This is a genomic window from Ensifer sp. PDNC004, assembly GCF_016919405.1.
GTDB lineage: Bacteria > Pseudomonadota > Alphaproteobacteria > Rhizobiales > Rhizobiaceae > Ensifer.
Map to the genome: position 1 here is coordinate 511,459 of NZ_CP070352.1, position 57,671 is coordinate 569,129.

48 protein-coding genes (2 of these 48 only partly in view) are annotated in these 57,671 nt (G+C 63.5%); 23 read left to right on the forward strand and 25 right to left on the reverse strand.

The features are described 5' to 3' along the window. Nucleotides 1–717, reverse strand: the 5' end (the start) of a protein-coding gene (locus tag JVX98_RS02305) for an ABC transporter ATP-binding protein (RefSeq protein WP_192449590.1). 1,974 nt of this gene lie to the left of the window's left edge; the window shows 717 of its 2,691 coding nt (coding positions 1–717); its start codon is at nt 715–717; its stop codon lies off the left edge, out of view. Between the two features lie 303 nt (nt 718–1,020). On the opposite strand from JVX98_RS02305, the gene JVX98_RS02310 reads away from it, so the two are divergent. After that, nucleotides 1,021–1,695 carry a class I SAM-dependent methyltransferase gene (locus JVX98_RS02310; RefSeq protein ID WP_205236730.1) on the forward strand — a complete coding sequence of 225 codons (675 nt, stop codon included), beginning with the start codon at nt 1,021–1,023 and terminating at the stop codon, nt 1,693–1,695. A 97-nt stretch (nt 1,696–1,792) separates the two neighbouring features. On the opposite strand, the gene JVX98_RS02315 is transcribed toward JVX98_RS02310, so the two are convergent. The 10 genes from JVX98_RS02315 to JVX98_RS02360 form a co-directional block, all read right to left on the reverse strand. Next, nucleotides 1,793–2,959, reverse strand: coding sequence for a hypothetical protein (locus JVX98_RS02315; protein ID WP_205236731.1), 1,167 nt, complete (start codon nt 2,957–2,959; stop codon nt 1,793–1,795). A gap of 493 nt (nt 2,960–3,452) precedes the next feature. Further along, nucleotides 3,453–4,589, reverse strand: coding sequence for a glycosyltransferase family protein (locus JVX98_RS02320; protein WP_246764850.1), 1,137 nt, complete (start codon nt 4,587–4,589; stop codon nt 3,453–3,455). Next, nucleotides 4,589–5,833, reverse strand: a complete 1,245-nt coding sequence (locus tag JVX98_RS02325) for a glycosyltransferase family 4 protein (protein ID WP_192449586.1) — start codon at nt 5,831–5,833, stop codon at nt 4,589–4,591. The genes JVX98_RS02320 and JVX98_RS02325 overlap by 1 nt, the downstream gene beginning before the upstream one ends. 4 nt (nt 5,834–5,837) lie before the next feature. After that, nucleotides 5,838–7,055, reverse strand: a complete 1,218-nt coding sequence (locus tag JVX98_RS02330) for a glycosyltransferase family protein (RefSeq protein WP_192449585.1) — start codon at nt 7,053–7,055, stop codon at nt 5,838–5,840. Nucleotides 7,056–7,125: 70 nt separating this feature from the next. Next, nucleotides 7,126–8,268: an ABC transporter permease gene (locus tag JVX98_RS02335; protein ID WP_043613701.1), complete on the reverse strand. Its 1,143-nt coding sequence runs from the start codon at nt 8,266–8,268 to the stop codon at nt 7,126–7,128. Between the two features lie 29 nt (nt 8,269–8,297). Continuing rightward, entirely contained in the window at nt 8,298–9,296 is a 999-nt protein-coding gene (locus JVX98_RS02340) for an ABC transporter permease (protein ID WP_043613700.1), read from the reverse strand. Nucleotide 9,297: 1 nt separating this feature from the next. Further along, a complete protein-coding gene (locus tag JVX98_RS02345; RefSeq protein WP_205236733.1) occupies nt 9,298–11,199 on the reverse strand; it encodes an ABC transporter substrate-binding protein in 1,902 nt (633 codons plus the stop codon). Further along, complete coding sequence (locus JVX98_RS02350; protein ID WP_192449582.1) at nt 11,196–13,088, reverse strand: ABC transporter ATP-binding protein; 1,893 nt, start codon at nt 13,086–13,088, stop codon at nt 11,196–11,198. The genes JVX98_RS02345 and JVX98_RS02350 overlap by 4 nt, the downstream gene beginning before the upstream one ends. Nucleotides 13,089–13,211: 123 nt before the next feature. Then, nucleotides 13,212–14,162, reverse strand: a complete 951-nt coding sequence (locus JVX98_RS02355; protein ID WP_192449581.1) for a polysaccharide lyase — start codon at nt 14,160–14,162, stop codon at nt 13,212–13,214. An 8-nt stretch (nt 14,163–14,170) separates the two neighbouring features. Next, on the reverse strand, nt 14,171–15,520 hold the full coding sequence (locus JVX98_RS02360) for an adenylate/guanylate cyclase domain-containing protein (protein ID WP_043613693.1): 1,350 nt from the start codon (nt 15,518–15,520) through the stop codon (nt 14,171–14,173). Between the two features lie 385 nt (nt 15,521–15,905). Between JVX98_RS02360 and JVX98_RS02365 the strand changes: the two genes are divergently transcribed. Next, nucleotides 15,906–17,243: a nucleotide sugar dehydrogenase gene (locus JVX98_RS02365; RefSeq protein WP_192449580.1), complete on the forward strand. Its 1,338-nt coding sequence runs from the start codon at nt 15,906–15,908 to the stop codon at nt 17,241–17,243. Nucleotides 17,244–17,280: 37 nt separating this feature from the next. Here the strand turns inward: JVX98_RS02365 and JVX98_RS02370 are convergent, their stop codons facing one another. After that, on the reverse strand, nt 17,281–18,474 hold the full coding sequence (locus JVX98_RS02370) for a DUF3095 domain-containing protein (protein WP_192449579.1): 1,194 nt from the start codon (nt 18,472–18,474) through the stop codon (nt 17,281–17,283). 279 nt (nt 18,475–18,753) lie between these two features. Between JVX98_RS02370 and JVX98_RS02375 the strand changes: the two genes are divergently transcribed. Together JVX98_RS02375 and JVX98_RS02380 are read left to right on the forward strand one after the other, a co-directional pair. Then, nucleotides 18,754–19,587: an MBL fold metallo-hydrolase gene (locus tag JVX98_RS02375; protein ID WP_192449578.1), complete on the forward strand. Its 834-nt coding sequence runs from the start codon at nt 18,754–18,756 to the stop codon at nt 19,585–19,587. Nucleotides 19,588–19,695: 108 nt separating this feature from the next. Further along, nucleotides 19,696–19,878, forward strand: coding sequence for a hypothetical protein (locus tag JVX98_RS02380; RefSeq protein WP_192449577.1), 183 nt, complete (start codon nt 19,696–19,698; stop codon nt 19,876–19,878). A 131-nt stretch (nt 19,879–20,009) separates the two neighbouring features. Here the strand turns inward: JVX98_RS02380 and JVX98_RS02385 are convergent, their stop codons facing one another. The 6 genes from JVX98_RS02385 to JVX98_RS02410 all read right to left on the reverse strand — a co-directional run bounded on the left by JVX98_RS02385 (nt 20,010) and on the right by JVX98_RS02410 (nt 28,700). Continuing rightward, a complete protein-coding gene (locus JVX98_RS02385) occupies nt 20,010–20,774 on the reverse strand; it encodes a polysaccharide deacetylase family protein (protein ID WP_192449576.1) in 765 nt (254 codons plus the stop codon). Further along, entirely contained in the window at nt 20,771–21,868 is a 1,098-nt protein-coding gene (locus JVX98_RS02390) for a glycosyltransferase family 4 protein (protein ID WP_192449575.1), read from the reverse strand. The genes JVX98_RS02385 and JVX98_RS02390 overlap by 4 nt, the downstream gene beginning before the upstream one ends. A 147-nt stretch (nt 21,869–22,015) precedes the next feature. Beyond that, nucleotides 22,016–22,285, reverse strand: coding sequence for a hypothetical protein (locus JVX98_RS02395; RefSeq protein ID WP_371826519.1), 270 nt, complete (start codon nt 22,283–22,285; stop codon nt 22,016–22,018). 118 nt (nt 22,286–22,403) lie between these two features. Next, nucleotides 22,404–23,858 (reverse strand): lytic transglycosylase F, encoded by a 1,455-nt coding sequence (locus JVX98_RS02400; protein ID WP_192449574.1) that lies wholly within the window; start codon nt 23,856–23,858, stop codon nt 22,404–22,406. Between the two features lie 39 nt (nt 23,859–23,897). Next, the gene (locus JVX98_RS02405) at nt 23,898–26,036 is read right to left on the reverse strand and encodes a mechanosensitive ion channel family protein (protein ID WP_205236734.1); all 2,139 of its coding nucleotides are present in this window, start codon (nt 26,034–26,036) and stop codon (nt 23,898–23,900) included. 108 nt (nt 26,037–26,144) lie between these two features. Then, nucleotides 26,145–28,700 (reverse strand): SH3 domain-containing protein, encoded by a 2,556-nt coding sequence (locus tag JVX98_RS02410; RefSeq protein ID WP_205236735.1) that lies wholly within the window; start codon nt 28,698–28,700, stop codon nt 26,145–26,147. A gap of 427 nt (nt 28,701–29,127) precedes the next feature. On the opposite strand from JVX98_RS02410, the gene JVX98_RS02415 reads away from it, so the two are divergent. The 9 genes from JVX98_RS02415 to JVX98_RS02455 all read left to right on the forward strand — a co-directional run bounded on the left by JVX98_RS02415 (nt 29,128) and on the right by JVX98_RS02455 (nt 38,207). After that, entirely contained in the window at nt 29,128–29,583 is a 456-nt protein-coding gene (locus tag JVX98_RS02415) for a helix-turn-helix domain-containing protein (protein WP_192449571.1), read from the forward strand. A 42-nt stretch (nt 29,584–29,625) separates the two neighbouring features. Further along, a complete protein-coding gene (locus JVX98_RS02420; protein WP_205236736.1) occupies nt 29,626–31,497 on the forward strand; it encodes an SARP family transcriptional regulator in 1,872 nt (623 codons plus the stop codon). Between the two features lie 32 nt (nt 31,498–31,529). Beyond that, on the forward strand, nt 31,530–31,751 hold the full coding sequence (locus tag JVX98_RS02425; RefSeq protein WP_192449569.1) for a hypothetical protein: 222 nt from the start codon (nt 31,530–31,532) through the stop codon (nt 31,749–31,751). 7 nt (nt 31,752–31,758) lie between these two features. Continuing rightward, nucleotides 31,759–33,006, forward strand: a complete 1,248-nt coding sequence (locus tag JVX98_RS02430) for a YcaO-like family protein (RefSeq protein ID WP_205236737.1) — start codon at nt 31,759–31,761, stop codon at nt 33,004–33,006. After that, a complete protein-coding gene (locus JVX98_RS02435; RefSeq protein ID WP_205236738.1) occupies nt 33,003–33,728 on the forward strand; it encodes a TfuA-like protein in 726 nt (241 codons plus the stop codon). Before JVX98_RS02430 ends, JVX98_RS02435 begins: the two co-directional genes overlap by 4 nt. 119 nt (nt 33,729–33,847) lie before the next feature. Further along, the gene (locus JVX98_RS02440) at nt 33,848–34,084 is read left to right on the forward strand and encodes a hypothetical protein (protein WP_034799160.1); all 237 of its coding nucleotides are present in this window, start codon (nt 33,848–33,850) and stop codon (nt 34,082–34,084) included. A gap of 461 nt (nt 34,085–34,545) precedes the next feature. Continuing rightward, nucleotides 34,546–35,583 carry an isopenicillin N synthase family oxygenase gene (locus JVX98_RS02445; RefSeq protein ID WP_205236739.1) on the forward strand — a complete coding sequence of 346 codons (1,038 nt, stop codon included), beginning with the start codon at nt 34,546–34,548 and terminating at the stop codon, nt 35,581–35,583. 45 nt (nt 35,584–35,628) lie between these two features. Next, entirely contained in the window at nt 35,629–36,990 is a 1,362-nt protein-coding gene (locus JVX98_RS02450) for an O-acetylhomoserine aminocarboxypropyltransferase/cysteine synthase family protein (RefSeq protein ID WP_205236740.1), read from the forward strand. A 191-nt stretch (nt 36,991–37,181) separates the two neighbouring features. Next, on the forward strand, nt 37,182–38,207 hold the full coding sequence (locus tag JVX98_RS02455) for an NADP-dependent oxidoreductase (protein WP_205236741.1): 1,026 nt from the start codon (nt 37,182–37,184) through the stop codon (nt 38,205–38,207). Nucleotides 38,208–38,225: 18 nt separating this feature from the next. Here JVX98_RS02455 and JVX98_RS02460 read toward each other — a convergent pair whose 3' ends face one another. From JVX98_RS02460 to JVX98_RS02480, 5 genes are all read right to left on the reverse strand, one after another. Next, the gene (locus JVX98_RS02460; RefSeq protein ID WP_205236742.1) at nt 38,226–40,001 is read right to left on the reverse strand and encodes a tetratricopeptide repeat protein; all 1,776 of its coding nucleotides are present in this window, start codon (nt 39,999–40,001) and stop codon (nt 38,226–38,228) included. A 232-nt stretch (nt 40,002–40,233) separates the two neighbouring features. After that, entirely contained in the window at nt 40,234–40,494 is a 261-nt protein-coding gene (locus tag JVX98_RS02465) for a hypothetical protein (RefSeq protein ID WP_192449561.1), read from the reverse strand. A 58-nt stretch (nt 40,495–40,552) separates the two neighbouring features. Continuing rightward, nucleotides 40,553–40,894 carry a hypothetical protein gene (locus JVX98_RS02470; RefSeq protein ID WP_205236743.1) on the reverse strand — a complete coding sequence of 114 codons (342 nt, stop codon included), beginning with the start codon at nt 40,892–40,894 and terminating at the stop codon, nt 40,553–40,555. Between the two features lie 27 nt (nt 40,895–40,921). Further along, nucleotides 40,922–41,989, reverse strand: a complete 1,068-nt coding sequence (locus JVX98_RS02475) for an HAD family phosphatase (protein WP_246764851.1) — start codon at nt 41,987–41,989, stop codon at nt 40,922–40,924. 41 nt (nt 41,990–42,030) lie between these two features. Further along, nucleotides 42,031–42,996: a formylglycine-generating enzyme family protein gene (locus JVX98_RS02480; RefSeq protein WP_205236966.1), complete on the reverse strand. Its 966-nt coding sequence runs from the start codon at nt 42,994–42,996 to the stop codon at nt 42,031–42,033. Nucleotides 42,997–43,275: 279 nt separating this feature from the next. Between JVX98_RS02480 and JVX98_RS02485 the strand changes: the two genes are divergently transcribed. The 10 genes from JVX98_RS02485 to JVX98_RS02530 all read left to right on the forward strand — a co-directional run bounded on the left by JVX98_RS02485 (nt 43,276) and on the right by JVX98_RS02530 (nt 56,115). Then, complete coding sequence (locus tag JVX98_RS02485) at nt 43,276–44,247, forward strand: MoxR family ATPase (RefSeq protein WP_192450015.1); 972 nt, start codon at nt 43,276–43,278, stop codon at nt 44,245–44,247. Between the two features lie 16 nt (nt 44,248–44,263). Further along, nucleotides 44,264–45,259 (forward strand): DUF58 domain-containing protein, encoded by a 996-nt coding sequence (locus JVX98_RS02490; RefSeq protein ID WP_205236744.1) that lies wholly within the window; start codon nt 44,264–44,266, stop codon nt 45,257–45,259. After that, nucleotides 45,259–45,786, forward strand: coding sequence for a DUF4381 domain-containing protein (locus JVX98_RS02495; RefSeq protein WP_205236745.1), 528 nt, complete (start codon nt 45,259–45,261; stop codon nt 45,784–45,786). Before JVX98_RS02490 ends, JVX98_RS02495 begins: the two co-directional genes overlap by 1 nt. Beyond that, nucleotides 45,773–46,777: a VWA domain-containing protein gene (locus JVX98_RS02500; RefSeq protein ID WP_192449558.1), complete on the forward strand. Its 1,005-nt coding sequence runs from the start codon at nt 45,773–45,775 to the stop codon at nt 46,775–46,777. The genes JVX98_RS02495 and JVX98_RS02500 overlap by 14 nt, the downstream gene beginning before the upstream one ends. Continuing rightward, entirely contained in the window at nt 46,774–48,345 is a 1,572-nt protein-coding gene (locus JVX98_RS02505) for a VWA domain-containing protein (protein WP_205236746.1), read from the forward strand. Before JVX98_RS02500 ends, JVX98_RS02505 begins: the two co-directional genes overlap by 4 nt. Next, nucleotides 48,342–49,727 (forward strand): BatD family protein, encoded by a 1,386-nt coding sequence (locus JVX98_RS02510; protein ID WP_205236747.1) that lies wholly within the window; start codon nt 48,342–48,344, stop codon nt 49,725–49,727. The genes JVX98_RS02505 and JVX98_RS02510 overlap by 4 nt, the downstream gene beginning before the upstream one ends. A gap of 234 nt (nt 49,728–49,961) precedes the next feature. Further along, nucleotides 49,962–51,506, forward strand: coding sequence for an arylsulfatase (locus tag JVX98_RS02515; protein WP_205236967.1), 1,545 nt, complete (start codon nt 49,962–49,964; stop codon nt 51,504–51,506). A gap of 66 nt (nt 51,507–51,572) precedes the next feature. Next, nucleotides 51,573–54,128, forward strand: a complete 2,556-nt coding sequence (locus JVX98_RS02520; RefSeq protein WP_205236748.1) for a fused MFS/spermidine synthase — start codon at nt 51,573–51,575, stop codon at nt 54,126–54,128. Nucleotides 54,129–54,334: 206 nt separating this feature from the next. Further along, on the forward strand, nt 54,335–54,865 hold the full coding sequence (locus tag JVX98_RS02525; protein ID WP_205236749.1) for an L-2-amino-thiazoline-4-carboxylic acid hydrolase: 531 nt from the start codon (nt 54,335–54,337) through the stop codon (nt 54,863–54,865). Next, the gene (locus tag JVX98_RS02530; protein WP_205236750.1) at nt 54,862–56,115 is read left to right on the forward strand and encodes a Zn-dependent hydrolase; all 1,254 of its coding nucleotides are present in this window, start codon (nt 54,862–54,864) and stop codon (nt 56,113–56,115) included. Before JVX98_RS02525 ends, JVX98_RS02530 begins: the two co-directional genes overlap by 4 nt. A 66-nt stretch (nt 56,116–56,181) precedes the next feature. On the opposite strand, the gene JVX98_RS02535 is transcribed toward JVX98_RS02530, so the two are convergent. Beyond that, nucleotides 56,182–56,859 (reverse strand): isochorismatase family protein, encoded by a 678-nt coding sequence (locus tag JVX98_RS02535; protein ID WP_034799134.1) that lies wholly within the window; start codon nt 56,857–56,859, stop codon nt 56,182–56,184. Between the two features lie 165 nt (nt 56,860–57,024). Beyond that, nucleotides 57,025–57,671, reverse strand: the 3' portion of a protein-coding gene (locus JVX98_RS02540) for a pirin family protein (RefSeq protein ID WP_205236751.1). Its footprint extends 223 nt past the window's final position; the window shows 647 of its 870 coding nt (coding positions 224–870); the start codon falls outside the window, past its right edge — the gene reads right to left on this strand; its stop codon occupies nt 57,025–57,027.

The window sequence follows — 57,671 nt, forward strand, 5'->3', positions numbered from 1 at the left end:
CGCGCCGATGCCGTCGACGATCTCGCTGACGCGGCCGGAGAGCTCGCGCGCCGTCAACTGCCGCTCGCGTCCAAGCACGAGGAGCCGCTTGCGCATGCGCGGAATGATGATCGCCTGAACCGCGACGATCAGCGTTGCGATCAGCCCGAGCCAGAAGCTCTGCAGCAGGATGAACACCAGCGCCGTCAAGGCCTGGCCGCCGAGCAACGCGGGCGAGACGAAGGCATCGCCGGTGAAACCGCCGAGCGGCTCGACCTCGTCCTTGATCATCGTCGCGATTTCAGCCGGCTTCACCCGCTTGAAATGGCTGGGCGGAAAGCGCAGCACCCGGTCGACAAGTTCAAAACGAATGCGCCGCAAGAGCCGCTCGCCGAGCCGCCCCTTGAACGTGTTGATGTAGAACTTGAAGAGGCCGTTGACCACCACCAGCGCCAGGAACACCAGGCTGAGAGCGAGCAACATGCCTTCGCGGCCGAGCTGGAAGCCATCAAAAACGTTGATCGTGCCGAAATACGGCAGGTCGAAGGAAATCGGCAGAAAGGCCTGCGTGGCCTCCGGACTGTCGAAGCCATCGCCCTGGATCGGCCCGTTGACGATCTGCTTCGGCAGATCGAACGACAGGAAGTAAGGGATCATCGACAGCGCGACGACAACCAGGATCCAAAGCTGGTCCTTGCGCGTGTGGGTCCAGATATAGCGGGAAAGGCGTGGTTCCATGTTACTGGCGATAGGACCTTATTGAACACGACTGCTGCTGGCGGGCCGGGTTGCCACATGTCCCCAGCACGCATCACTCTTCGGCGACACCTTCGGACGGGTGCCCCACGGCACGCTCCTGAAGGGACGCCTGCATATTCCGCCCGGCGCCGAATCCGGCTGATCGATTATGCAGGTGCGAGGGAAATCTGCAATGGACGCGGTTTCCAACAGGCGGCTTATATACTATCGACGCAGAGGTCGACGTTCCCAAAGGAACACGCCGTTATTGCACTCGCTCAATGTGCAGCTTACAACGGCCGCATGAAACACACCAGCCATCCCCCTGCCCAAACCAGCGACTGGTACGAGCATGCCTTCGATCTCGCGCGTGGCATCGCCGCCTATACACGCAGTCCGCTGATCGAAGGGATCGGACGGGTGATCGCCAAGCATCCCGACGCACACATCGCCAATGCCTTCAACCACAAGCAGGTCGCCTGTAAGGTCTGGGCGCGCGATACGCTGTTTGAGGTGGCCGGCCCCTCTTACGGCAAGATCGCCATCCTCGGTGGATGGTACGGTATTCTCGGCGCCATGCTGCTGGAAGACCAGCGCTTTGACGTGGCAGCGGTCGACAGCTTCGACATCGACCCCGATGTCGAAGCTGTGGCGCGGACGCTGAATGCCGCCTTTCCGGACAAGTTTCATGCCGTGACGGCGGACATGTACGCGATCGACTACGCGACGCTCGCGGCAGACGTGGTGATCAACACCAGCTGCGAGCATATCGCAGACCTCAAGGCGTGGCTCGATCGCATACCGGCCGGCACACGGGTGCTTCTCCAGTCCAATAACTATTTCAGCGAGCCGACGCATATCAACTGCGTCGCCTCGGTCGAGGAGTTCGCCAAGCAGGCGGCGCTGACGACCGTCGAGTTCGCTGGCGCGCTGCCGACGAAAAAATACACCCGCTTCATGCTGATCGGCACGGTCTGAACCAATCGGGAGTGCACGTGTTTGGCCGGCCGGCACCCGTGCGCTCCGGCACCGTTGCCTGTCTCCGGCAGCGGCGGCTACCGCCGCTCCTCGACGTTCAGTCATGCGTCTCGACAGCTCTTGCTTTCATCTCGTTCCAGAGCGACGACGCGGTTCCGGCGAAGGCCCTGTAGCCTGCTTCAAACGGGTGTCCGTCGTTATCAGGATAAGAGCGCTGCCCGGCCAGGATCGCATCCCGCAAGGCGTCGGTCGTTGCATCGACCGCGCTGCGATACGGCAGATCAAGCCGGCCGGCGACTTCCCGAATTTTATCCTCAAGTGCGATCTGACGTTCGACACTGCGGATGAAGCCGGGATCGGCAACGGCCAACTGGCCACCGCGCCGAAGATGCTCGAAAACCACACGCTCCTTGGACGGAATGAGCAACAGTCCCACCCGTCCCCGTCCCTGCGCGGCCCAGTCGGCCGCGAAACGTTCAAAGTCCCCAAACATCGCTGCCGTCTCGGACGAGGCCAAATCGCTCATGCGACTGGCATCATCCACATAGCGCCGCGACACGGGCGGGATCTCGTCCGGGAACCGGTAATATTCGGAGGTCTCATCGCCTTCCGCGCCAAGGAGGCGCGCATACAAGTTCGCCACACGGTCCTTAATCGCATACTGATAAGCGCTCAGAAGCGCGACGTTCTCGAACAGCTTCGTCTTGATGCTCGCCGATCGTGCCTTGGTGCATTGCGTGTGGCTTCCGGTCGGGCTGAAGAGAGCCTGCAGGTGAAGCCGCGCCTGCTCTGCGAGCCAGAAGTCGGAACGCGCGTTCATGATATCGCAGGCCGAAAAAACGATCGCGAAATCGTTGCCTGGGAAAATGGCGACGATCGCACCTTGGGCTCCGTTTGCCAGCGCGTCGTGGATGAGCGCGTGGTAGGTGTAGATACCGTAGCTTCCGACACCGAAATTGTAGGTGTGCTCGCCGGTGATGGCCTGGAAGACGGCCGGCCAGGCTTGGCCGCTCTCGACGTTGTTGCCATAGGTCATCGAGTCGCCGATTGCGGCGACGTGAAAGTCCCGCCGTGCGCCTACCGGGTCGCGGAAGCCGTCCTCGTCAACTCCGGAAAGGGTAGGATCGAGACGATAGCCGTACTTCTCGTCGGTGGTTCGGTGCGATTGCGTTCCGATCGGAAACGGCGTGAACACGCGCAGCATTACCTCCCCGGCCCCCAACGCCAGGGTCACTGAGATCAACAGCGCAATCAGATTTCTCAACTGCCCCTCCTGCCTTACGCGCTCGACGCGCCGAAATCCCCCGGCATTGCTCTGCGACCGACGTTCGCCGCGACTGCGCCACTGCCTCTACGCCCGTCAGCCGGCACCGGTTCAGCGCACAGGCGATGCCGTGCGCCAGAGGCCAGCGGATGTTGGAGGTCGAAAAGGCAGGAGAGCCGTGCGGGAAACACTTCGCCAAGAGAATGACCCAGTCCTCGCGAGGCCTTGAGTTTCGTGCACAGGGGAACCCAGATTATCGTTCGGTGGAAATGCACCGCGATATATTCAGAATCGGTATTATTTATTTACCTAACATACGATTCCGGAGGCAGCCAGCAGGAACACGCAGAGCGCGAGTAATATATCCAGGCTCCATACTGGCAGGCAAACGAGCGGTCGCCCGAGCGTTGGTTTGCCGAGCGACTTTTCTACGGCGGTGGTTCCGCTCCATCGCGCCCTCCCCGAAGACCGAAGGGGCACCACCGAGCACGGGCTAGCGAACCGTCTGAAGCCCCAGTATCTCGGCCGTTCGAGCGGCGCCGTTAAGGTCGAGCGGGGGGATCTCCGGCCTTGGCCGCGCCAGCATCATCTCGACGTCACGGGCCAGCCGCTCCGGTGTTACGTCCGCTTCCGGCAGAACGCCGGCAAGGCCCAGTTTTTCGAGCCTTTCCGCGCGCGTCGATTGCTCGGTCTCGCCACCGGCGACGAAGGGAATGAGCAGCGACGCACAGCCGGCACGGAAGATATCGCAGACGGTGTTGTAGCCGGCCTGGGAGACCGAGAGCCGCGCACCCGACAAGAGGCTCGCAAAATCCTTGCGGAAGCGGAAGAGATGCACGTTGGCGGGCGCTGCGGCGGCAAAGCCGTCATAGTCGTCCTGCGGCAGGTTCGGCCCGGTGATCAGGCACCATTTCAGGTCCCCCGCAAGCAGCCCGGCCGCCTGCAGTGCCGCGCCGATCAGCTCCTTGCCGACCGCGCCGCCGCCGGCCGAAACAAGCACGTCGAACCTTTCAGCCGGGGGTTCAGGGGGATGGCCGGCGACAAGGCCTGTGTAGACGATCTTGTCTTCGATCTCCGCCGTATAGGGATAGGTCTCTTCGAGCCGCGCGAAGGCCGGATCTCCGTGCACGAGCACGAGATCGAAATGGGCCCTGACCACGTTGAGGGTTTCTTCGGCGCGACCGGGCTTCGTGCGCTCCTGCAGGATATCGCGCAGCGATGCGGCAACGAGGGGTCGCGGCTCCTGCTTCTCGATCACCTCCAGTAGCGGCATCAACTCAAAACGCATCTGGCGACGGCCAAAAGGGAAGGCTTCGAAGATGACGATGTCGGGCTTGCAGGCAAGAAAGGCCTCGATCAGAAGGTCCCGGCGCTTTTGCTTGAAAGCTTCGCTGACCGGATTTCCCTCGCCATCGGCAAGTCCGCTAAACCCCTTGTCGCCCGCCAGCACCGGCGGCAGTGCCACGTGTTTCACATCGTTTGCCGGGAATCCCGGCACCGGGCTGCCGCCCGTCACGACGGTCACGTCATAGCCTTTGGCCGCCAAGGCGCTCGCGATCCGGCTTGCCCGCGCCAGGTGACCGATGCCGAGCAGGTGCTGTACGTAGAAGAAGACGCGACGGGCGGACATCAGGCGGCTCTCCATTCGCGGACAAACAGGCCGGCGAGTTGTTCGATGCTGGTGTGGTGGTCGAACTGGCCGCGAACCTTCCGCTCGGCCGCATCGCCGAACCGGTGGCGAAGGGCCGGATTGCGGATCAGTTCCTCTAGCGCGACCGCAAGCGCCTGCGGGTCTTCCGACGGAACGACACGACCGTTTTCGCCATCCTCGAGCAGTTCCGGCACGCCGGATATGTCCGTCGAGACGCAGGCAAGGCGCTGGCTCGATGCTTCGACAAGCACGTTCGGCAAGCCGTCCCGATCACCATCCGCGGTGATCCGGCAGGCGAGCGCGAAGATGTCGCTTGCCCGATAGTGCGCAAGCACATCGGTCTGGTCGAGCGCGCCCTTCCAGACGATACGGTCGGAGATGCCGAGTTCCGTGGCGAGCGTCTTCAACTGGCCGGTCAGTTCCCCGGCACCGATATGCTCGAACCGCCAATGAAGCTCCGAGGGAAGCTTGGCCAACGCCTTCAGCAACACATCGTAGCCCTTCTTGCCAACGGCACGCCCGACACTGACGATGCGGACGGGATCCGAAGGATCGGAGCCTGTGCGGTTGGAATGCGTGCCGTCGAAACGCTGGAAGCGATCGAGGTCGAGGCCATGATAGCTCAGATGAACCCTCGACTTGTCGCGCGCAAGGCTGCGGAGATGCTCGTACCCCATGCGCGTGCAGGTCACGGTCCAGCGCGCAAGGTCAAGCTTTTCGGACAGTTCCCAGTCGGGCGAGGTCCAGATATCCTTTGCATGCGCCGAGCAGGTCCAGGGCGTGCCCGCAATCACGCTGGCATAGGCCGTCACCGAGGCAGGGGTATGGATGAAGTGCGCGTGCAGCCAGCGCGGCTGCCCCGGCCATTCGGCGGCGAGCACCAGCGCTTGGCCGAGGCGGCGAAAGCGGTTGCGGCTGAAATCGCGCGGCAGGTCCTTGAGGAACAGGCCCAAGGCGCGCCAGAACCCGGGCTTCGGCAGACAGCGCACGAGCCCGCGCAGGACCCTTAGCGGCTCCTCGTGCAGATATTCCGGCAGGTAATGGACGTCGGCGCGGATTTCGTCGTGAACCGGGTGGCGCTTGCCGTCCGTCGGACGCCGAAGCGAGATCAGGACGAGTTCCATCCCGGCGCGTTCGAGGCCAAGCAGTTCCTGGGCGATGAATGTTTCCGAAAGACGCGGATAGCCCTTCAGCACGACTGCAATCTTGCGGTCTGTCGGCAATGCTTCAGCTCGATTTCTTCACGATGTTCAGGTGGTTGCTCGATGGCCGATCGAGCCATCTGCCGACGATTTCGGAGATGTGCACGAGGCCTTCCAACCGCAGGCCGTTGGCGCTGCTCTTCGACGGTGGCGCGCGATAGGGCAGCGCCTTCAGCGCCGCCGCCAGCCGCAACGGATCCTCGGCCTCGTCCGGCAGGAGCATCTCGACCAACCCCAACTCGGCAGCCCGGCGCGCGCGGATCAATTGCTCCTCACGCGGCTGGATGCGCGGCACGATCAGCGCCGGCTTGTCGAAGGAGAGGATTTCGCAATAGGTGTTGTAGCCGCCCATGGCGACGACGCCTTTGGCGCCAGCGATGAGTTCCTCCATGCGATTGTCGAATTCGATGATCTTGATGAAGGGGATCTTGCTGCCCTTGCGGATCAGCTTCTCCCGCTTCTTCACCGGCATGTAGGGCCCAAGCACGATTAGCGCCTTGTGGGTGAGCTCGGGATCTTGCTGATAGGCGTGGATGACGTCGTGGATCAGGTCCGCGCCGTCGCCGCCGCCGCCCGTGGTGACGAGAATGTAGTCGCCCTGAGGCTTATGGCCCGGCAGTTCCTCGCGCGGAACGCTACGCTGCAGGAAGCCGACGAAGTTCATGCGTTCGCGCACCGCCGGCGGCACGTCGAGTTCGGTCAGGGGGTCGTAGAAGTCGGGCGGGCCGTAGACCCAGATCGTGTCGTAATACTGCTCGATCTTGCGCATGGTGTCGCGGCGCTTCCACTCGGCCTCGAGCAGGTGCGGCGCGTCCATGACCTCACGCAGGCCGAGGACGAGCGTCGTGCCGTGCGCTTTCAGATAGGTCAGCGTCTCCTCGACCTCGCCGCGCAGGCCCATCGGCTCCTTGTCGACGATGAAGATATCCGGCTTGAAGGTCTCTGCCGTATGGCGAATGATCGCCTGGCGCATCTTCAGCGTCTCGTCGAGTTCGATATGGCGGTCGAGCGAGGTGTAGTCGCCATTGTGCAGCTTGATCACGCTCGGGATCTTCACGAAATCCACGCGCGCACGATAGTCGAACGCGCCGGCAATCGTCGCCCCGGAAATGATCAGGATGTTCAAGCCGCGATAGTCTTCCACCAGCGAATGCGCGATCGTGCGGCAGCGCCTGAGGTGCCCGAGCCCGAACGTGTCATGGCTATACATGAGGATCCGGGCATCTTCAAAACGCCGCATCATGCAAGAAACCTTTCACTCAGGGTACGATGAACCGTTTCACGCGCGCCGTATGGCTGCGTCAAACCGGGCTTCATTTGTAGGGATCGGCGGCGTCACGCAACCCATCTCCCAAGAAGTTGAACGCCAAAATCACAAAAATGACCGGAATTGTGGGAAATAGGAGCCAGGGATAGAAGGCAATGACGCTGACGCTTTTCGCCTCCGTCAGCAAAATACCCCAGCTGGTGATGGGCGGCCTGAGACCGAGGCCAAGGAAGCTGAGCGCCGTTTCGCCCAGGATCATGCCGGGAATCGCAATCGTCGCCGTGGCAATCAGATGCGACATGAAACCGGGTACGAGGTGCCGGCCGATGATGCGGCTGCTCCTTGCGCCCATGAGCTGGGCCGCAAGCACATAATCCTCCTCGCGCAAGGCCAGCAACTTCGAACGGACAGCGCGCGCAAGCCCGGTCCAGTCGAGCAGGCCGAGGATGATCGTGATCGCCAGATAGATGAAGATCGGGCTCCAGGTCGCCGGCATGATCGCGGCCAGCGACAGCCAGAGCGGAATGCTCGGGATCGACTGCAGCACCTCGATCACGCGCTGGACGATGAGATCGAAGACGCCGCCATGGTAGCCGGCGAGACCACCGATGACGATGCCGAGCACGAAGCTGACGGTGATGCCGAGCAGACCGATGGTCAGCGAAATCCGCGCGCCATAGATGATGCGCGACAGCACGTCACGACCGAGGCGGTCCGTTCCGAGGAAGAAGGCCTGGCCGCCCTTTGCCGGACAGACGAGATGCACGTTGCTTTCGAACAGCCCCCAGAAGCGATAACCGTCACCGCGGCAGAAGAAGCGAAGCGGCTGCACGTCCTTGGTATCGTCGGCGTAGTTGCGCTTCAGCGTGTCCATATCCAGCGTCATCGTGCGGCCGTAGACGAAGGGTCCGACGAACTTGCCCTCATGGAAAAGATGCACCCCCTGCGGCGGGGCATAGATGTAGTCCATGTTGCGTGTGTGCAGGTTGTAGGGCGCCAGAAACTCGCAGACGACGATCATCAGGTACAGCGCTGCAAGAAAGATGCCCGACGCAAGCGCGAGCCTGTGGCGGCGGAACTTCCACCACATCAGTCGCAGCTGCGAAGCCTGGTTGACGCGCACCTGCTCGTCCGTCATCGCCTCGACGGAATAGGGATCGAACGGGGCCGTCGATACGTAGTGCGGCATGGGCTCGCCGGGCGCCGGGAGAAATGACGTCACTTGGTGCTCCTGCCTTGCAGCCGAATTCGAGGATCAAGAATGGCGAGCGCGATGTCGGAGATCAGCACGCCGATCACCGTCAGGAAGGCCAGGAACATCAGGAACGACCCGGCAAGATACATATCCTGGCTCTGCAACGCCTTGATCAGCATCGGGCCGGTGGTCTCCAGCGACAGCACGATCGCGGTGATTTCCGCGCCGGAGATGATCGCCGGCAGGATCGAGCCGATATCCGAGATGAAGAAGTTCAGCGCCATGCGCAACGGATACTTCACCAGCGTGCGCATCGGTGACAGGCCCTTGGCCCGCGCCGTCACCACATACTGCTTCTGCAGTTCGTCCAGCAGGTTGGCGCGAAGTCGCCGGATCATGCCGGCAGTACCCGCCGCGCCGACGATGATGACCGGAATCCAGATGTGTTCGAGGATCGACTTCGCCTTTTCCCAACTCATGGGTTCGGCGAGATACTTCTGGTCCATCAGGTGGCCGATGGAAATCCCGAACCAGATGTTGGCGAAGTACATCAGGATCAGCGCCAGCATGAAGTTGGGGATGGCGATGCCGATCAGGCCCATCAGCGAGAGGCCGTAATCGCCCCAGCTGTACTGATGGGTCGCCGAGTAGATGCCGATCGGGAAAGCGATCAGCCAGGTGAAGATGATGGTGACGAAGGAAACGAGGATCGTCAGCCACAGGCGATCGCCGACGACGGCGCTGACCGGAAGCTCGTACTCGAAGGAATAGCCGAAATCGCCCTGCAGCATGCCGCCGAGCCAGTAAACGTAGCGCAGCACCGGCGGCTGGTCGAAGCCATACTCCTTCCGAAGCGCCTCGATCTGCTCCATGTCGACGCCTTCGCCCTGCGCCTTGATCTCGGCAACATAGCTTTCGAAGTAGTCACCCGGCGGCAGCTCGATGATGGTGAAGACAAGAGCGGAAATGATGAGGAGGGTCGGGACCATCGCCGCGATACGCCAGAGAATATATCGCAGCATGTCAGCCTTCCTGTTCGATCCAGAAGGTGTCGGGTTTGTAGACACCGAAATAGCAAGTGGGGTCGAAGCCGTAGAGCGCAGTGTCAGGCACGTTCCTCAGCTTCTTTGCCACGAGGATCGGCTGGAGCGAGGCGTTGACGATGCCGATCGAGAACACCTGGTCGGTGTAGATCGAGAGCATCCGGCTCCAGATCTCCGTCCGCTCGGCGTCCTCGGCCGAATGCCGCCAGCGCTGCAGCAGTTCCGTCAGTTCGACGGCTGCCGGAAGGTCCGGAGCCTGGCCCATTTCGCCGTGGGAAAGATAGTTCAGCCCCCAGACCGGCCATTGCAGCTGGTCGTCGGCGGTCGGCGCAAGCTGGCCGGGGTTCATGCTGGCCGTCGGCACGCCATTGTCTATGCCGAACCACATCGACATGATGATCTCGCCACCGACGGCGCGGCTGCGGAACGTGTCGCGCTGCGATGTCCGGATGAAGAGCGATATCCCGACCTTCTGCCAATAGTCGGTGATGAGCTGCAGCACGTCCGTCTCGAGCGTGCTCTCGCCCGCCGTCTCCACGACGATCTGCGCTGCGCGCCCGTCGGAAAGAATGCGGATGCCGTCGCTGCCCTTCTTGGTGAGGCCCGCCTCGTCGAGCAGTGCATTGGCCTGCTCCGGATCATGGGCGACCCAGGCACTGGCAAACTCCGGCCGGAAGAGCGGGCTGTCCGGCAGAACGGTATCGGCGCTTTCCTTGGTCAGGCCGTAGAACACCGCCTTGTTGATTTCGGTGCGGTCGATCGCAAGCGATAGAGCGCGGCGAACGCGTACGTCCTGTAGCAGCGCCCGCCAAACCTCGTCCGAGCAATTGAGATTGGGAAGCAGCGCCAGGCGCGAGCCCTGCGTCTTCTTCCACAGAAGCACCTTCACCGGATAGCGCTTCTCGGAATCCTTGAGGAAGGTATAGTCGACGAAGTCGATGGCGGTCGCCTGCAGGTCGCTTTCGCCGGTGCCGGTCTTGGCCGGGATCAACGCCGAGGAACTGACGCTGAGCACGAACTTGTCGATATAGGGTAGCTGCAGGCCGTTCTCGTCGACGCGATGGTAGTAAGGATTGCGCTCGAAGACGAATTGTTCGGCCGGAAGCGGCGTCGTGTTGCGCCAGGGATCGAGCGTCGGCAGATCCGGGTTTTCCGGGCGGTAGGAACGGGCCATGCGCATATGCAGCTGGCTCCATTTCTTGACCCGCTCTTCCTTCATCAGCGCCTTGAGCTTGTCTTCTTCCTGATACTTCTCATGGAACTGTTTCAGGTAGGCCGACGGCATCACCACCACCATGGGCTGGGGGCCGGCGAGCTTCTGCAGGAAGTCGGGATTGGGCGTCGACCAGGAGTAGCGCACGGTGCGTTCGTCGATGATCTCGAACTTGGCAGCCTCGCCATCCATGACCAGCGCCGTCGGCAGCCCGGCCGGGCTCAGCTTTTCGTTGTTGAGAACGTCGTCCCAGCAATAGCGGAAATCTTCCGACGTCAGCGGCGTGCCGTCGGACCATTTGTGGCCTTCGCGGATGTGGAAGGTGAAGATGCGGTCCTCGACCGTTTCGAAGCTTTCGAGAACGTCCGGTTCGATCTTCAGCGCCTCGTCGAAGCCGACCAGGCGGGCATAGCCGTAGATCGTCATCAGGCGGATGTCCTTGGCGCTGCCGATCAGCATCCGCACCTCGCCACCATACTTGCCGGGCTGGCGCCCCATGGCTGCGACGTTGATGACGCGCGGCGTCTTCGGCAGACGCTCGGCAAGCGGCGGCAGCTTGCCGTCGGCAATCTGCTTTTCCCAGAACGCGGGCTCGCCCGAAGCCGCAAAGAGCCGCTTCGGCAGAGCCACGGTCGCAAGCAATGCCAGTACAGTTCGGCGGGTGATCATGGCCGCAACTCCCTTGCATCCACGGATCGGCGTGCCAGCACGATGTGGTCACCGCCGAGATCCGCGGGGATCAGCGCGTCGCCGGCATCGTCGTCCCGGAACTGTGGCCCCCAGCGCCGCATGTCCGAACCTTCGCTGTCCTTCAGCCGTTCGAAATCAAGGGGCCGGTCGAGATCCGGGTAAGGGACCGCCGCCAGCAGCGACTTGGTATAGGGATGAACCGGATTGCGCATCAGCACCTCGCGCGGCGCCAGTTCGACGATCCGCCCGGCGCACATCACGGCGATACGATCGGCCATGTAGTCGACGACCGCGAGATTGTGCGAGATGAACAGGCAGGTCAGCCCCAGCTCCTTCTGCAGATCCTTGAGCAGGTTGAGGATCTGCGCCTGGACGGAAACGTCGAGCGCCGACACCGGCTCGTCGCAGATCAGCAGTTCCGGCACGAGCGCAAGCGCACGCGCAATGCCGATGCGCTGGCGTTGGCCGCCCGAGAACGAATGCGGGTAGCGGTTGATGAAGCGCTGGTCGAGGCCGACGGCCTGCAACAGCGAACGCACCGTCTCGACGCGCGACTTCGCCGTACCGCGGCTGTGGATCTCCAGCGGCTCGCTGAGAATGTTCTTGACGGTCATGCGCGGCGAGAGCGAGGAGACCGGATCCTGGAAGACCATCTGGATCTTGGATCGCATGGCCTTGAGGTCGTCGCCCCGCACCTTCAGGACATCGACCGGTCCCTCGCCATTGTCGAAGGTCACCGAGCCCCGGTCGGGCGTGATGGCGCGCATCAGGATCTTGCTGACAGTGGTCTTGCCGCAGCCGCTTTCCCCGACGAGGCCAAGGCACTCACCACGGCGGATGTCGAAGCTGACATCGTCGACGGCGCGATGCAGCGTATTTTCGCCACCGCCGAACCAGGACGATTTCCGCGTTCCGTAGGTCTTCGAGACATTACGGACGGACAACAGCACATCGGGACCGGTGCGCCGGTCGGCCGCCGAGGTCCCGAGCAGCGTGCCGGCCTTGACCGGCACTTCGCGCAGCGCCTTCAGCCGTTCGCCAGGCTTCATGTCGAAATGCGGTACCGCGGCCATCAGCCCCTTGAGATAGGGATGCTGCGGGTTGCGGAAAATCGCCTCGACCGGACCGGCCTCGACGATCTGGCCGTGATAGATCACCACAACTTCGTCGGCCATGTTGGCGACAACGCCAAGGTCATGAGTGATCAGCAGCATGGCCATGTTGAGCTTGACCTGAAGCTCGCGCAGGAGTTTCAGGATCTGCGCCTGAACCGTCACGTCGAGCGCCGTCGTCGGCTCGTCGGCGATCAGCAGCGCCGGCCGGCAGATCAATGCCATCGCGATCATCGCGCGCTGGCGCATGCCGCCCGAAAGCTCGAACGGATACATGTCGTAGGCGCGCTTCGGGTTGGCAAAACCCACATAGCCGAGCAGCTCTTCCGTTCGCGCCCGACGTTCCGCCTTTTCCGCGTCCGTGTGGATCTTCAGAACTTCGGAAATCTGGTTTCCGATCGTGTGGAGCGGCGACAGCGATGTCATCGGCTCCTGGAAAATCTTGCTGATGCGCGTGCCGCGCAGGGCACGAATCTCCTCCCCTTCCCGCTCGAGCGAGAGCAGGTCGATCGGCTTTGCCGCCGTCGTCGGGTCGTTGAACAAAATTTTGCCACCAACCTTGGCGACGTTGGGCAAAATGCCCATCACCGCCTGGCTGATTGCGGATTTCCCCGATCCGGACTCGCCGACGAGCGCCGTCACCTTGCCGGGCAAAATCCTGAAATTCGCGTTATTGACGGCTTGAACTTCGCCGCCGAGCACCGAAAATGTGATCCGCAGACCTTCAACTCGTAGCAGGTCCGCCCCAGATGTCATAGCAGCACGCTTCCCTCATTGCTTTTTATCCGCCGCCTCTAAAAAAAGACTAGCGCAGCTTCTAAGGGCTGTCCAGCACACCCGGTGGCAGACGAGGCCATACCCACCTGCATCTTCAGATGGTTAGAACGAAGGGCAGGCACCGCCCTTCAACACGTCGGCGCAATTGGGCGAGCGTCGAAAGTCGTCGTAAAACAGCGTCCAGTTGGCGTCATCGGCCGCCCGGTAGGGGCCGAACTTGAAGTACTGGTTCTTGCCGAGCCCCTTATCGTCGTGGCCGATATGGCCGGTCACCGTGATGATCGGCTTGTCGTTGGCGAACAGTTCGATGCGCCCCGTGCCATTGGCTCCCGGCAGCGTGTAGATCGCGAAATCGATCCAGCCGGACTTCGGGTCGGGCAACGGATTGCCGTGGCTCGTCACCTTGATCGCATCGGTGCACGCATTGAAGAGACTGCCGTCAATCAGCTCCCAATTGTTGTCCGCCGCGACCAGCATGCGCATCTGGTTGACGCCCGGCCGTCCCCAAACGGGAACTTCACCCGGCTTGCAGCTCGCCGGCTTTCCCTCAGGACCGGCCGAGAGTGGCGCGATATAGTTCGTTTCCACCGTGGCGAAGAGCTTGCCAGCCTCGAGCCTCAGGGCGAGGAACGGGCTGAAATCGCCCTCCGCACCCGGGTCGATCTCGCGCTTCCACTGGGCGATCAGATAACGATGGTCCTCGTTCGGGATCGGGTCGGCAAACTTGACGGCAAAGCCATACCAAACGCCCTGGTCGTAGGGCACACGCAGTGCCGTCTTCTCCCAGATCTCGGCCCGCTCGCTGCAACCGTCGAGCGAATCAGGACAGGTCGGAACGACGCTCAGCTTGAGCGCGCCGTTGCCGTTGTGCTTGACGTCGCCCTGAAACTCCACCGTGCCGGCGGTCTGTTCGAAATTCTCGCGATAGTAGAGCCCGCCCTCAGGCGCGAAATCCCGCCCCTCAAAGCCGTCGGAAAGCTTGGTTTCCCATGGCTGCGCCATCGCGCTCCCGGCCATGAGGATGGAAGCGGCGAAAAGGACGGTACGAAACATTCTTCACCCTACTGAAGCATCTTGTCGATCAGGCCGCGCGGCGGCTGCAGCGGACGCGTATTGCGATGAAGCAGCATGACATGCTCCGCCTCGGAAAGTCCATCCTGCAACACGTCGTCGAAGCGTTCGTCGGCCCTTGCGAGCAAGGCCGCGTCGTTGGGGTAGAGGATCGTGAATTTCTGCCGGACGCCCCGGAGCTTTTCCTGGCCGAGGGCCGTCCAGTCACCGCCGCAATAATTGACGAAGGCTTCGCTTGCGACGACGCTGTGGGCGTATTTCTTGGTCAGGTTCTGCAGCCTCTGGACTTCATTGACGGCGGAACCGAAGGCCGAGAACGTTAGCCGGTCGCGCAGGCCCACATTGCCGAACATCACGTTGCCCACATGCAGGCCGATGCCGTAGCCGATCGGATCGCGTGCCTGCTTACGCCGCTCCCCGTTCAGCATGTCCATGCGGGCGGTTGCCGCGCGCACGGCGGCAAAGGCCTCGCGAGCGGCAAATTCCGAGGGCTCCTTGTGGCGCCCACAGGGATAGACGGCGATGAAGCCGTCACCGACGAAACTCAGAATATGACCGCCGTTGCGGTTGAAGGGGGCTGCGATCGCATCGAAATATGTATTCAGCGTCTCGATATAGGACTGACGCCCTTCCTTTTCCGCAAGCATCGTCGAGCGGCGCATGTCGCCCATGACGAGGATGGCGCGCACGGTCTCGCCGTCGCCGCGGCGAACCTGGCCGCTCATTACGCGTCGGCCGGCGCTGGAGCCGAGATAGGTGGTCAGCATGTTGTCGGCGAGCTTGCCGAGCACCGCCATCTTTGCGGCGACCGCCAGGTGATATTGCAGCTTCAAAAGCGCGCCGATCACGTCATCTGTAAAACCGCCGTGGCGATCGGTCGTCCAGGAGCCGACCATGCCGTGGCCTGAATCGGCGCCCAGCGACTGCATGAAGGCTAGATAATCCGTTGCCCCCATCTCCTTGAGGTCGTCGAAGATCGGAAATTCGGACGGCGTATCCTGGTAGAGGCGTCGGCGGACATGCTCGAGATTGTTATTGAGAAGGTAGTAATAGGGGCTCTGCAGGAAGCGCTCGGGATTGAGCGCCAGTTCCTCGTGCCGAAGGCCGCTGACCTCCACGCCCTTGCCGCGCACCCAGGTGAACCCCAGCGCATCATAAAGCGGGTGCAGCATCGAGAAGGAAAGATGGACACGCATCAGCGGCAGGCCGGCGGCCGCCAACCGCTCGCAGAAGCCCTTGACGATCGTCTCCAGCGGCGCGTCGCTCAGCGATGTGCGCATCAGCCAGTCGGCGACCTTGTCGATGAGGATTTCGGATACGTTGTCGTTCGTCGGGCCCATTTCGCGTCCTCGCATGACAGACCGTCCCACGTCAGCATCCGGAGACGGCGAACGCCCCGGCAATTTGCCGGTTCATGTTCGCGGTGGATGATGATGATGAGCCGTGCCCGTTAAGAAAATGCTCCAACCGATTCCGGCGTCGATGACGTGCAGGCACCCGAAATGCGGCACTTGTATGTTGCAGATATTCACGCGCGCCGCCAATTTCCAGAGGCGGACGAAGATTTTTCCGACCTGTTGCAGCACGAAGATTTGATAGCCGGCTCAACGGCCTACCGACGGCGGCAGCGCCGCACCTCGCTTGACTTGGGGCTTGTTTCTCTCCAACAAACCACGACATGTTCGCGCGCCGCGCCTGTCTGTCCACGAGATCCGGAACCGAAACTTGACCTCACCTCATTTCGAAAGCCTGCTGTCGTCAATCTCCGCCCGGAGCGCCAAGGTCGGCGTCATCGGGCTCGGCTATGTCGGCCTGCCATTGGCGATCGCCGCGGCTCGCGCGGGCTATTCCGTCATCGGTTTCGACATCGATCCCGGCAAAATCGTCGCGCTCGACGCAGGCAAATCCTATATCGGCGCGGTCTCGGATGCTGTTCTTGCGCAGGAGAGCAGTGCCGGCCGCTTCCGTTCCACGACGGATTTTCTCGAACTGTCCCGTTGCGACGTGATCGTCATCTGCGTGCCGACGCCCCTGACCAAATATCGTGACCCGGACCTTTCCTTCGTCGAAAAGACGTCTAGCGCGATCGCCGCGACCCTGCGCCCCGCCCAACTCATCGTCCTGGAATCGACCACCTACCCCGGCACGACCGATGGCATCGTGCGCAGCATCCTCGAGGAAACCGGGCTCAAGTCCGGCGCCGAGTTCTTCGTCGGCTTTTCACCGGAACGCGAAGACCCCGGCAATCCGGTCTATGAGACCGTGAGCATTCCGAAGGTTGTCGCCGGCGACGGGCCCGAGGCGTCAAAGCTGATGGAGGCGTTCTACGCCTCCGTGGTCAAGACCGTCGTGCCGGTCTCGTCCAACGCCACGGCGGAAGCCGTGAAGCTCACCGAGAATATCTTCCGCTCGGTCAACATCGCGCTCGTCAACGAATTGAAGATCGTCTACGAGGCGATGGGCATCGATGTCTGGGAAGTGATCGAGGCGGCCAAGACCAAGCCGTTCGGCTACATGCCGTTCTATCCCGGCCCCGGCCTCGGCGGCCACTGTATTCCGATCGACCCCTTCTACCTCACCTGGAAGTCGCGCGAGTACGAACTGCCGACGCGCTTCATCGAGCTTGCCGGCGAGATCAACTCGGCCATGCCGCGCCACGTCGTCAGCCGGCTGGCCGAAGCACTGGACCGGCACGCGGGCAAGGCGCTCAGCCGCTCCAACGTCCTCGTCATCGGCCTCGCCTACAAGAAGAACGTTCCCGATATTCGCGAGAGCCCTTCGCTGCGCCTGATCGAACTGATCGAGGAGCGTGGCGGCCGTACCGCCTATCACGACCCCTACGTCGCCGAGATCCCGCCGACACGCGAATATGCTGCTCTGAAGGGCCGCCGTTCGGTGACGCTCGACGAGCCCACGGTGGCGGCGTTCGACGCCGTGCTGATCGCCACCGACCACGATCAGGTGGACTACGCGGCCCTCGCCAAGTGGGCGCCGCTCATCGTCGATACCCGCAACGTCTTCCACCGCAACGGCCTGACAGGCAGCCACATCATCAAGGCTTAAGCGCAACGGTCGACGCGCGCCCCTTTGTCTGCAAAGGTTAGGCAGTGCCACCCGCGACGGGGGGAGCGGCCTTGTTGCGCGCCAGCGCAGCCTTGAGATGGCTCGCCGCCACCGCATAGCCGCCGGAGGCCCCATCGACGAAGTGCATGTGGTCGCGGGCCATCGGCGTCGGCACGATGCAGGTCATCAGAGCCGAATCCTGCCGGTGCAGGCCATAGTGCCCGACGCCCTCTGCCTCTGCCCGCTGCAACCGCGCCTCGATCCGCTCAAGCCGCGCGGCGCTGATATCGATCGTCATTTTCAGGCCGTCGTCGAATTTGCGGAAGTCGGTATTGTCGGCAAGATCGCGGCGGTAACGGTTCGTATCGAAGGGCCCGAGGTTCCAGCCCATGCGAAGGCAGACGAAAAGTGCCAGCGTCTGCACGGTGATGAAGCAGCGTTTCAGGAAACGTCGCCCCGGGGGCGCAGCGGCACGTGTCTCGGTGTCGATCCCCTGGAAGGAGAACCGCGCGGTCGGCCCGAGCTCGGGGACGGGGTGCCCCCCGCGATCTTCCTCGCCGGCAAGCGCGACGACGTCGGCGATCAGCGCCTGAAATTCCGGGCCGTTGCCTTTCGCCCCGGGCACCGCGATGATCGAGGCGATGGTGCCATGTCGGGACTCGATCGGGTTCCAGCGACAGGAAAGGCCGGTCAGGTCCGGCCGGCTTCCGGCAGGGGCCGCCGCGACGTGGTAGCGCCCAGCCTTCATTGCCGCTTCGGCCCAGCTTGCGCCGCCGCCTGCAAACATCGCGTAGGAAACCTCGTCGCTCGCTTTGAAGCGGGCGACGCGCATGTCGAGTCCTTGCTGGCGAATGTCGCTGACCGGAACGAGCGCGGTCCGCAACTCAAGGTCAAGTTCCTCCGCCACCCAGGTCTTCACCGCCGCCAGCGCATCCCGCGCCCGGTCGGCCATCGAGGCCGGCAGCGCCGCCAAGGCGCCATCCCCCCCGAATACGAAGGGCATCGTCTTTTCTTCGAGCACGTTCATCAGGGCGGATATGACGCTCGCGCCGGCCATGTTGACCGTCTTGTAGCGGCCGTCGGCAATCGCACCGGTCGAATTGACGATATCGGCCACTGCCACCACCCAGCCGTCCGGCAACGGCCGGTAATTCGCCTCGTCCGCGACCCCTTCGAAGGCGTCAAACAGCGGCACGCTATCGTAAAATCGCCCTTTCATTGCCTCAGCCATCAGCGCCTCGATCTTCGCTCGCCCTTAACGTTCGATAGATAATTCACGCAGGAGCGCAACAAAAAGTTTCATTGGCTGTTACCACGGGGACACCTCTTTCTGGTTCGATGGCCTAGAAGACATGCGAGGAGCGGATTTGGATGGAGCGGGACTTGGCGACGCGAAGGTTAGTTTCCAAATAATAACCCATGGCATTGCAGGGGTGTGGCCATCTGTGCTTGTTTAACAGTCACACAAGGATCAAAATGATCCAAGCGTGCGTAGTGAAGCCGAAACTGAATGCGTGACGACAACTTTCGAGTGCGGTTCTGGGGCGTAAGAGGAAGTTTGCCGGTCTCCGGCCAACAATACGTCGCCTATGGGGGAAATACATCCTGCATCGAGATTCGATGCGGCAAGGATGTATTGCTGTTCGACGCCGGTTCCGGCCTGCGCGAGGCGGGCTATGCCCTGATCGCCGAAGGTGTCGAAGAGTTTGATCTGTTCTTCACCCACAGCCACTACGACCACATTATCGGTCTTCCCTACTTCAAACCCATCTACAAGTGTCGCAATTCGGTGCGCTTCTGGTCTGGCCATCTACACGGCACCATGACCACGCGGGAGATGATCCGCGATTTCATGCGCCCGCCGTGGTTCCCGGTCGATCCCGACATCTGTCAGGCTAGCCTCGACGGCATGGACTTCAAACCCGGTGACGTGCTGACCCCGCGTGCCGGCGTCACCATCCGCACGACGAGCCTCAATCATCCCGGTGGCTGCGTCGGCTACCGGATCGAATGGAACGGCCGCGCCGTCGCTCTTGTCTACGATACCGAACATGAACCGGGCGTTCTCGATCCTGGGGTCCTCGAACTGATCGCCGGCGCCGACCTGTTCGTCTACGACTGCACCTATCTCGAAAGCGAGATGGAGCATTTTCGTGGCTATGGACACTCGACCGGCATGCATGGCGCAAGACTGGCAATGGCCGCCGGCGTCAAGCAGCTCGCCATGTTCCACCACGACCCGTCGCGCACCGACGAGGCGTTGGCCGCCATGGAACGCGACGTCCAGGCGACGTTCCCCGGTGCCTTTGCCGCCCGTGACGGACAGATCGTCGAGCTCGACTGAGCATCCGATACCGCGTCAGAATAGGCTCACATTCCCCAGCGCACAAAATCCCCGGGCGGAACTATTTCTTGCCCTGCGGATTCCTTCTTTCCAAAGAAGGAGTAGCGAATGAACAAGGACAAGAAGGCCCAACAGGCGATCGAAGAAACCGGCAAGGAACCCGCGGGTGGGCAGAATCTTCCAACTGCAGGTCCCCATGCGAAGGATCGACTGACCGACAAGAGTAGGACGCCCGGCTCCGGCTTGCTGCCGGATAACGACGACGACGCGATCGTTCCCGGTAGCGGCTGAGGTGGTGTGCAATCGAAGCAGGGCCGTCGCATACGACGGCCGCGCCGACCTGACATCGGGGTTCGCCTCCACGCCTGGACGCCGTACTTTTTCTCGCAGCAGTCGGCAAAGCACTTGCCAGCGCAGATTTGTCAGGCTGTAAGATCGGCACCGGTTCGCCAGCGACAGGCCGGATTCCCGGCCGTCAGGGCGAATAGCGCCTCCATGAAGGACCAGACGCCGGCGTCGTGAACCAGATGATGGGTGAGCACGCCGATGGTTCGCCCGGCCTGATCCCGCTTCTTTTCATCTTCACCACAGACTTGCCGCAGCCGGGCGATAAGGTCGGACACGATCGCTGCGTGGTCGCGGCAGCCGCGCGTTCCGTGCCAGTCCATCACATCGACATGGGTGTTGACGAGCTTGAACGGCGAGGGCTTTTCGGGGCCGTAGACCGAGAGCGCTTCAAAACCAATCCCGGGCAGGCCATTCAGAAGCGCGCCATCGATCCGGTTCCACGGCGGCACCAGCATCGGCACGAAGCTCTGCGGAAACAGCGCCCGGAGGCGCGTGTAGCCCGCGGCGAGTTCCTGGAGAACCGTTGAGCGCGGCCGGTGGGCGCCGAGTTCCTGCTTCTTTTCTTCCGGCGGAGCGTGGTTGCGATGCGCCCACCCGTGCACCGCAATGCTGACGCCGGCGTACCCATCGAGGTGGCGCGCAAGCGCCTCCCCCGTCAGCGCCGGCGGCACGGCGATGACCACCGGAATCCGGTAGCTGTCGACCAGCGACAGCAGGCGGTCGAGCGCTGCCGTCGGCTCGGCGGCATCGTCGTCCCGCAGCCAGAAATCAACCTGTCGCCCGGATGCAGCCACGCGCTCAAGCGCGACGGCAAGTTGCCGCCAATGGGGTTGCGTCATGGCAACGCCTCCAGGTGCTCGTCGAATATCGTGCGCAGTCGCCGCGTCGCCGCAGGAAAGGAGCGCTCCTCGTGGACGAACCGTCCGGCCGCCGCGCCCAATCTCCGGCGGAGAGCCGGGTCCTCTATCAGAGCGCGCATCGCCGCCGCTAAGGCTGCGACATCACCGTCGGGCGTGAGTATCCCTGTCTCGCCGTCCTTGACCACTTCCGGCACGCCGGCAGTGTTTTGCGCAATGACCGGCAGGCCCGCCGCCTGGGCTTCCAGGTAGGCAAGCCCGTATGCCTCGCCGCAGCCCGGCCAGACATAGAGGTCGCGGCGCGCAAGAATAGCCGGCAGATCGGCAGCGCTCCTTTCGCCGAGCCATTCCAGCCGGTCGCACGGCAGGGTCGAAAAAGCCTGTTGCACCTCGTCGCGGCACGGACCGTCGCCGACGATCGTCAGGGTCCAGCGGGTGTCGGTAATGCGCGTCAGCGATTGCGCCAACATGCGGTAACTGTCCAGCTTGTCGCCGCTGCGCATCATCGCGACAACGACCATGCGGCAGAGGTTATCCTTGCTTCGGCCCGCCAGCGCAAAAGGCGTCGCATCGATGAACGGCGCAAGCATCGCGTGGCGGCAATCGGGTGCGGCCTCCAGCAGGCCATCCCGGTCCCGGCGTGTCAGGCAGATGTTGACCGCCGCCTGCTTAATGGCCTGGAGCGCGTGGCGTTGGGCGATCGCGCGAACGCCGTCGTTTCGCCGCGCCGAGTATGAAGCTTCGGCCGTCACATAGGGGATGGCGAATTCGGCGGCGAGTGTCGGGCCGAGGAGATCGGGCGCCTTGTAGTAGGGATGGTAGCAGAACCAGAGATCGGGGGCGCCGTCACGCGTCCAGTCCTGCCGAAGGCGGGTGATCTCGCCTGCCGCCCTTTGCTCCAGCTCATGAAATTCTGCGTCCGATGCGGTCGCCATGAAGCTGCGCAGGTCCGAGACGACCGCGACCTCGTGCCCTCCCGCGCAGACTGCTGCAACCAGCATGCGCGCCATCAGCCGGTCACCCGAGGGAACCGGATGGTCAGGAGATTTCAGCGGTGCGTAAAAGGCGATCTTCATCCGCAGAAAGCTATCGTTTCTCCGCAGCGGACTGTCAACCGACCGCGCCGGAAGCCTGCCGCTTTCCGATGGCAGCGCGGGAAACAAGAGGACGCGTCCGCGCCACCGTCCGCGGCCAGGGGAATACCAAGCGCCGCCGCCACCGGTTCATCGGTCGACTGGCAAATCGTAGTAGTCCCGGCGGATCAGTTTCAGCGAGCGGTCCGGCTGGATGACATAGGTTTCCTGAACGAAGCTGTTGCCGCTCGTGAAGCGGTGCGGAACGATGCTGCCGACGGGCGCTTTCGTCAGCTTCGTGCGGGGCTGCCCGCCATAGGTGATGCTGCCGGGGATCGGCTCAAGGTCCGGCGTCGTACAGCCCGCAAGCGTCACCGCGGACAGAGCAAGCAGGCCAAACAGCCCGCCAAGGCTGCGGATGTTTTTCACCATGATAACCTGGCGGGCCCATTGCCGTCTGCCGAAAGCGCGATGCCCGCCACTCCTTGTTTCGTTTTCCAACCCGCGGCCAGACCGCGAAATATTGCCGCCGCGTCCGCTAAGGCGTTGCGACCACCCCCGTGCTGCCGGCCCTCTCGACCGCGGTTTCCGTATCATGCGCCGACAGCAGGCTATAGGCGACATAGTATTTGTAGATGTTGCTGACATATTGCACCGTCTCGCGCCCGACGATCGCCGCCGCGGCATTCTCGACATTGCCGAACCAGAGGTTCGGGTCGAGCCCCATATCCTTGGCCTTGGCCCTGAACTTGCGCAGGTTTCCCGGCCCGGCATTGTATGCCGCGAAGGCGAAAAGCATTTGGTTTTTCGGCGTGACGGCCGGATCGTTAATGTAGGTATCGATGAGATAGCGCAGATATTTCGAGCCGGCCTCGACGTTGAGGTTCTCGTCCTTGTCGATGCCGCGGATGTTGACGACCTTGTCGGCGGCGGTCGATGGCAGCAGCTGCATGATGCCGACCGCGCCCCGGTGGCTGCGGCGGGACTGATCGAGCTGCGATTCCTGGTAGCCCTGCGCCATCAGCATCAGGTGGTCGAAGGAATAGGTCTTCCCGTGCGTGCGGAAGATTTCCACGAGCTGCTTGAAACGCTCGACATCGGCTGGCGCATAGGCGCGCTTCAGCATCTTGTCGCCCTTGTAATAGGTGCTCCTCAGAATGTTGCCGAAGGTGGTCCCAACCCTGTGGGTCTTGACGAAGTCGTCGAGCACCGCCTTGAGCTTGGGGCTGTCCTTGCGGATCGCCCAGGCGATCTCGCCGTGGTCGGAAACGACGATGTCCTCGCGCACCTTTAGGTCGGTGAACACCTTCACCCAGATGTCCGCCTTGTATTTGTCGACGACCGTCCAGGGCAGCAGGCCGGCATTGATCATCTCCAGGACATCTTCGTCCTCGAGGTTCTCATCCATGTCCTTCAGAGCGATCGGCGCGCGGCCGGCCTTTTCGAAGCCGGCACTGAGCGCCGCCAGGTGCTCGTAATAGCTGCTTGATCGGCGCACCTGCAGTTCCTGTCCGCTCAACTCGTCGACGCTCGTGATCGGTGGCGCCAGAGGGCCGGTGACCAGCACCTCCTTCGCCTCGTCGAAGAGCGGCGCGGTGAAGTCGACCTTTGCAAGCCGTGTCTCGGTGATCGTCAGGTTGGCCATGACGATGTCGCCAAGGCCCTCTTCGAGCGCCGACAGCAGGCGTGCGCGCGGCATCGGCAGGAACCCGACGCGGATCTTGTCTATCTGCTTCTTGCGGCCCTTGTTGAGTTCGTTTTCGAGCGCCGTTCCGAAGTCGACGGCCGTGCCCAGTTGCTGGCCGCGATCGAGGAAATAGATCGTCTTGCTGAACGGCACGATGATGCGGATCAGCCGCCGCTTCTCCATACCGTCGAAGTCATCCGCATGCGGGACGAACATCGAGCGGAGGAATTGCTCGCTCGATTGCGCCATGGCGCTGCCGCCCGCAAAAAACACAAGCAGCAACAGCCCCAACAGAATGCGTTTCATGGTCGGCCTCCCCAGCCCTGAGAAACCCGTTGGCGAATTCTACTCCTTTGCCCCGCCCTCCTCGCCGAGTGCGGCCGCTGCATTCTTCTTGGCGATCGCGTCCCGGGTTGCGGCGGCGGCGGCAGCGGCCGAATGCTGCTGCTCGTCGCCTGCCACCTGCACGGTTGGCGAGGCAAAGTTGATGCCGTTTTCCTTGAACGATTCCTTGATCATGACCTGCGCCCGACGCCGGACCTGGGTCTGCGCCCCAGGCTTCGTCTTCATGGCGAAACTCAACGTCATGCCGTAGTCGCCAAAGTTCTCGACGCCCTTCATCTTGACCGTCTCCAGGATCAGCGGCCCGATATCTGGATCCTCGAGCAGCTTGGCGCCAATCCCCTTCACCAGCTTCTTCACCTTGGCCACATCGGCATCGAAGGAAACGTTGATCAGGAACTTGTCGATCACCCAGTCGCGGCTCATGTTCTGCACGGCGCCGAGCGAGCCGAAAGGCACCGTATAGACCGGGCCACGGTGATGCCTGAGCTTGACGGAGCGAATGCTGAAGGACTCGACCGTGCCCTTGTAGCTGCCGCTCTGGATGTACTCGCCAATCCGGAAGGCGTCATCCATCATGTAGAAGATGCCGCTGATGACGTCCTTGACCAGCGTCTGGGAGCCAAAGCCGATGGCGACGCCGAAGACACCGGCGCCGGCAATCAGTGGGCCGATTTCCACGCCAAGGCCGGAGAGCACCATCAGCACGGCCACGATCGCGATGAAGGCCGCAAGAAAATTGCGCAAGATCGGCAGCAACGTCATCAGCCGGGTGTTGCGCGCACGTTCGGCCGGATCGTCGGTCGCGTGATTGGCCTGCTTGACGCGCAGATTGATGAACCCCTTCACCAACTGCCAGACCAGATCCGCCGTCAGCAGAATGACGATACCTGCTAGCGCCCCGCGGACCACCCGATTGAAGGCGTCGTCATGCATCATCGCCGTGGCGCTGACCTTGAAGACGAGCGCCAGCCAGCCGGCCGCCAGAGCGATGACCAGCAGGCGCGCGCCGCGCTCGATGAAGATGTTGCGCATCACATGCAAGTCGTCTTCGGCGGATGCCTGCAGCAAGGTTTTGGTGAACGCGCTGGTGAAGCGCAACAGCGGCGGTATGCCGATGACGTAGAGGCCGATCCAGAACAGCACGTCCATGCCGGCGACCCAAAGCAGCCACAGCACGATGAGGAAGGCAACCAGGAACACATTGCCGACGATGCGGCGCGAACCGACAACGGTGCCGGCGGGCCGACGCACGACGGTCAGTATCCCGAGCGCCAGCACCAGCAGGCCAAGCAGCGCGGTGATGAGATCATGCACGTCGCTGGAGATCGAAAGCGCGCGCATCGCATCGCCGACACCCCAGACGAGGGCGGCGGCGCCGATCAGCCACAGACTGTGCCGGTACCAGAAACTGGCCTCCTCCGCCGTCAGCGACATATAGCCCCCGCGCCCGTCCGCGCTCTCTTCGCTGACAGGGCCGCCCGTCAGGACCGCCGAAGCGATGATCATCAACAGCCGGGCGCCGATCCAGGCGCCGAGCAGCGGCGCGATCGTCGTTTCCAGCCGCGTCGGCCAGTCGGCGATCGCCAGCACCGACATGCTGGCGGCGGCAAAAACGATGAGCGGTAGCACGCGCGTGAGCATGGTGCGGGCCGGCCCCGTCAGCACAGCCCCCTTTAGACTGCGTCCAAGCAGCCAGCGCAGAAGATATTCGGCGCCGTAGCCGATCACCAGGATCAGGAAAAACCCTTTGAGGATGGGCGCAGTGCCGTGGCTCTCCATGTCGCCGGCAAGGCGCTCCTGTGCCGCCCGAATTTCCGGGCCGACGCGCGGAACCGCGTTGCCGATGCCGGTCAGGTGGCGCCGGATTTCGGCGGTCCACCGCGCCACGACGCCGGTCGCGGGCGTTCCGTCCGGTGTATCAGCCGAAGCGGCCGGCGCCGTCTGTTTCGTCGACAGCCACTGTTTCACTTCCGGATCATCGAGAAGCTGGATCAGCTGCTGGACCTTTGCGGGCGGGGCCGCAGGCGCGACCTCCTGCGCCATCCCCGGCGAAATCAGCCCGAAGACTACGGAAAGAAAAGCCAGGAGACCGAAAAGCGGCCCCTTAAGCAAACGACCCGACGACCCGACACAGCCCATTCTCAACACCCCCGACGAACATGCCCGTCCCCCGACCGGCACCACTCCCAATCTTTACAAAGGCTAACATACCACCTGACTGTTGCGTCAACGTCAAATTCAATGCGGTCAGCGGCGGCGGAAGCCACCGCCACCGTGGAACCCGCCACCTCCGTGGAAACCGCCTCCGCCGTGGAAGCCACCGCCGTCAAAGCCGCCGCTTCCGAAACCGCCAGGGCGGTCAAAGCCACCGGCGCCACCGGTCGGGAAGTTCAGCGGCCGCTGATCGAAGGACTGCCGCTCGAAGGTGCGCTGGTTGCCCAGCTGCCGGCCGATATTGTCGATAGCCAGATGATCAGGAGCGTGCTCGCGGGCAGCCCGTGCCGCACCCTGACCGGTCTGCTGGCGCGTCTCTATCCGCTGGTTGAGGTTTGCAGCCGCATCGGGATGGTTGGTTGAGAATTGCTCGCCCGCCTTGGTCCTGTCCTGGATCAAAGGCTTCTGGACCGGCTGCCATCCGTCGGGCGTATGCTTCTGCCATTGTCCGTCGTCGCGGCGATAGACGTTTCCGTCACGGCCGGCATAGACGTCGCCACCCTTGCCGCCGGCGACAAAGCCGTGGTTGCCGTCCGACGTGCGCCAATTGACGCCGGCGCCGTTGGCAGTCGAGCCGCCGCTGATGCGGGTAAAATCGGACCCGTGCTTGACGGCCGCCGTGCCCCAGCTGCCGTAAACGTTATGCCCTCCGCGGGCGATCGCCGCGTTGCCGGTGCGCGGATTGTAGGCGGCAACGAAGCCGCGGTCTCCGTTCGGCCCGTAGCCGACCGCGCCGCGAATATAGGTGCCCGTGCGCGGATTGTAGGCCGCACCGGCAGCAATGCCGCGATAGGGCCCGTAGGCATATCCATAACGGCCGAACGTGCCGATGGCGGGGTTGTAGAAGGCGCCGACGCCATAGGTCACCGGGCGCGGATAATAGGGCCAGTAGCCGCCACCGGCCCAGCCGTAATCCCAGTAGTCGTCATAGTACCAGCCGGTGCCGTAGACGAAGGTGTCCCAGGCAAGATAGGCGCCGAGATAACCCATCGTATAGCCGAACCAGACCGCATCGGGCTCGGTATCATAGATGCGCACATAGGTGGCATTGTAGATCGGCGACGACGGCGGGACGGTATAGATCTCGTCCGGCACCGCCTTCGCCACGGCGAATGGCCCGGTCGGTGCATCGCCGACGAACCACACCCCGTCCTTCAGCACGAAGTACTTGTCGCCGACCTTGATGACGGTCTCGTTGGTGTTGACCGCATAGGTCAGGGAGGTCCCGTCGATCTTTTCGAACTTCGGGTCGCCGCTGTAGGCGACGTCCACGGTGACCGAACCGTCGAGGGCGACACGCGCCTTTTCGGGGATGCTGGCCTTCAGCCGTGCCTCTGCATTCTCGGAGGTGCCGGGAACGGATGAGCGCACCGTGTAGTAGGCCGCATCCTGCGGGATGTTCTGGAAGTCCTGCGGCAGTTTGGGTGTCGCAAAGGTCCAGGGCCCGTCGAGCGAAGTGCCCGCGAACCAGCGCCCGGATACGAGGATGTACCAGCTGCTATCGGCGTCACGGTAAAAGACGTCGCTCTCGGTGTTGGTCGCAACCTTGAGACCGGTGCCCGGAACCTGATCGAGTTTCGGCTCACCGTCGAAGGCGAGCAGTTCCGACGGCTTGTCCGAATAGATGACGTCGGGCGCGATCACCTTGTCCGCCTGCGGCGGGATCGCCGCCTTGGCATCCTTCCAGTTGTCGTCGTCGGGCAGCTTGCTAAGAATGTCGGGAAGCGATGCCGCAGGCTGCCATCCCGAGGAAATATCCTTGGACAGCAGCCATGACTTGTCGTTGCGCAGGTAGTAGGTCGCGTCGGCCTCGACCTTGAACAGGTCCCAATTGGTGTTGACCGCGAAGGAGAGCCCCTCGACGCCCTTGACCGGGGCGAGCACGATCTTGCCGTCGGTCTGCACCAGGATTGCCGGCTTCTTGCTGACGAAGATCGGCGGCGCGTCGGCCTTCAGCCCCTCGACATTGCCGAGCCGCTGATAGGCGGCAAGGCTCGCCGTCAGCTTGTCCTCCGAAACGGTTATCGTCCCGACCGGCATCAGCTTGCCAACCTCAAGCGTCAGGTCCGCCAGCTCTTTGCGGTCGAGGACGGAGAAGTTGATCTCGGTCATCTTGATGTCGGAAACGACGACCTGGCCCGACGCACTGTCGGCGTCGGTCTTGCCGGTAATGCCCACCACGCCGAAGATCGGCTCGGCGTCGTCGGACTGCTTGTATTCGGCGGCAATCAGCGCATCGAGTTCGGTGAAATCCTTCCAGGCGTTGATCTGCGGCTGGTAGAGCGTGATGGTCGCGCCACTGTCGGTCTTGTAGGCGCGCGGCCAGCCGAGCCCCTTGGGATCGGCATCGTCCAGGTACTTGCCGCTGACGAAGCCGTTCTGGCCGTTGAAGCTCACCGCGCACCAGGTGCCCGCATCGTCGCATTCCTTGACATCGACCTCGGTTCCCTCGGCGATCGTGCCCAGGCTGTTGAAGCCGGTTCCCGGTCCTTCCCGGAAATTGACGGAGGCGCTCGTCGTCGCCGGCCCGGCCTGCGCCGGAACGGTGGCAATCGCGAAGAGGGTGAAAGCGAGCGTCAGTCTGCGCATGAACGGTTCTCCGAGATCCCGGGCGGCCCGACGCGCGCCCGCAACGACTGAAGCCGAACCTGACGCCGGAACCGGTTGAGCCATAAGCATCTTTGCCCGCTGCCGTAGCGCAAGTACGTAACAGTAACGGCGACCGTAACGGGTCAGCGAGACGGTGGATGCGACTGCGCGGAGTGTGTCGCAGCATACGCCCGGCACGGAAGCGATTCGGAGCGCCGCAGGGGCGCATGCCGTTCACCGCCCCTTACGGCCCTTCAGGTCGCCCGCTTCTGTCCCGATCGCGACGGTCGCTATCCCGTCTCCCCGGACAAAATCATCAAAGCGTCGCAAATCTTTGTGTTTTAGCCCGTAGTGATTGCATAGAGTCATTTATTCAAGCAAACTCATATGCATGATTTGACCACTCCTACGTGCGGAGGAAATACAAGTGAACACGAAAGCCCCCAGCCAGATCGATGTCTTTGTCGGTTCCCGCGTCAGGATGCGTCGGTTGATGGCCGGACTGAGCCAGGAGAAGCTGGCCGACGGTCTCGGGATCACATTCCAGCAGGTACAGAAGTACGAAAAAGGCACCAACCGCATTGGCGCGAGCCGTCTGCAGGCGATCGCCGATATCCTCGGCGTGCACCCGAGCTTCTTCTTTCAGGAAGGTGAAGACCCGGCCGGCGCACGCAGCGGTGCGGGCGACACCACGCGCGAACCGAGCGAAATCTCGTCCTTCGTTTCGTCGAAGGAAGGCATTGCGCTCAACCGCGCTTTCCTGAAGATCACGGACCCGGTGCTGCGCAAGAAGATCATCTCGCTGGTGGCAGCGGTTGCCCAGACGCCGGAGACCGAGACCGCCCGCTCAAGCGCGAGCCACGCTCAGGACCTGCACGGCTAAACACCCGCGCCCGACAGGCCAGCGCCCGACAGGAATGACCGGATGACATTCAGACTGCAGACCCTCGGGCGCTTGCGGCTCGTCGATAACGGCGGGCGTGAGGTAGCGTTTCCCGAAAAGGGTCTGCTGATCCTGTGTCATCTGATCGTCGACGGCCACAGCGAGCAGTCCAGAAACGATATCGCCAAACTCCTTTGGGACGAGATCGTCCCGAGCCAGGCCTTCGTCAATCTGCGCAAGACGATCTCCCGCATCAGCGCGCGCCAGGAAGAACTCGGCTGTCATTTTCTGAGTTTCTCGCCATCGTCCGTGCGCCTCGACGCCAGCCGGCTCAAAAGCGACGTCGATGCCATCGGGCGCGAGGCCGGCGATCCGCTTTCGCGCCTCCAGTGGGCGGTCGAAACGTTCCAGGAAGACTTCCTCAAGGACCTGAAGTCCCAAGGCCAAGCGCTGCATGGCTGGATCGAGCGGCAGCGTGGCGAGCACATGGCGCTGCTGCGCGAAAGCCTGCTGCTCGCAGCAGCGGAGGCGACGAACAACCATCGCAAGCTGGTCAAGGCGGCAGCGACCCGTCTGCTCGAGCGCAACCCGCTCGACGAGGACGTGCGCAAGATCCTGACCCAGGCGTTTCAGCTCGAGGGCAACCATCTGGAGGCGCGGGCCGTCTCGAATAACGGCGGCGTGATCACGATCGGCAGGCCGGAATTGCGATCGGTCTCGACGATAATCGCGCCCACGTCGGACGCGGTCGTCGATACGCGCCCGCCGCGCGTCGTCCTTCTGCCGCCGAACAACGGCGCGATCGACAGTCCTGCAACACAATTTGCAAGCGCCCTGATCGAGGACGTGACGATCGGACTTTGCGCGCTTCGCTCGGTTTCGGTGATCGCGCCCTACACGGCCGCGCAGATCAGCCTGCAGGCCGACAAGGCCAACACCTACCAGAAGCATGCCATCAGCTACATTCTCGACACGCGCCTCACCGACGAAGGCAGCCGGCTGACGCTCTTCACGCAATTGATCTTCTTTGCCAATGACGAGGTGATCTGGGCCGACCGTTTCAATCTCGACGGCGACGGCTTGATGGCCTCACGGCGGGAAATCGCCCGCCAGATCGCGCTGGCGATCGCCAACCAGGTGGAGCGCAACGAGGCGCATCGCCAGACCTTTGAGACGAATGTCGGTTCCTACCGCAACTTCCTGCTCGGCCAGCGCTATCTCAAGCAGCTCAACCTTCCGGAGGTACGGCGCGCCCGCAAGAGTTTCCGCGAAGCGCTCTACCAGAACGGCGACTTCGCGCCGGCGATGAGCGGACTGGCCCGCAGCTACTTCGTCGAATGGCTGCTGACGGCCCGTGGCGACGCCGAATTGCTGGCGCTTGCGGAACGGCATGCGCGCGATGCGGTTGTGGCCGACGACACGCTGGCGACGGGCTACCGCGAGCTTGGCGTCGTCAAGCTCTACTTGAGACAGTTCGACGAGAGCATGGAATACCATGACAAGGCGGAGGCGCTGAGCCCTCAGCACGCCAACGTGATCGCGAGCTATGCCGACACGCTGGTGCAGGCCTCCCGCCCTGAAGGCGGCCTGCGCAAGATCCAGGCAGCAATCGATCTCAACCCGATTGCGCCGGACGAATATTTCTGGACCGCGGCCGGAGCCAGCTACTCGCTTGGCCAGTATGAGCAGGCGATCGCCTATATCGAGCGCATGCGCGATCCGACCCCTGCCGACCGCCTGGCGGCGGCAAGTTGGGGCATGCTCGGCAACCGGAAAAAAGCACGCCAGTTCGTCCGCAAGACTTTCGACGTGCATCCGGACTTTGATCTCGACAAGTGGATGACGATCGTTCCCTTTAGGGAAGAATGGCAGCGCGTTCATTATTGCGAGGGTCTGCGCAAGGCAGGCTTCTGATTTCTTACATCAGCAACGGCCAGGAGGGGAAAATGGCAAAAGTAGTGGTGATCGGTTTGGCGGACGACAACCGCCTTTGGGTCGCGGATCTGGATGCGGGCACGGTTACGCAGATTGCGGCGCCGACGCAGGGACCGCTGGCTGCGGCCAACGACCTGCGCAACAACAGTGGGGCCATGGTGCACAAGGGCGTCAATCTCGCCGTCGTTGCGGCCTCGTCCGGCTCCGTTTCCGGCGGGTTCATGGACGGCTAGTCCACGCGTGGCACAAGCCGCTGAAACCGGCCGGCCGTCGGACGAGCATTCCAGCCGTCCGGCGGCCGGCGCGTTTTGCTATAGCGATCGCGCCTGCCCGCCCGAAGAAACATTCCGGCGGATCGAGGCATACTTGCCGGCGCTCGGCGTCACCCGGCTTGCGCGACTGACGGGCCTCGACCGGATCGGCATCCCGGTGTGGAGCGCCGTATCGCCCAACGCCCGATCGATCGTCATCAACCAGGGAAAAGGCATCACCGACATCGACGCCAAGGTTTCGGCGGCCATGGAGGCGATCGAGCGCGCAGTGGCCTGCGCACCGTCGGCCGCGACAAGAACGGCCACCAGCCGGGCTCTTTTCGAAACAGGCGACCGAACATTGCATCTGCCGGGGCTCATCGCGGCGGGGCAAGGGGACCTTCAGGACGACGAAACCATCGACTGGCTCCGGGGCTTCGACCTCTTTGACCGCGCAACCACCTGGGTTCCGCGCGAAGCGGCGATCCTCGACCGCACGATCGTCGGCTGTCGCTACTGGCAATCCTCCGACGGCCTGGCGTCGGGCAACACCGAGACCGAGGCGATCCTGCACGGCTTGCTCGAGCGCATCGAGCGCGACGCCGAAACGCTGTGGCGAATGCTGCCGCTGAGCGGCAAGCACCGCGGTTGCGTCGATCCGGGAAGCTTCGAGGATCCCGCTCTCGACGGGCTCGCGGAACGGATCTCCGCCGCGGGCCTGGACCTGCGCCTCTTCGACATGACGAGCGACGTCGGCATTCCCTGCTATGCCGCGACCCTTGCAGAAGCAGGCATTCTGTCGGCCAGGCAGCCGCGCTATCACGACGTCACCATCGGGCACGGCGCCCATCCGGTCGCGCGGCGCGCCGCCATCCGTGCGGTGACGGAGGCTGCCCAGTCGCGGCTCACCTATATCAGCGGCGCCCGCGACGACGTCTTTCCGGAAACCTTCACCCGCGACCTTCCCGAGGAAACGCGAGGCCTGTTTGCCGCCGCGCCGCTCAGGAAAAGCTTAGCGGCGCCAGATGCCCCGGCCGGGCCGAAGGCGCTGCTCGATGACGTCGTGCAGCGGCTCGAAGCGGCCGGCATCCAAACGGTTGTCGTCGTTCCGCTGATGGAAGGCGTTGCGCCTTTCTCCGTGGTCAAGGTCATCGTTCCGGCCCTTGAAAATCCCGACGGTCTGCGCAAGCGCCGTTTCGGCGAACGGGCGCTCGCGCGCGCGCTGGAGGCCAGATGAACGTCGTCTTTGTCGGCCCGACCCTGCCGGACATACCAAACGCCGCGGACAAGAGCGTTCTCGTCCTCCCGCCCGCCGTCCAGGGCGACGTGCTGCGCGCTGTTGAGGACGGCGCAACCGCGATCGGGCTAATCGACGGCAACTTCGAGAATGTCGCGCCCGTCTGGCACAAGGAAATCCTCTATGCCCTGTCGAGAGGCGTGCAGGTCTTCGGCGCGGCCAGCATAGGCGCGCTGCGGGCGGCAGAATGCGCGCCCTACGGCATGGTCGGCATTGGCGAGGTCTACCGACAATACGCCGAGGGCGAGCGTGTGGACGACGCCGATGTTGCGCTGATCCACGGCCCCGCCGAACTCGGCTATCTGCCGTTGACGCTACCGCTGGTCAATGTCGATGCGACGCTCAGGCGCCTTTCGCAGAGCCACGCCCTTGCCTCCGAGTTCATCGCGTTGATCGGCGCGACGGCGTCCGCCATGTTCTACAAGGAGCGCAACTGGGCGAGCATCGTCGCGCGCGTGGCGCTTCCGGCGGGCACGGACCGCGCCCGTCTCGTTGCTCTGCTCGCGCGTGAATACGTCGACCAGAAGGGCATCGACGCGGGACATTTGCTGGACGTACTGCGACATGCGCCGACCCAACGAACGGTTGCACCGCAAAGCTGGAGATTCAATTCTACCAGCATGTGGAAGAGGTTGTTCGGTCAACCTGACGCTTCATCTTAAGGGTGTGGTTTTCAGATACAACGTGTGTCACGCTCATGTCACGCGCACTCCCGCCAAGTCACGCTATGATTGGTCACGCTGGGCTGGGCCTTTGGGTCCAATGGAAGCTGGGGAAAATCATGCTATCTTCATTTGCTGTACCGGTCGAACCGGAAGACAAGGAAAAGGAGCTCTTGGCACTGGCTCGTCTCGTCACCTATGCACGCGACTCCGCCAAGACCCTCAACGTCGAAGGCGTGCAATACTGCCTCGAACTCGCGCTCGCATCGCTGCTCAAGGAAGCCGAAGACTGCGGCAGCCAGAGAGCACATCTGACCAACGAGCTGCTGACGCGCCCGAGCCTCGGTCGCTGCTAAGTTCCACGCCGCTTCTGGGATTGCCGTCATCCGGCGATTGGTCTGCCTCCGCGAACCTTTAGTTTTGCGGATAAGCGGGCATGGCCTCGATGACGCCGACAACCGGATAGCCCCGTTTTGCCAAAGGCGAAGCGGGGTCGCCGCCGTTGTTCGACCCGCGGTGGCCCCTCCCGGCGCTTCCCCGCGAGCGGATTTGGTCGCCTCAGCGATCACTCTCTCGCACCGCATGAGTCAGCCCCCCAAGAATTCGGAAAACAAACGCCGGGACGGATATGCCCCGCAAACCAGTTCCGTTCGAAAGCCCGCTTCGCGCTTTCGTTGAAATTTAGTCCATAATTTCCATAGACAATATTGAGTGAACGAGCCACCTCCGGTTAGGCTTCTCCCATCATGTGCGAACCGGCGCAGGGCCCTTGTCCGAGCGACTGCCCCGAGCGCCCGAACGACCAAGGGAGACCAGCTTGAGCCAGACAAATCCAACCCTGCCCGTCCTTGACCTCTCGCGCTTTGCGGCGGGCCACCCCGAGCGGGCCGCAGCGCTCGACGAGTTGCGCAGCGTTGCCCGCTCGGTGGGCTTCTTCTATCTCGAGGGCCACGGCATTCCGCAGGAAGAGATCGACGGCATTCTTTCGCTTTCGCGCCGCTTCTTCGCGCTGCCGGAGGATGACAAGCTGGCGATCGAGATGCGCAAGTCGCCGCACTTCCGCGGCTACAATCGCGCCGGCCTCGAATATACCCGCGGCACCCAGGACTGGCGCGAACAGGTCGACTTTGGTCCTGAACGCCAGAGCCTCGCTATCGTGTCCGGCGATGCGCCTTGGAAGCGGCTCGTCGGCCCGAACCAGTTTCCAGACGCCTTGCCGGAACTGAAGCCTGCGATCCTTGGCTATATCGAGGCGGTCACTGGGCTCGGTATCCGGCTGATCGAGATTTTCTCCGAAGCGCTCGGGCAGAAGCCCGATGTCTTCGGGCCGATCTACCGCGATGGCCCCAACCAGTTGCTGAAGATCATCCGCTATCCCGGCCGCGACAAGACCGAAAGCGACCAGGGCGTGGGCGCCCACAAGGATGGCGGCTTCGTCACCATCCTGTTGCAGGACGTGGTCGGCGGGCTGCAGGTCGACGACGGCAAGGGCGGCTGGATCGACGCGCCGCCGAAACGCGGCAGCTTCGTCATCAATGTCGGTGAACTCCTGGAGCTTGCGTCGAACGGCTATCTGCTCGCCAACATCCACCGGGTGGTGACGCCGCCGGCCGGCGGCGATCGGCTTTCGGTCGCCTTCTTCCTCGGCGCCAATCTCGCATCGACCATCCCGGTCCTCGATCTGCCGCCACATCTTGCAGCCGAAGTCCGCGGCGTCACCCAGGATCCGCAGAACCCGCTCTTCCACGAGGTCGGCCGCAACGTGCTGAAGTCCCGGCTGCGCTCGCACCCCGATGTCGCCGCCGCGCACCACGCAGACCTGCTGGAACAGCCAAAGGCGGCCGTGCCCGCCTGACCAACCGGACAGCGCCGATCAACCTGAGAGCCAAGGAGAAATGGCATGACGATCCATCAGAAGCCGGAAGAGCCTGCAGTCGAGATCAAGGTGCCGACCGGCCTGCGCGAAGCCAGCGGCCGGCTGCATCCCGAAACTCTGGCGCTACACGGTGGCAGCTATCGCTTCGATCCGGCAACCGGCGCCGTCGCCGTGCCGATCTACCAGACGACCTCCTACCAGCTGCCCGGCACCGACGGCGCCGACAAGCTCTTTGCGCTGGAGGCGCCCGGGCATCTCTACACCCGCGTCTCCAACCCGACGCAGGACGCCTTCGAACAGCGGCTGGCGGAAATCGAAGGGGGTGCAGCAGCGCTCGCACTTGGCTCTGGCCAGGCGGCATCGGCCTTTTCGCTCCTGAACCTTGCACGCTCCGGCGACAACGTCGTCAGCGCCGCGGGCCTTTACGGCGGCACCTGGGCGTTGTTTGCCGCGACGCTGAAAAGCTTCGGCATCGAGGTCCGTTTCGTCGATGCGGCGGATCCGGAAGCCTTTGCCCGGGCGACGGACGAGCGGACGCGCGCCTACTACGCCGAGTCCCTGCCGAACCCGAAGCTCGAGGTCTTTCCGATTGCCGAGGTCGCCGAAATCGGCAAGCGCTTCGGCATTCCGCTGATCGTCGACAACACCGCAGCACCGCTGACGATCCGTCCCTTCGACCATGGCGCGGCCGTCGTCGTCTACTCGACGACGAAGTACATCGGCGGGCACGGCACCTCGATCGGCGGCGCGATCATCGACAGTGGCCAGTTTCCCTGGCACGAGCATGAGCTACGGCATCCGAACCTGCACGAGCCGGACCCGAGCTACCAGGGCAAGACCTGGCTCGAAAAAGCGGCCGCAATCGCGTTTCATCCCTATATCCTGCGCGCCCGCGCCGTGCTCCTGCGCGACCTTGGCGCGGCGATCAGCCCGCTGAACGCATTCCAGTTCATCCAGGGTCTGGAAACGCTGCCTCTACGGATCCGGCAACACAACGAGAACGCCATCAAGGTGGCCGAGTTCCTGCGCACCCACCCGAAGGTGGCGCGGGTGATCTTCCCGAGGTTCCAGGATGGCGAGGCAAAGGCGCGCGGCGAAAAATATCTGCTGAACGGCCACTATGGCGCGCTTGTCGGCTTCGAACTGAAGGACGGTCGCGAGGCGGGACGGCGTTTCATCGACGGGCTGAAGCTGCTCTACCACGTCGCCAATATCGGCGACGCACGCTCGCTCGCCATCCATCCGGCAACGACGACGCATTCGCAGCTGTCTGAGATCGACCAGTTGAAAACCGGCGTGACGCCTGGCTATGTCAGGCTTTCGATCGGGATCGAACATGCCGACGACATCATCGCCGACCTCAGGCAGGCGATCGACGCCGCCTGAGCGAACGACGCTTTCGCATCTTCCGCGGGCTCATCCAAGAGGGGTGAGCCCGCGGAGCCGTTTTCGGTTCAAGACACGCCCATGGGCCTTTGTTTCGTTTCATGCGAAAAGGGGGCAGTCATGTCGGATTGATGTTGCCGGGCCCGTCCGTCGCCGCGGCACATCGAGACGCGCACAAGGAGGAAAAGACAATGAGCACGAACACCCAGGTCCTGCTTGCCGCGCGGCCATCCTGGAAACCGGCGCCCAGCGATTTCCGCGTCGTCGAAACGGCAATCCCGGAGCCGGCGGAAGGCGAGGTTCTCCTGAAGATCCTCTACCTTTCGCTCGACCCCTATATGCGCGGCCGGATGAATGCCGCCCGGTCCTATGCCAAGCCGGTGGAGATCGGTGCGGTCATGGAGGGCGGTACGGTCGCCCGCGTCGTCCGCTCGCGTCACCCGGATTTCAGCGACGGCGACTTCGTGCTTTCCCACTCCGGCTGGCAAAGCTATGCGCTATCGCGCGGTGCTGACCTGCGCAAGCTCGATCCGGCGGCCGCGCCCCTGTCGACGGCGCTCGGCATTCTCGGCATGCCCGGCTTCACCGCCTATGCGGGGCTGCTGACGATCGGCAAACCGCAAACGGGCGAAACGGTCGTCGTGGCGGCCGCAAGCGGCGCCGTCGGCTCGGCGGTCGGGCAGATTGCCCGCATCAAGGGCGCGCGCGCAGTCGGGATCGCCGGCGGCGCGGACAAATGCGCCTTCGTTCGCGACACGCTCGGCTTCGACGCCGTGATCGATCATCGCGCGCCGGATTTCGCCGAACAACTCGCCGCCGCCTGCCCGAAAGGCGTCGACGTCTATTTCGAGAATGTCGGCGGCCATGTCTGGGATGCGGTGTTTCCGTTGCTGAACGACTTCGCCCGCGTACCCGTCTGCGGCTTGATCGCGCACTACAACCAGCCCGCAGGGGCGCAAGCCGGGGGCGACCGGCTGCCCGGCGTCATGCGTGAAGTGCTGAGCCGGAGCCTGCTCATCCGGGGCTTCATCCAGCGCGAATTTGCCGACCAGCGGCCGCTGTTCTATCGGGAGATGGCCGGCTGGATCAAAAGCGGCGAGGTGCGATACCGCGAAGACATCGTCGACGGGATCGAGAATGCGCCGGAGGCCTTCATCGGCCTGCTCGACGGCCGTAATTTCGGCAAGCTCGTCATCCGGGTCGCCGCCGAAAACTGAGAAGGCCCAGGCCCGGCCTTACTGCTGGGCGACCGGATGCAAGCCGGCCTTGGCGAGACCATCGTCGAGCAGTGCGATCAGGTCCGGCGCGTAGCCGCGAGCGACGAGTTCCGCCTCGTATGGCTGTGGCGAGCGCGTTTTACCCAGGCGCAATCCGTCGAGCGCGCTTGTCGCCTCCCGCGTCAGGCCGAGCTGGCCTGCCGCTGCCACGCGTAGAAGATTGACGGCCGTGTCCGCCGGATTGGCAAGCTCTCGGGCGCGCCTCAGCACTTCGCGGTAACGGCCGCTGCGATAGTCTTCCAGCGCCAGGGTCAGCGCGGCGTCGTGGTGCAGATACTCGCTGCCGGCATCCGCCACGCGGGCCAGGTTCACACCGTCCGAATAGGCGCCGCTGACGAACAGCAGCAGGCCGAGCCGCGCCGGAATGGCATCGTCGAGCGGATTGAGCGCCGCCGCGCGACGACCGGAGATGAACGCCGCTTCCGTCTCGCCAGCCGCAAAGCGCGCCTGCATCTGGGCCACATAGCTCTGGCTCGATTGCGGCGCCAGAGCAACGGCCTTATCCGCAAGTTTTAAGGCACGCTCGGCAACCGTCGGCGCAGCGCTGGCTTCGCCGGTCGCAACCAGGACCATCGCCAGGCTCGCCAGAACATCGGCGTCGGCGGCCTGGTAGGAGACCGATTTTTCCAGGCAGCCGTGAGCCGAAGCCAGGCCCTCAGGATCGATCCGTGCCAGCGCCACATCCGCCTGAAGGACGCAGCCGTAGCCGATCGACGGCGTCACCAGCTGCCGCGCAGCCTCCAGGCTCACGATGACGCCCTCCTCGCCGGCAAGCGAAAGAGCAAGACGGGAAAGCAGCTTCTCCTGTATTTCGCGCGCATCGCCGCCGTCGAGCGCCGCCTTCGAAATGCCGGCCCTAAGGGCCTCGTTGCTTTGCACGTCGATGACCTGCCAGGAGACCTCATGCCGGCGTTCGTCGGTGCTGTAGGCGATCGAAAGCCTGTATTCCTTGCTGCCCTGCAGCTTGACCGGCGGCGCGGACGAGACCCACCCGGTGATCGAGGCCACGTCGACACCCGCGGGCAAGACCGGCGCGAGGGTACGGACAGCGGAAAACTGCGAGAGCGCGTGGACCAGATAGTCTCCCGCCTTCTTCTGCACGTCGTCGTCGGCCCCGAGCCGCGTCGGCACGTCAACGACGATTGTCGGCTTGGCCGAGAAAACCGGTTGCCAGGGAAGATAGTCGGCCACGGACAGGTAGAAGGCCCCGGACATGACTGCCGCGCCGGCACCGAGTGCCGCGAAGCCGGCCAGCAGGGGCCATTTGCGCGCAATCGCGGCCGGTGCAATCACCGGCTCTACGGGCTGCTCGGCTGCGGGCTCTGAAACCGGCGCCGCGGTCTCGGGCATCCCTCTCAAGGGCTCGCCGCTAATCACGAACTGTGGGACGTAATTGCCCTTCGGCAACTCGATACGAAGCTCCGCTCTTTCGCCGAGCGCCTCGTAATACTGCGCCAGGGCCGCGCGCAGGCGCGACGCTTCCACCCGAACGATCGGATCGGTCGCAGGATCGAAGGAGGCGGGCCGCCCGAAGACGTCGATGGCGATCGTGTAGGCTTTCACCAGGCCCGAACGGCCAGCGAAAAACTCGTCAACCAGATACCGCAACAGCTTGCGATGACGCTCGGTCGCGTGAAACTGGCTATCGGCAAGAATGCGCTCAAGGGCGGCTCGCGCCTCGCATTCTGCAACGGCAATGCAGTTCATATGACCCGCATTTCTGCTGGCTTCCATGATGCGCTCCCAACTGCCACAACCCCAAAGAGAGTGCAACGCGAGGCGAACTCTAAACGAGAGCTTCTGTGGCGGAAAGAAGAATATCGCACCGTCACAAAATATTTTTATCGAAGAATTGAATCATTTTAAATTGGAACAGAAAACCCGATAATTCCCATAGAATTCTTGTGGGGTTTTCGTCGCTCTGGCAAGCTCAAGCGAGGTATTCGTTAATCACAACGGACTAGGCTCATGTCCCGGTATCGGCGATACAGACGGAAATGACCTCTTCTTCGATCTCGCGACAGATCAATTCATACTCCGAGATCATCGAATGATCCAGTGGGGTGAGACGCCTTTGCCGGTCAAGCATCGAGCTTGCTTCCTCATAGGCTTCGCAGAGGCTTGCCAGGGACTGGTTCTTGGCACTGATCAATTGCAACTGGCCGCGCAATGCCGGCAGCTTGAGCATAAGCTTCAGAAGTCCCCGTTGAAAAGCTGCGCTGGGCATGGGTTACCATCCGCCTGAACGACAATCGATGCTCATGCATTGGCATTCCCCGGGGGTGTCAGTGACGACCAGACACCGTTGCGGGCGGGGGCCGGCTCGCCGGTCGGCGCTTGTGGCCAATCCGGCCCTCGCTTACCTGTCCCCTGAACGAAAAGTGGCACGAACGCCGATTTTCGGAAGTACGTAACAGTAACATTGGGCCGTATTGGCAATCTTCGCCTCGAATCCTCATGAATTGCGCCGTCACCGGCCGCATGGGCGATATCGCGATCGATCCTGGGAAATATTCCTCGGCGAGATAGACGCGCCAGAGCACCGTCGTTCGCGCGGCGATGGCCTGCCGGTGCCGCGCGAACAGCAAGTCGCGCTCGGCACCGGCCTTTGCCTCGACATCGATCACTGGCGCACACCGCAGCGGCGCAGCCGTTTATTTGTCGAAGGCGTAGATCTTGCGCCAGTCGTTCTTCATGTCGACCAGAAGCCAGTTCCGCTGCTCGGCCTCGGTCATCGCCTTGTCCAGCTTGCCGACGGGCGATTGCCGATCATAGGCCCATTCGCGCTCCCCGTCCGTATGGTGCACGATCATGCCGAGGCGCGGGCCGGACCCGGCCGTTACCCAACGCAGCATCTCATAGTCGCCATCGGAATTTCCGGCGGCGAAGATCGGCCGCCGGCCGATAAAGGTGTTGATGCCAACGGGCTTGCCCGGACCGTCGTCGACGAAATCGATCTTGGGGTCGCGCATCAGCACTGGCGTATCGCCGTCGAGTTCGTATTTTGTCGTGATGCTGCTGCCGACGACCTGCTCCGGTGGAATGCCGTACATCTGCTCGGTCATCGGCCGCATGAACTCGATGCCGCCACCGGAGACGATAAACGTCTTGAAGCCGTTTTCCCGGAGATAGTCGAGCAATTCGCGCATGGGCAGGTAGGTGATCTCGTTGTACGGACGATCGAAGCGCGGATGTTTGGCGGTCGCGAACCAGTCCTTGACCGTCTTCGTGAAGTCGTCCGTCGTCATGCCGGCATGGGTCGCCATGACGAGCTCGACGATACCTTTTTCGCCGGCGGCGGCAACGCCCGACATGTCACCCTTCAGCAGCGATGCGAAAGGCTCCTTGTCCTTCCACTCGGGATGTTCGGGCGCCATCGCCTTGACGCGGTCGATGGCGAACATGCCCTGGAAATAGTTCGGCTGCTCGGACCAGAGCGTGCCGTCATTGTCGAAGACGGCAATCCGCTCTGCCGGCGCCACGAAATCGGCGCTGCTCTCGCTGGTGACCCGTGTGACGAAATCGACGATCTCGGTTTTCGCCTCGCCATCGTTCCACGAGGGGAGCGTGTCGGCCGGCGTGTCCGCTGCGACGAGAGCGCTCGGCGTTGCAAAGGCCGCAGCAAACGTGAGCAGCAGGCCGGCGAGCCTGGAGCGACGCCTTAGTCTCCGGGCATCGCCGTCCACCACGAACCCGGAACGCATCGCTGTTGCCGTCATCATCCATCCTCCTCGCGCAACGGTTTTCAAGTCCTCTGGGCGGATCAAGGCCGCCGAATGCAACGGAACCCGATGTGGGTCGTCGCCGCGTTTTCCTCATGCGCGTGACGCGCCGCCGGCCGATACCGGCGACAATAGTTGGGCGCGCAGAGGTGCGAGCCCCCTTTCAACACCCGACGGGCAATGTGGATCGTCGGCTGGCGCGGATCGAGGCTTGCCTCCCGGTCGCCACCCCGCGGATTTGCGGGAATGCAGCAGCTCTTTTGCGCCGGTGCCGGATGCCGGGTGGACCAGTAGTCGCTCGTCCATTCCCAGGTGTTGCCGATCATGTCGAAGAGGCCGTAGCCATTGGCGGGAAAGCTCGCGACCGGCGAGGTCCGCTCGAAGCCGTCAGGCCTCAGGTTCTCCGTCGGAAACATGCCGTGCCAGGTGTTCGCCATGAAGCGTCCATCGCGCACCAGTTCGTCTCCCCAGGCAAATTCCGCGCCTTCGAGCCCGCCCTTGGCGGCGAACTCCCATTCGGCCTCTGTCGGCAGGTCCTTGCCGGCCCAGGCTGCATAGGCCTTGGCGTCGAGGTAGGAGACCTGCACGACCGGATGGTCGAGCTTGCCGCGGATGTTGCTTTGCCGCCCGTAGGGCCGTCGCCAATCGGCGCCGAACTTGAAGTTCCACCATTGCGACGGACTGTTGCCGACCACCCGCTTTGGCGGATCGAAGATCACCGATCCCGCCCGCATCATCTCCGGAAGCGCACCCGGATAGTCCTTCGGGTCCGGCGTCTTTTCCGCCTCGGTCACATAGCCGGTCGCCTCGACGAAGGCGGCGAACTGCCGATTGGTAACGGGCGTGACGTCGATCCAGAAACCGTCGACCTTCACCGGATGGGCCGGCGCTTCCTCCGGATAGTGCTTGTCCGAACCCATGACGAAGGTCCCGCCCTCTATCCAGACCTGCTCGCGGGCGCTGATCGCCGCCGGCGTTTCGTCGACAAGGGACATTTTTGGGGACATTTGCATCTGGCTCTGATCTCCCTAGGCACCGTCGGCAAAGATACCCACAGACGGCCGGCACAGATTAGCGCCAAATGCCCGCCGCCCAAAGTACGTAACCGTTACGCAATCGGCCCGAAGCCTCTGGGATGCGAAACCGCCTGCCATGAGGCATGCCCGCCAGCGTCCCGCAGTCCTTCGTTACTGTTACGTTCTTTCCAATCGGGCTGATTTAACAATAAGCTCAGTCGAAAGTTCATGATGACTGATGTTGCCGACGAGGCAAGGGAGCAGGATCTCATGGGTGCACGCGACGATATCCAGCAACTTGGCAAGCGCATCGGCGAAGCGATCATCGGCCAGGAGGGCATGATCGAGCGCTTGCTGCTGGGGCTTCTGAGCAACGGCCATCTTCTGGTCGAGGGTCTGCCCGGACTTGCCAAGACGCGTGCCATCAAAAGCATGGCGAAGAACCTCGACGCGGAGCTCTCCCGTATCCAGTTCACGCCCGATCTGCTGCCGGCCGACATCACCGGCTCCGAAGTCTATTTTTCCGAGGCAGGCAAAGGCGCGTTCCAGTTTCAGGAAGGGCCGATCTTCGCCAATCTCATTCTCGCCGACGAGGTGAACCGCGCGCCGGCCAAGGTGCAGGCGGCGCTGCTCGAGGCGATGGAAGAACGCCAGGTCACGATCGCCGGCAAGAGCCATCCTTTGCCGGATCTGTTTCTTGTCATGGCGACGCAGAACCCGATCGAGCAGGAAGGCACCTACCCCCTTCCCGAAGCGCAACTCGACCGTTTCCTCATGCACATCCAGGTAGACTATCCGGATGCGGCCTCGGAGGCGGACATCATGCGGCTCGTACGCTCGGAGGAAACCAACGCCAAGTCCAACAACCATGCGACCGAGAAGCTCGCCCAGGACGCGGTCTTTGTGGCGCGCAAAGAAATTTCGGCGATCACCGTTTCCGAAGCGATCGAGAACTACGTCGTCGCGCTGGTGATGGCGACGCGCTATCCCGACAAGGTCGACAAGGATCTCGCCAAATGGCTCCAGGTCGGCGTCAGCCCACGCGGCGTCATCGGCCTCGACAAGGTTTCGCGGGCGCATGCCTGGCTGAACGGCCGCGACTTCGTCACGCCCGACGATGTGCAGGCGACCGTGCACGACGTCTTTCGCCACCGCCTGGTGCTTTCCTACGAAGCCCATGCCGGAGGCACCACCGCCAATCAGGTGATCGACCGCATCGTCGAGCTCGTCGCGGTCGCCTGAGGATGGAGGTTCGTCGATGGCCATATCCTTGCCGGCCCTCGCCCGCTCACGCGGCATCATCAAGCCCCGCACCGCCAACAGTACCGGCGTCTATACCTCCGTGGACGCGCTTGTCGGCCTCGAAGCCATTGCCCGCGACCTGACGTTCCTGCACAAGGCGCCGGTACGGCGCCTGCTTGCCGGGCGTCACGAATCGCGCATGCGCGGTCGCGGGCTGTCCTTCGAGGAACTGCGCAACTACCTGCCCGGTGACGACATCCGCGCGATCGACTGGCGCGTCACGGCGCGCACCGGCAAGCCGGTCGTGCGCGTCTACGACGAGGAGAAGGACCGGCCGGCCCTCATTGTCGTCGACCAGCGCGTCAACATGTTCTTCGGCAGCCGCCGCGCGATGAAGTCAGTCGCCGCGGCAGAGGTCGCGGCTCTTTCCGCCTGGCGCGTGCTGGCGCTCGGCGACCGTGTCGGCGGCTTCGTCTTTGGCGACGAGGAAGTGACCGAGGTACGCCCCTATCGTAGCCGCGAAGCGGTGATCCGGCTCGCCGACATCATCGCTCGCCACAACACCGCACTGCAGGCGGGTTCGCAGGCGCCGCATGGCGCCGAGCAGCTCGATGTCGTCCTGACGACCGTCGCCAACATCGCCCGGCACGATCACCTGGTCATCGTCATCAGCGACTTCGACGGCTACAGCCTCGAAACCCGCGACATGCTTTTGAAGCTCTCGGCCCACAACGACGTGATCTGCGTTCTGATCTACGATCCCTTCCTGCTCGAACTACCGCGCAAGGGCGATATCGTCTTCAGCGGCGGGCTGCTTCAGGCCGAAGTACAGTTTGGCTACGGCAATGTGCGCGAGGCGATCGACAGCTTTGCCCGCAAGCGCGGGCGGGCGCTGCGTGCCTGGCAGGAGGAGCTCGGCCTGCCGATGCTGCCTATCTCATCAGCGGAAGAGGTGGCGCCGCAGCTGCGCACCATGCTTGGCCAGCTCGCCAGCCGGCAGCGGAGGCGATGATGGCAACGGCGCCCCCTCCGAAAGACCCGCTGCTCGACGCCGCTCTTCGCGGGCTCGCGGATATCGCCCTGCCGCAGCCGGTCTCGATGATGCCTCAAACCCCGGCATGGGCAGCGCTCGGCGGCTTCATATTGCTGCTGATCGCGCTTGCCTGCTGGCGCTGGTACCGCCGCTGGGAGGCCAATGGCTACCGCCGCGAGGCGCTCGCTGATCTCAGGAAGATCGAGGCCGGACTGGCCACCACGGGCACGCGTGGCGAGGCGCTCGTTGCCCTGCCCGTCCTTTTGAAGCGGACCGCACTTTCGGTCTGGCCGCGTGAGGCCATCGCCGGCCTGCACGGCACCGGCTGGACCAAATTTCTCGATGCGCATTCCGGCGGGCCTGTCTTCCCGATCGCCTCTGCGCGGTTTTTCGAGGAAGCCGAGTATCACGGCAGCCGAGCGCTCGCCGCGGTTCCGGAGGCCGAGGCAAAGGCCTACATCGCGGCAGCGCGGCATTGGATCGAGGCGCATCATGTACGTGCTTGACCACGCCTGGGCGCTGATCATCCTGCCGTTGCCCTTCCTCGTCTGGTGGCTGCTTCCGCCATACCGCGAGCAATCGGCTGCCGTCAGGGTGCCGTTCTTCAAGGATATCACGGCCGCCGCCAATCTCGGCCCGACCGAAGGTTCCGTCGTTCCGAGAACCAATCTCGGCCAGAAGGTGATTGCGCCCCTATGCTGGACGCTGATCGTGCTGGCGCTGGCCCGGCCGCAATATGTCGAGCCGCCGATCGAAAAGGTCGAGCCGCAGCGCGACCTGATGCTGGCGATCGATCTTTCGCAATCCATGGACACGCGCGATTTTCGCGATCCCGCCGGCAACCTGCAGACCCGCGCCGAAGCGGTGCACAAGGTGGTCGCCGACTTCATCGAGCGGCGTCCCAATGATCGGCTCGGCCTGATCGCCTTCGGCGATGCGCCCTATCCTCTGGTTCCGTTCACGCTCGACCACAAGACCGTCAAGCTGATGCTGGCCGACAGCCTGCCGGGCATGGCCGGTCCGCGCACCGCCGTCGGCGACGCGATCGGGCTTGCGATCAAGATGTTCGACGCCAGCACCGCGCCGGACAAGGTGATGATCCTCTTGACCGATGGCAACGACACCGCCAGCAAGATGCCGCCCGACAAGGCCGCCGGCATCGCCGCCGATCGAAAGGTGGTGATCCACACGGTCGGCATCGGCGATCCCAATGCCCAGGGCGAACAGAAGCTCGACACCAAGGCGCTGCAGCAGATCGCCGAAGCGACGAAGGGGCGCTACTTCTTCGGCCAGGACCAGGCTGGTCTGCAAAACATCTACCAGTTGCTCGACCAGTTGACGCCGGCAAACCAGAAGACGCTTTCCTGGCGGCCGCGCATCGAGCTGTTTCACTATCCGCTTGGCGCAGCACTGCTGCTTGTGCTCGCCTATCATGCCGCCATGTGGCTCCTGTCCTCGCTCGCTGATCGCCGTCAGCGCCGGGAGGCAGCGCCATGATCGCGGATTTTCATTTTCTGCGGCCGCTGTGGCTGCTGGCGCTCGCCGCCGTCCCGCTGCTGATCTATCTCGTCACCCGGCGCGGCGATGTCCGTTCGCAGTGGCAGGACATGATCGCACCGCACCTGCTCGATCATCTGCTGATCGACAAGGGCGGCAAGCGGCGCTTCCAGCCGGTACACGTCACCGCCGCGCTGATCGCCGTTGCGGCGGTCGCGGCAGCCGGCCCGACCTGGCAGCGCGAGCGGCCACCCTTCGTCGAGGACACCGCGCCTTTGGCCATCGCCATCGACCTCAACCCGACGATGAACGCGACCGATATTTCGCCGACGCGGCTCGAACGTGCCAAGCTGAAGGTCCAGGACATTCTCGAACGGCGGAAAGGCTCGCGCACCGCTTTGTTCGCCTATGCCGGCTCCGCCCACATGGTGCTGCCGCTTAGCGACGACGCGGCGCTGGTGAAGTCCTACCTTGCCGCGCTGTCACCGCAGATTATGCCGGTCGACGGCAAGGACACAGCCAAGGCCCTCCAGGCGGTCGAGAAAGCACTCGCCAACGAAACGGTGCCCGGCACCATCCTGTTCATGACCGACGGCGTCGAGCGTTCCGCCTTCAAGGCCTTCGGTGAGTATCAGGGGCGCAACTCATTGATGGTACTCGGCATCGGCACGGCCGAGGGCGGCCCGGTCAAGACGGCGGACGGCGGGTTCCTGACCGACGCCACCGGCGCGCATGTCCGGGCGAAGCTCGATGTCGAGGGCCTCAAGGCGCTGCAGTCGGCCTCCAGGGCCGAGGTCGCCTCGGTGACCGCCGACGACGCCGATGTCAGCTGGATCGTCAGGCGCATCCAGACGAATTTTGCCGCGCAGACGGCCGAGGGGCTGACGCGCTGGCACGATCTCGGCTGGTGGCTGACGATCCCGATCGCCGTCTTTGGCCTCTTCTGGTTCCGCCGTGGCTGGACCATCCGCTGGGCGGTCTATCTGCTCGCCGCCATTTCGCTGATCGGCAACGATCGTGCAGAGGCAGCGGACAACCGCTTTATCGACCTCTGGCTGACGCCGGACCAGCAGGGCCGACGCGCCTTCGAGCAAGGCGATTTCCAGGGCGCATCAGAAACGTTCGCCGATCCCGCCTGGCGCGGCGCGGCACTCTACCGCGCCGGCCATTTCCAGGATGCGATCGACGCCTTTGCCGAGAGCGATACGGCCGAAAGCTACTACAATCAGGGCAATGCGCTGCTGCACCTCGACAAGGCCGAGGAGGCGATCGCCGCCTACGAACAGGCGTTGAAGTGCCGTCCCGACTGGCCGGACGCCAAGAAGAACCTCGACATCGCCCGGAAGAGAAAGACCGACAAGGACAAGCAGGAACAGGACGCGCAGCAGGAACAGGCCGGCATTGACCCCGACCAGGTCCAGTTCGACGACAAGGGCAAAAAGGGAACGGAAGCCACCGTTCAGGGCGGACCGCAGACGGCCGACATGTGGATGCGCAACATCCAGGTGTCGCCGGCCGAACTGCTGGCACGAAAATTTGCGATCGAAGCAAAGGAGGCGGCCCCGTGACAGCCCTCGCCGCCTTGCAACGTCTGGTTCTCTGGCTCGTCGGTCTGTCGCTCTTGCTCGCGGGCACGGCCTTCACCGCCGATCCCTTCGCCCGCGCGACGCTCACGACGAAGGGGCCGGTCTATGCCGGCCAGCAGATCGAGGTCGACGTCGACGTCTTCGTCCCGAACTACTTCCTTTCGCCGCCACAGTTTCCTCTGTTCGATCTTCCCGGCACTATCGTCACCATGCCCGACGAACGCGGCATGAACCTCAACGAGACCGTCAACGGCGAGGCCTTCTCCGGCATCCGCAAGACCTACGCGATCACCCCGCAGACACCCGGCGATTACGTGCTGCCGGCTGCGGTCATTCCGTTCGGCTATGCCGCCGTGCCCGGCCAGACGAGCAAGGGTCAGGTGACGTTGCCTTCGCTCACGTTCACGGTCGAAGCCGTTCCTCAGAGCGCGGGCGGAAAGGCCGGCGTCACCGCCGGAGAAATCACCATCGCCCAATCGTTCGACCGGGATCCGACGGGGTTGAAGGCGGGCGACGCTCTGGTTCGAACCATCACCATCCGCGCAGCCGGACTGGCGCCGATGATGATCCCCGAGCCGACCTTCGATGCCCCGGCAGGCGTGCAGGTCTACCGGCACGACCCCGTGCTTTCGCAGGAACGCTCGTCACGCGGGGAGATAACGGCGGGGTTGCGCAAGGACGTGGCGACCTACGTCTTTGCAAAGCCCGGCAGCTATTCGCTTCCGGCGATCAGCCTGCCGTGGTTCGATCCGGCGAGCGGATCGATGCAGTCGGCCGAAGCGGCTGGCGCTACCGTCAGCGTCGGTGCGGCTCCAGTGGTGGAGCCTGCGCTCGCCCCGCCGACCTCGCCGCCGTCCGAGGAGCCCTTCGACTGGCTGTGGTGGCTCAGCATCGTGGCATCGGTCGCCGCCCTTGCGGCGCTTATCCAACTGGCCGCCAACCTGTTCGGCCGCCTCGAAATCCGGCTGGAAACCGCACTCGAACAGAGGGCGCAATCCGAGGCGACGGCGTTTCGCCATGTGCTCGGCGCTTGCCGGGATCACGACCCGTTGCGGCTGGAGACGGCGCTCGACCGCTGGTCGCGTCGCACCGGCAACACGCCGGTCTCACGCTGGCTCGACAGCTTTGCCGATCCGGCGACGGCAAACGCATTTGCCGTTTTTCGACGCAGCCGTTACGGCAGCCCCGGCTCTCATCAGGACGGGCCGGATCTCCCGCGGATGCGCGGCGGCCTGAAAGCGGCAAGACAGCGCTGGCTTATGGAAATCTCCGTCGATGGCGGCGACCCGGCATCGGACCTGCCCGATCTCAACCCCGGACTGGAGGCCGAGCCGCCAAGGCACCTTGTTGCCGGCCGGGCCTGATTTACGCGCCGTCGCGAGCCTTCGTAACTGTTACGTACTTACCCGCGAACGCCCACCGGTAGAAGTTGAATCGGTAAATCCGAAACTTTGCCTGCATTCCGACAGCGATTGCTTGCTGCCTCAGGGAGACATGAGATGAGTATCGATCTGAAGAACCGGCTTGGCCGGCTCGCCGCGTGTACCATCGGGCACGCTGCGAAACCGAAGGCGCTGGCGCTGGCCGGCACCGTGCTGATGTCGACAATTTCCGCCTCCGCGTTGCCGGCCTTTGCCCAGGACGCGGAAAAGCCCAACATCCTGGTGATCTTCGGCGACGATATCGGCCAGACCAACATCAGTGCCTATTCCTTCGGCGTCATCGGCTACAAGACCCCGAACATCGACCGGATCGCCCGCGACGGCCTGATGTTCACCGACTACTATGCCGAAAACAGCTGCACAGCCGGCCGCTCGACCTTCATTACAGGCCAGACGGTGCTGCGCACCGGTATGTCCAAGGTCGGCGTTCCCGGCGCCCCGGTTGGCCTCCAGGACCGCGACGTGACGATCGCCCAGGCGCTGAAGGCGCAGGGTTACGCGACCGGCCAGTTCGGCAAGAACCATCTGGGCGACCAGGACCGCTTTCTGCCAACCGCCCACGGCTTCGACGAGTTCTTCGGCAACCTTTACCATCTGAACGCCGAGGAAGAGCCGGAGCGCCCCTATTGGCCGAAGGATGATCCTGATTTCATCAAGTCCTATGCGCCGCGCGGCGTGCTGCATTCTTTCGCCGACGGCAAGGTGGAAGACACCGGCGCTCTGAACAGCAAGCGCATGGAAACCATCGACGACGAGACCACTGCGGCGGCGATGGACTTCATCAAGAAGCAAACGGAAGCCAAGAAACCGTTCTTCACCTGGATGAACACGACGCGCATGCACCTCTTCACCCATGTGCGCGACCAGTACAAGGGCCAGAGCGGCATGCCCGGCAACGAGTATGCCGACGGCATGGTCGAGCACGACAACGACGTCGGCAAGCTGCTCAACCTACTCGACGAGTTGAAGATCGCCGACAACACAATCGTCGTCTACACCACCGACAACGGCCCGAACCAGTTCTCCTGGCCGGATGCGGCGACCACGCCGTTCCGCAGCGAGAAAGATAGCAACTGGGAAGGCGCCTTCCGCGTCCCGGCGATGATCCGCTGGCCGGGCAAGATCAAGCCCGGCGTATCCAACGAGATGTTCTCCGGCCTCGACTGGTTCCCGACGCTGCTTGCGGCCGCCGGCGACAAGGACGTCAAGGAGCGCCTGCTGAAGGGCACCGACCTCGACGGCAAGACCTTCAAGGTCCACCTCGACGGTTACAACCAGCTTCCCTATCTGACTGGCGAGCAGCCGACAGGTGCGCGCAAAGAGTTCTACTACTTCAACGACGACGCCAAGCTCGTGGGCATGCGGTCGGAGAACTGGAAGTTCGTGTTCTGCGAAATGCGCAAGCCCGGCGGCTTCGACGTCTGGCAGGACCCGTTCGTGTGCCTTCGCGTGCCGAAAGTGTTCAACCTGCGTATGGACCCCTACGAGCGGGCCGACACCGTGTCGGACCAGTACAACGACTGGCTGACGAAGAACGTCTACCTGAACTTCCTCGGCGTTCAAAAGGCCGCCATGTTCCTCGAAACCTTCATCGAGTATCCGCCGAGCCAGAAGCCGGCGAGCTTCTCGATCGACCAGATCGAGGAAGGCGTGCATGCCAAGATCAACGAGATCCTGGCCAAGACGCCACCGGCTCAATAACACTATCGAAGGCGGCGCGCCCTGCGCCGCCTTCCTTTCTGCCTTTGCTAGAGATGGCGTGCCGCAATGACGAAGACCATTCCGCCCCCTCGAACGGTTGCCATAGAGGCGTCGAATGAAAATGCCGTGGCGGCAGAGCGGACACGCTTCGGCCCGGCGGTCGCGGCATTCATGCTCTTTCTCTCCGGCACTGCCGCACTGGTCTTCCAGGTTCTCTGGATCAAGCAGCTCTCGCTCGTCACCGGCGTCGATGTCTATGCAGTCAGCACCGGGGTCAGCGCCTTCTTCCTCGGCCTTGCACTCGGCAGCTTCGCCCTTGGCCGCGCTGGCGACCGTTCCCGACAGCCGCTCCGCCTCTATGCCCTGCTCGAAACCGGCGTCGCTGTGCTCGGCGCCGGCATTACCTTCATCCTTTCCAGGATTGCGCCGGCCTTCGTCGCGATCGAAGGCACAAGCCCGCTGGCCGCCTGGGCCCTGCTGGTCCTGATCATCGCCATGCCCGCCTTCCTGATGGGCGGCACCCTGCCGGTGCTCCTGCGGGCGCTGAATGCAGCTCCGGGCGGGGTCGCCGCAAAAGGCGGCCGGCTCTATGCCGCCAATACGCTCGGCGCCATCGCCGGGTGCCTCGCGGTCCCCTTCGTTCTCATTCCCGCTCTCGGCGTTCAGGCGACCGGGCTCGCGGCCGCGGGGCTCGGCCTTGCCGCCGCAGCGGTAGCACTTTTCCTGAACACCCCAGCCGCCCGGGAACCCGTTCAAGGGAGGTTGCCTGCGGAAACGCGTAGCGCCGGCGGTTCGCGGCTGGCCCTTGTCCTTTATGCGGTCGCCGGCGGTATCGCCCTTGGCTATGAAGTCGCCTGGTCGCAAGCGATCGTTCAGTTCATCTCCACCCGCTCCTTCGCCTTTTCGGTGGTGCTTGCCACCTATCTCGCTGGCCTTGCCCTCGGCGCCGCCCTTTTCGCGCGCCGGAGCGAGCGCCTCTCCGATCCCTGGAGTAGTTTCGGCCTGCTGATCACGCTTGCCGGACTAGTTGCGCTTGCCGAGCTCGCGTTGCTCGGCCCCTGGCTGACAACGCTGCAGAGCAGCGCCGATGCCGCCGTCGCCGGCCTTACCGGCAGCATCTTTGCGGGCATGTGCGCGCGGTTCCTCGTCGCCGCGCTGACGATCGTCTTCGTGCCGACGCTGATCCTCGGCGCCGCCTTCCCGGTCGCCCTCAGGCTCGCGGTCGATCCGGAAAACGCCGGCCGCGACACCGGCCGAGTTCTGGCGCTCAACACGCTCGGCGGCATCTTCGGCACGCTTCTGACCGGCTTCGTGCTGATCCCGTCCCTCGGCATTGTCCGGAGCTTTGCCGTTCTCGCCGTTGCCGCCGCCGCAATCGGCCTCATCGCCGTCAGCCGCGGAAAAGGCGGTTGGACCAGCCGACGGCTTCTCGCACCGGCGCTCGGCGTCCTCACCGTGGTGATCGCCCTCGTCGTGCCGTCGGACCGGCTGGCGAACCTGCTCAACCTGTCGCGCGGCAACGGCACGATCGTATCCTATGAAGAAGGCCTCGGCGCCACTGTTGCCGTCATCGAACAGGGCCAGCCCGACCGCCGCTTCCGCCGGCTCTATATCCAAGGTGTCTCCAACACCGGCGATGCCATGCCGTCGCTGCGCTACATGCGGCTGCAGGCGCTGTTGCCACTGGTCATTCATAAGGGCGAACCGAAATCGGCTCTCGTCATCGGCCTTGGCACCGGCATCACAGCCGGGTCGCTGCTTGCTTATCCCGGTCTCGACCGTCGCGTTGCCGCCGAACTCCTGCCCTCGGTCGCCCGCGCCTCGGCGCTCTTTGCCGGCAACTTCAACGCGGCTGGCGATAGCCGCCTCGACGTGCGTGTCGCCGACGGGCGGCGCGAACTGATGCGCAGCCAGGAGCTCTACGACCTCATCACACTCGAACCGCCGCCGCCATCCGCCGCCGGCGTCGTCAATCTCTACTCTTCCGACTTCTACGCTCTGGCGCGCGCGCGCCTCGCGCCGAACGGCCTGGTCGCGCAATGGCTGCCGATCGCCACTCAGAACGACGAGGACACCCGCGCGCTCGTGCGCAGCTTTCTCGACAGTTTCCCCCACGCCACGCTCTGGTCGACCGAACTGCACGAGATGCTGCTCATCGGCTCGCTCGAGCCGCAGGAACTTGACGCTTCCCGCATCGCCGCCCGGCTCTCCGACCCGACGCTTGCGGCAGCGCTTGGCGAGGTCGGAATTTCCGGACCGGCCGACCTCATCGCCATCTGGATGACCGACCGGGCCGGGCTCGAGCGCTATGCCGGTTCCGCCCTTCCCGTCACCGACGACCAGCCGCGGATCGAATATGCAAGCTGGGTCCGCCCCGACGAATTGCAGCGCACGCTTCCGGCCCTAGTTGCCCTCCGCAGCAAGGCTCCGCTTCTCGGCGCGGACCCGGCGTTCGACAAATCCGTGACGGATGCCCACAACCGGCTGATGCTGTTCTACCAGGCCTCGCTCAACGCCTATGCCGGCTATCGCGACGAGTGGGCGCGCGACATGGAATTGCTGATGCGCGTTGAGCCGGACAATCCCTACTATCGCTGGTTCGTTTCAAGCAGCGAGCGCTGATCGCGCCGCAGAATCCCGCGCTTCCACGCACCTGTCGTTCGTTGCTTTTCGACAAGCTCGCGATCGATTCCTGCACAACGGCAATTTGACGCAAAAAATTTGCACCTGGAGAAACAGCTCCGGCACAGATTTGCAACACCGAGGCATGTTCGGCGTAGTATCCTTTCCCCTGTCGATCTGCCCTGAGGCAGACAGGGAGGAATTGCATGGACAAGACGGACAAACAAAACACCGATTCACGCGCGGCGATGGACGGCGAGATCGGCATTCTCGCACGCCGCCGTATCGAGGCCGGCATCGTCGCGCCGATCTATGAAGCGATGCGCGAGGAGATCGGCGAGGAACGCGCCCAGGCGATCCTCGACAAGGCAATCACCAAGGCCGCGATCGAGGCCGGCCAGACCTTTGCCGCAAAGACCCCCGGCGGCACCAACCTGCGCACTTTCCAGGAACTGCAGGATCTCTGGACCCAGGACGACGCCCTCGTCATCGAGGTGACGAAAGCGACGGACGACGAATTCCACTACAACGTGAAGCGCTGTCGCTACGCCGAGACCTATCGCGAGATGGGGCTCGGCCATATCGGACACCTGCTGTCCTGCAACCGCGACGGCGTCTTCTGTACCGGCTACGATCCGCGCATCACGCTGGAGCGCACCCAGACGGTGATGCAGGGCGCTTCCCATTGCGATTTCCGCTACCGGCTCAACAAGGACGCGCCGGAGCAGTCGAAATGAACGCGGAAGCCCTGCGCAGCGAACCGAGCCGCATCAACACGCCGGCGACCAACGGCGACCGGCTGTGGGCCGACATCGTCTCGACCGCGCGCTTCGGCGCGTCGGACAAGGGCGGCGTCACGCGACTGACGTTGACGGAGGAGGATCGCGAGGTCCGCGATTGGTACGTTGCCGAATGCCGAGCGCTCGGCTGCACCGTCGAAATCGACGCCATCGGCAACATCTTCGCGACCTATGCAGGCGAGGACATGTCGCTGCCGGCGATCGCCGTCGGCAGCCATCTCGACACCCAGCCGCAAGGCGGCCGCTTCGACGGTATTCTCGGCGTGCTTGCCGGGGTCGAAATCCTGCGCACGCTCAAGGAAAGCGCCACCCGGCTCCGCCATCCGCTCATGGTCGTCAACTGGACGAACGAGGAAGGCTCCCGCTTCTCGCCGGCAATGCTGGGTTCCGGCGTCTTTGCCGGCGCGATGGCGCTCGATGACGCCCAGGCGCGCACCGACCGCGAAGGCGTAACCGTTGATGCGGCCCTCGATGCGATCGGCTATCGCGGCGACGCGAAGATCGATCCGTCTGCCTTTGCCGCCTATGTCGAGCTCCATATCGAGCAGGGGCCGCTCCTCGAAGCGTCGGCGACCGAGATTGGCGTCGTCACCGGTATCCAGGGATTGCGCTGGTTCGATGTCGCCGTCTCCGGCACGGAGGCGCATGCGGGCAGCACGCCGATGGCGCAGCGCGACGATGCGCTCGTGGCCGCGGCCGAGATCATCCTTGCCGTCCGCGACATCGCCCGCCAAAATCCGCCGGGCGTCGGCACCGTCGGCTTCGTCGAGGTCGGCCCGAATTCCCGCAATGTCGTACCGGGTTCCGTGCGGCTGCAGATCGACATGCGCCATCCGTCCGAGACCGGGCTCGACCAGATGCAGGCGGCTCTTGAAGACGCTGTCCGCAAGGCTGGCCCTTTCGTCGCCTTGGAACACATCTGGTCGAAGGCGCCGGTCGTTTTCGATCCGACGATCGTGAACGCCGTGCGCGCCAGTACGGAGGCGCTCGGCTATTCGTCAACCGACATGGTCTCCGGCGCCGGCCATGATGCGGCCCATATCGCGACGATCACCCCGACCGCCATGATCTTCGTGCCGTCCAAGGACGGGCTGTCGCACAATGAGGCGGAATACACGTCACCTGAGGAATGCGCCCGCGGCGCCGAAGTGCTGTTCCAGACCATCCTGGAAATCGACCGCCGCTGATCATCGATACAAAACACCCACGGCAGAATGTCTGCCGTGGGTGCTTCGTTTGCTCTCGCGATGATCTTAGCCGCGCTGCGAGTCCAGCTGTTCCTGGTCCTTCTCGACCTGCTGGGCCTTGAGGTAGCTTTCGATCAGCAGCTGATATTCCGGGAAGATCTTGGTGTAGATCTCGGCCCACTGCTGGGCGTCGTCGCGGTGCCATGTGCGCTGCAGTTCGGAGGCAACCGCTGCCGTATCCATCGGCACTACGCCGGCCTGAACGACACGGGCAAGGGTGATCTCCTCAGCCATCTTCGAATAGGTGCCCGAAGCGTCGACGACGACGAAGACCTTGTAGCCGTCATGGACGGCGCTGATCGCCGGGAAGGCCATGCAGACGCTGGTGATCGTGCCGGCGATGATCAGGGTCTTGCGGCCGGTTTCCTTGACGGCGGCGACGAAGTCCGGATTGTCCCAGGCGTTGATCTCGCCGCGGCGGGCGACATATTTGGCATGCGGGGCATTGGCATGGATTTCCGGGATCAGCGGACCGTTCGGGCCCTGCGGCACGGAGGCGGTGGTGATGACCGGCATTTTCGTCAGCGTCGCCATGCTGGCAAGCGCTGCCGCATGGGCCCGAAGCTTCGGCATCGGCATGTCGTTGACGGTCTGGAACAGGCCGCTCTGGTGGTCGATCAAAAGCATCACCGCATCATCGGGATCGATAACCGGGCGCTGTCCGTTGAAGTTTGCAGGTGTCATGGTCTTGCTCCTTGTTGGCTTGATTGCATGGCTGCATTCGGGAAGTAGGCATGCGTTCGGGTTCCCCGAAGCGCATGCGCTTCGGCGTTGGGATTGAGGGGCGGTGCCGCCCGGTCTCCTGTTCAGTCGTGGTTCATTCCGTGTTCGCGATGCGGTCTCGCGCGGCTAAACACTCGCGATCTTGCCGAATCGACCGGACTGGAAGTCCGTCATCGCCTGCCTGATTTCCTGCTCGGTGTTCATGACGAAGGGGCCGTACATGGCGACCGGTTCGTCGATCGGCTCGCCGGACAAGATGAGCGCCGTCGCATCCGAATTGGCGTCCAGCGTAATGCCGCCACCGTCGCGGCCGAAGAGCACGAACTGCGCCTCGCCGACCAGATCGCTGCCGTTGACGAGCACGTTGCCGCGCAGGACCGCCAGGCCGAGCGAGTGGCCCTCGGGCGGGTCAAGGCTGAACGAGCCCTGCTGCTTCAGGCGCAGGTCCCAGAGATTGAGCGGCGTGTAGGTCCGCGCAGGCCCCTGCGTTCCGGCGTAACTTCCGGCGATCACCCTCAGCGACCCCGCACCGTCCGGCAGGCTGACCGTCGGAATGTCGCGATCGAGCAGCGTCTGGTAGCCGGGGTCGACACTCTTGTGGGCGGCCAGAAGGTTGACCCAGAGCTGCACCATTTCAAGCGTGCCGCCTTCTCGGGTGAAACGCTCCGAATGGAACTCCTCATGCAGGATGCCGCCCGCAGCCGTCATCCATTGTACGTCACCCGGACCGATATGGCCGCCATTGCCGGCGGAGTCGCGGTGGTCGACCTCGC

Excerpts from the sequence above, each read along its gene's own strand:
- JVX98_RS02310 (WP_205236730.1), top strand. The coding sequence starts at position 1,021 with ATGAAACACACCAGCCATCCCCCTGCCCAAACCAGCGACTGGTACGAG.
- JVX98_RS02320 (WP_246764850.1), bottom strand. The coding sequence starts at position 4,589 with ATGTCCGCCCGTCGCGTCTTCTTCTACGTACAGCACCTGCTCGGCATC.
- JVX98_RS02330 (WP_192449585.1), bottom strand. The coding sequence starts at position 7,055 with ATGATGCGGCGTTTTGAAGATGCCCGGATCCTCATGTATAGCCATGAC.
- JVX98_RS02335 (WP_043613701.1), bottom strand. The coding sequence starts at position 8,268 with ATGCCGCACTACGTATCGACGGCCCCGTTCGATCCCTATTCCGTCGAG.
- JVX98_RS02340 (WP_043613700.1), bottom strand. The coding sequence starts at position 9,296 with ATGCTGCGATATATTCTCTGGCGTATCGCGGCGATGGTCCCGACCCTC.
- JVX98_RS02345 (WP_205236733.1), bottom strand. The coding sequence starts at position 11,199 with ATGATCACCCGCCGAACTGTACTGGCATTGCTTGCGACCGTGGCTCTG.
- JVX98_RS02350 (WP_192449582.1), bottom strand. The coding sequence starts at position 13,088 with ATGACATCTGGGGCGGACCTGCTACGAGTTGAAGGTCTGCGGATCACA.
- JVX98_RS02355 (WP_192449581.1), bottom strand. The coding sequence starts at position 14,162 with ATGTTTCGTACCGTCCTTTTCGCCGCTTCCATCCTCATGGCCGGGAGC.
- JVX98_RS02360 (WP_043613693.1), bottom strand. The coding sequence starts at position 15,520 with ATGGGCCCGACGAACGACAACGTATCCGAAATCCTCATCGACAAGGTC.
- JVX98_RS02370 (WP_192449579.1), bottom strand. The coding sequence starts at position 18,474 with ATGGCTGAGGCAATGAAAGGGCGATTTTACGATAGCGTGCCGCTGTTT.
- JVX98_RS02375 (WP_192449578.1), top strand. The coding sequence starts at position 18,754 with ATGCGTGACGACAACTTTCGAGTGCGGTTCTGGGGCGTAAGAGGAAGT.
- JVX98_RS02380 (WP_192449577.1), top strand. The coding sequence starts at position 19,696 with ATGAACAAGGACAAGAAGGCCCAACAGGCGATCGAAGAAACCGGCAAG.
- JVX98_RS02385 (WP_192449576.1), bottom strand. The coding sequence starts at position 20,774 with ATGACGCAACCCCATTGGCGGCAACTTGCCGTCGCGCTTGAGCGCGTG.
- JVX98_RS02390 (WP_192449575.1), bottom strand. The coding sequence starts at position 21,868 with ATGAAGATCGCCTTTTACGCACCGCTGAAATCTCCTGACCATCCGGTT.
- JVX98_RS02400 (WP_192449574.1), bottom strand. The coding sequence starts at position 23,858 with ATGAAACGCATTCTGTTGGGGCTGTTGCTGCTTGTGTTTTTTGCGGGC.
- JVX98_RS02405 (WP_205236734.1), bottom strand. The coding sequence starts at position 26,036 with ATGGGCTGTGTCGGGTCGTCGGGTCGTTTGCTTAAGGGGCCGCTTTTC.
- JVX98_RS02410 (WP_205236735.1), bottom strand. The coding sequence starts at position 28,700 with ATGCGCAGACTGACGCTCGCTTTCACCCTCTTCGCGATTGCCACCGTT.
- JVX98_RS02420 (WP_205236736.1), top strand. The coding sequence starts at position 29,626 with ATGACATTCAGACTGCAGACCCTCGGGCGCTTGCGGCTCGTCGATAAC.
- JVX98_RS02425 (WP_192449569.1), top strand. The coding sequence starts at position 31,530 with ATGGCAAAAGTAGTGGTGATCGGTTTGGCGGACGACAACCGCCTTTGG.
- JVX98_RS02435 (WP_205236738.1), top strand. The coding sequence starts at position 33,003 with ATGAACGTCGTCTTTGTCGGCCCGACCCTGCCGGACATACCAAACGCC.
- JVX98_RS02440 (WP_034799160.1), top strand. The coding sequence starts at position 33,848 with ATGCTATCTTCATTTGCTGTACCGGTCGAACCGGAAGACAAGGAAAAG.
- JVX98_RS02450 (WP_205236740.1), top strand. The coding sequence starts at position 35,629 with ATGACGATCCATCAGAAGCCGGAAGAGCCTGCAGTCGAGATCAAGGTG.
- JVX98_RS02455 (WP_205236741.1), top strand. The coding sequence starts at position 37,182 with ATGAGCACGAACACCCAGGTCCTGCTTGCCGCGCGGCCATCCTGGAAA.
- JVX98_RS02460 (WP_205236742.1), bottom strand. The coding sequence starts at position 40,001 with ATGGAAGCCAGCAGAAATGCGGGTCATATGAACTGCATTGCCGTTGCA.
- JVX98_RS02465 (WP_192449561.1), bottom strand. The coding sequence starts at position 40,494 with ATGCCCAGCGCAGCTTTTCAACGGGGACTTCTGAAGCTTATGCTCAAG.
- JVX98_RS02475 (WP_246764851.1), bottom strand. The coding sequence starts at position 41,989 with ATGATGACGGCAACAGCGATGCGTTCCGGGTTCGTGGTGGACGGCGAT.
- JVX98_RS02480 (WP_205236966.1), bottom strand. The coding sequence starts at position 42,996 with ATGTCCCCAAAAATGTCCCTTGTCGACGAAACGCCGGCGGCGATCAGC.
- JVX98_RS02485 (WP_192450015.1), top strand. The coding sequence starts at position 43,276 with ATGGGTGCACGCGACGATATCCAGCAACTTGGCAAGCGCATCGGCGAA.
- JVX98_RS02490 (WP_205236744.1), top strand. The coding sequence starts at position 44,264 with ATGGCCATATCCTTGCCGGCCCTCGCCCGCTCACGCGGCATCATCAAG.
- JVX98_RS02495 (WP_205236745.1), top strand. The coding sequence starts at position 45,259 with ATGGCAACGGCGCCCCCTCCGAAAGACCCGCTGCTCGACGCCGCTCTT.
- JVX98_RS02500 (WP_192449558.1), top strand. The coding sequence starts at position 45,773 with ATGTACGTGCTTGACCACGCCTGGGCGCTGATCATCCTGCCGTTGCCC.
- JVX98_RS02505 (WP_205236746.1), top strand. The coding sequence starts at position 46,774 with ATGATCGCGGATTTTCATTTTCTGCGGCCGCTGTGGCTGCTGGCGCTC.
- JVX98_RS02515 (WP_205236967.1), top strand. The coding sequence starts at position 49,962 with ATGTCGACAATTTCCGCCTCCGCGTTGCCGGCCTTTGCCCAGGACGCG.
- JVX98_RS02520 (WP_205236748.1), top strand. The coding sequence starts at position 51,573 with ATGACGAAGACCATTCCGCCCCCTCGAACGGTTGCCATAGAGGCGTCG.
- JVX98_RS02525 (WP_205236749.1), top strand. The coding sequence starts at position 54,335 with ATGGACAAGACGGACAAACAAAACACCGATTCACGCGCGGCGATGGAC.
- JVX98_RS02530 (WP_205236750.1), top strand. The coding sequence starts at position 54,862 with ATGAACGCGGAAGCCCTGCGCAGCGAACCGAGCCGCATCAACACGCCG.
- JVX98_RS02535 (WP_034799134.1), bottom strand. The coding sequence starts at position 56,859 with ATGACACCTGCAAACTTCAACGGACAGCGCCCGGTTATCGATCCCGAT.